General features: G+C 36.1%; 43 protein-coding genes, 1 other RNA gene and 1 pseudogene. 27 read left to right on the forward strand and 18 right to left on the reverse strand.

Going from position 1 to position 50,358, the window contains the following annotated elements:
• The 5 genes and pseudogenes from ACMZ42_RS22575 to ACMZ42_RS22595 all read left to right on the forward strand — a co-directional run.
• Positions 1-326, forward strand: a pseudogene (locus tag ACMZ42_RS22575) (alpha/beta hydrolase); the annotation flags it as partial.
• Positions 327-695: 369 nt separating this feature from the next.
• A complete protein-coding gene (locus ACMZ42_RS22580; protein ID WP_415732854.1) occupies positions 696-1,172 on the forward strand; it encodes an RNA polymerase sigma factor in 477 nt (158 codons plus the stop codon).
• 2 nt (positions 1,173-1,174) lie between these two features.
• Positions 1,175-1,864, forward strand: a complete 690-nt coding sequence (locus tag ACMZ42_RS22585; RefSeq protein ID WP_415732855.1) for a zf-HC2 domain-containing protein — start codon at positions 1,175-1,177, stop codon at positions 1,862-1,864.
• A 135-nt stretch (positions 1,865-1,999) separates the two neighbouring features.
• On the forward strand, positions 2,000-2,572 hold the full coding sequence (locus tag ACMZ42_RS22590; protein WP_415732856.1) for a hypothetical protein: 573 nt from the start codon (positions 2,000-2,002) through the stop codon (positions 2,570-2,572).
• 444 nt (positions 2,573-3,016) lie between these two features.
• Positions 3,017-4,195, forward strand: a complete 1,179-nt coding sequence (locus ACMZ42_RS22595) for a NupC/NupG family nucleoside CNT transporter (protein ID WP_370082861.1) — start codon at positions 3,017-3,019, stop codon at positions 4,193-4,195.
• A gap of 148 nt (positions 4,196-4,343) precedes the next feature.
• Here ACMZ42_RS22595 and ACMZ42_RS22600 read toward each other — a convergent pair whose 3' ends face one another.
• Together ACMZ42_RS22600 and ACMZ42_RS22605 are read right to left on the reverse strand one after the other, a co-directional pair.
• On the reverse strand, positions 4,344-4,586 hold the full coding sequence (locus ACMZ42_RS22600; RefSeq protein WP_402871168.1) for a DUF3923 family protein: 243 nt from the start codon (positions 4,584-4,586) through the stop codon (positions 4,344-4,346).
• 686 nt (positions 4,587-5,272) lie between these two features.
• A complete protein-coding gene (locus ACMZ42_RS22605) occupies positions 5,273-5,494 on the reverse strand; it encodes a TM2 domain-containing protein (protein ID WP_132363744.1) in 222 nt (73 codons plus the stop codon).
• A gap of 656 nt (positions 5,495-6,150) precedes the next feature.
• Here ACMZ42_RS22605 and ACMZ42_RS22610 point away from each other — a divergent pair.
• Genes ACMZ42_RS22610 through ACMZ42_RS22620 form a run of 3 tightly spaced genes read left to right on the forward strand, consistent with a single transcriptional unit; the run spans position 6,151 to position 7,891 of the window.
• Positions 6,151-6,612 carry a hypothetical protein gene (locus tag ACMZ42_RS22610; protein WP_415732857.1) on the forward strand — a complete coding sequence of 154 codons (462 nt, stop codon included), beginning with the start codon at positions 6,151-6,153 and terminating at the stop codon, positions 6,610-6,612.
• Positions 6,609-7,688 carry a serine/threonine-protein kinase gene (locus ACMZ42_RS22615; RefSeq protein WP_415732858.1) on the forward strand — a complete coding sequence of 360 codons (1,080 nt, stop codon included), beginning with the start codon at positions 6,609-6,611 and terminating at the stop codon, positions 7,686-7,688. The genes ACMZ42_RS22610 and ACMZ42_RS22615 overlap by 4 nt, the downstream gene beginning before the upstream one ends.
• An 11-nt stretch (positions 7,689-7,699) precedes the next feature.
• Positions 7,700-7,891: a hypothetical protein gene (locus ACMZ42_RS22620; RefSeq protein ID WP_415732859.1), complete on the forward strand. Its 192-nt coding sequence runs from the start codon at positions 7,700-7,702 to the stop codon at positions 7,889-7,891.
• Between the two features lie 223 nt (positions 7,892-8,114).
• Here the strand turns inward: ACMZ42_RS22620 and ssrS are convergent.
• Positions 8,115-8,307: non-coding RNA, 6S RNA (gene ssrS / locus ACMZ42_RS22625), on the reverse strand.
• A 440-nt stretch (positions 8,308-8,747) separates the two neighbouring features.
• Here ssrS and ACMZ42_RS22630 point away from each other — a divergent pair.
• On the forward strand, positions 8,748-9,086 hold the full coding sequence (locus tag ACMZ42_RS22630; RefSeq protein WP_415732860.1) for a zinc ribbon domain-containing protein YjdM: 339 nt from the start codon (positions 8,748-8,750) through the stop codon (positions 9,084-9,086).
• 145 nt (positions 9,087-9,231) lie between these two features.
• Here the strand turns inward: ACMZ42_RS22630 and ACMZ42_RS22635 are convergent, their stop codons facing one another.
• Both ACMZ42_RS22635 and ACMZ42_RS22640 read right to left on the reverse strand, forming a co-directional pair.
• Entirely contained in the window at positions 9,232-9,744 is a 513-nt protein-coding gene (locus ACMZ42_RS22635; protein WP_415732861.1) for a zf-HC2 domain-containing protein, read from the reverse strand.
• Positions 9,745-10,108: 364 nt separating this feature from the next.
• A complete protein-coding gene (locus tag ACMZ42_RS22640) occupies positions 10,109-10,747 on the reverse strand; it encodes a YfbR-like 5'-deoxynucleotidase (RefSeq protein ID WP_415732862.1) in 639 nt (212 codons plus the stop codon).
• Between the two features lie 170 nt (positions 10,748-10,917).
• Here ACMZ42_RS22640 and ACMZ42_RS22645 point away from each other — a divergent pair, with 170 nt between their 5' ends.
• Positions 10,918-11,358: a hypothetical protein gene (locus tag ACMZ42_RS22645; protein WP_415732863.1), complete on the forward strand. Its 441-nt coding sequence runs from the start codon at positions 10,918-10,920 to the stop codon at positions 11,356-11,358.
• A 55-nt stretch (positions 11,359-11,413) separates the two neighbouring features.
• Here ACMZ42_RS22645 and ACMZ42_RS22650 read toward each other — a convergent pair whose 3' ends face one another.
• The 5 genes from ACMZ42_RS22650 to ACMZ42_RS22670 all read right to left on the reverse strand — a co-directional run bounded on the left by ACMZ42_RS22650 (position 11,414) and on the right by ACMZ42_RS22670 (position 19,208).
• Positions 11,414-13,249, reverse strand: coding sequence for an FtsX-like permease family protein (locus tag ACMZ42_RS22650; RefSeq protein ID WP_415732864.1), 1,836 nt, complete (start codon positions 13,247-13,249; stop codon positions 11,414-11,416).
• Positions 13,239-14,000, reverse strand: coding sequence for an ABC transporter ATP-binding protein (locus ACMZ42_RS22655; RefSeq protein WP_415732865.1), 762 nt, complete (start codon positions 13,998-14,000; stop codon positions 13,239-13,241). Before ACMZ42_RS22655 ends, ACMZ42_RS22650 begins: the two co-directional genes overlap by 11 nt.
• A gap of 110 nt (positions 14,001-14,110) precedes the next feature.
• Positions 14,111-15,097: a sensor histidine kinase gene (locus tag ACMZ42_RS22660; protein WP_415732866.1), complete on the reverse strand. Its 987-nt coding sequence runs from the start codon at positions 15,095-15,097 to the stop codon at positions 14,111-14,113.
• Positions 15,094-15,783, reverse strand: coding sequence for a response regulator (locus ACMZ42_RS22665; RefSeq protein ID WP_415732867.1), 690 nt, complete (start codon positions 15,781-15,783; stop codon positions 15,094-15,096). The genes ACMZ42_RS22660 and ACMZ42_RS22665 overlap by 4 nt, the downstream gene beginning before the upstream one ends.
• A 395-nt stretch (positions 15,784-16,178) precedes the next feature.
• Positions 16,179-19,208, reverse strand: coding sequence for an ATP-binding protein (locus ACMZ42_RS22670; RefSeq protein WP_415732868.1), 3,030 nt, complete (start codon positions 19,206-19,208; stop codon positions 16,179-16,181).
• Between the two features lie 678 nt (positions 19,209-19,886).
• Here ACMZ42_RS22670 and ACMZ42_RS22675 point away from each other — a divergent pair.
• Positions 19,887-20,909: a GGDEF domain-containing protein gene (locus tag ACMZ42_RS22675; protein ID WP_415732869.1), complete on the forward strand. Its 1,023-nt coding sequence runs from the start codon at positions 19,887-19,889 to the stop codon at positions 20,907-20,909.
• A 225-nt stretch (positions 20,910-21,134) separates the two neighbouring features.
• On the opposite strand, the gene ACMZ42_RS22680 is transcribed toward ACMZ42_RS22675, so the two are convergent.
• Both ACMZ42_RS22680 and ACMZ42_RS22685 read right to left on the reverse strand, forming a co-directional pair.
• On the reverse strand, positions 21,135-22,256 hold the full coding sequence (locus ACMZ42_RS22680; protein WP_415732888.1) for a response regulator: 1,122 nt from the start codon (positions 22,254-22,256) through the stop codon (positions 21,135-21,137).
• A 126-nt stretch (positions 22,257-22,382) separates the two neighbouring features.
• Positions 22,383-22,565 (reverse strand): putative motility protein, encoded by a 183-nt coding sequence (locus ACMZ42_RS22685; protein WP_370082887.1) that lies wholly within the window; start codon positions 22,563-22,565, stop codon positions 22,383-22,385.
• 280 nt (positions 22,566-22,845) lie between these two features.
• Here ACMZ42_RS22685 and ACMZ42_RS22690 point away from each other — a divergent pair, with 280 nt between their 5' ends.
• The 11 genes from ACMZ42_RS22690 to nhaC all read left to right on the forward strand — a co-directional run bounded on the left by ACMZ42_RS22690 (position 22,846) and on the right by nhaC (position 38,801).
• Positions 22,846-23,625, forward strand: coding sequence for a 3D domain-containing protein (locus ACMZ42_RS22690; protein WP_415732870.1), 780 nt, complete (start codon positions 22,846-22,848; stop codon positions 23,623-23,625).
• A 187-nt stretch (positions 23,626-23,812) separates the two neighbouring features.
• Entirely contained in the window at positions 23,813-24,364 is a 552-nt protein-coding gene (locus ACMZ42_RS22695) for a superoxide dismutase family protein (RefSeq protein ID WP_370082891.1), read from the forward strand.
• Positions 24,365-25,052: 688 nt separating this feature from the next.
• Complete coding sequence (locus ACMZ42_RS22700) at positions 25,053-26,057, forward strand: TAXI family TRAP transporter solute-binding subunit (protein WP_415732871.1); 1,005 nt, start codon at positions 25,053-25,055, stop codon at positions 26,055-26,057.
• Positions 26,058-26,341: 284 nt separating this feature from the next.
• Positions 26,342-26,857 (forward strand): DUF1850 domain-containing protein, encoded by a 516-nt coding sequence (locus ACMZ42_RS22705; protein ID WP_415732872.1) that lies wholly within the window; start codon positions 26,342-26,344, stop codon positions 26,855-26,857.
• Entirely contained in the window at positions 26,854-28,893 is a 2,040-nt protein-coding gene (locus ACMZ42_RS22710) for a TRAP transporter permease (RefSeq protein WP_415732873.1), read from the forward strand. Before ACMZ42_RS22705 ends, ACMZ42_RS22710 begins: the two co-directional genes overlap by 4 nt.
• A gap of 344 nt (positions 28,894-29,237) precedes the next feature.
• Positions 29,238-30,392 (forward strand): leucine-rich repeat protein, encoded by a 1,155-nt coding sequence (locus ACMZ42_RS22715; protein WP_415732874.1) that lies wholly within the window; start codon positions 29,238-29,240, stop codon positions 30,390-30,392.
• Positions 30,393-30,395: 3 nt separating this feature from the next.
• Positions 30,396-31,985 carry an InlB B-repeat-containing protein gene (locus tag ACMZ42_RS22720; RefSeq protein WP_415732875.1) on the forward strand — a complete coding sequence of 530 codons (1,590 nt, stop codon included), beginning with the start codon at positions 30,396-30,398 and terminating at the stop codon, positions 31,983-31,985.
• A gap of 223 nt (positions 31,986-32,208) precedes the next feature.
• Entirely contained in the window at positions 32,209-35,082 is a 2,874-nt protein-coding gene (locus ACMZ42_RS22725; RefSeq protein WP_415732876.1) for an InlB B-repeat-containing protein, read from the forward strand.
• Between the two features lie 194 nt (positions 35,083-35,276).
• The gene (locus ACMZ42_RS22730) at positions 35,277-35,420 is read left to right on the forward strand and encodes a hypothetical protein (RefSeq protein ID WP_415732877.1); all 144 of its coding nucleotides are present in this window, start codon (positions 35,277-35,279) and stop codon (positions 35,418-35,420) included.
• Between the two features lie 544 nt (positions 35,421-35,964).
• The gene (locus ACMZ42_RS22735) at positions 35,965-37,080 is read left to right on the forward strand and encodes an amidohydrolase (RefSeq protein ID WP_415732878.1); all 1,116 of its coding nucleotides are present in this window, start codon (positions 35,965-35,967) and stop codon (positions 37,078-37,080) included.
• Positions 37,081-37,355: 275 nt separating this feature from the next.
• Entirely contained in the window at positions 37,356-38,801 is a 1,446-nt protein-coding gene (gene nhaC / locus ACMZ42_RS22740) for a Na+/H+ antiporter NhaC (RefSeq protein ID WP_402871040.1), read from the forward strand.
• 36 nt (positions 38,802-38,837) lie between these two features.
• Here the strand turns inward: nhaC and ACMZ42_RS22745 are convergent, their stop codons facing one another.
• Positions 38,838-40,079, reverse strand: a complete 1,242-nt coding sequence (locus tag ACMZ42_RS22745) for a hypothetical protein (protein ID WP_415732879.1) — start codon at positions 40,077-40,079, stop codon at positions 38,838-38,840.
• Positions 40,080-40,160: 81 nt separating this feature from the next.
• On the opposite strand from ACMZ42_RS22745, the gene ACMZ42_RS22750 reads away from it, so the two are divergent.
• Positions 40,161-41,273, forward strand: coding sequence for a mandelate racemase/muconate lactonizing enzyme family protein (locus tag ACMZ42_RS22750; protein ID WP_415732880.1), 1,113 nt, complete (start codon positions 40,161-40,163; stop codon positions 41,271-41,273).
• 12 nt (positions 41,274-41,285) lie between these two features.
• Positions 41,286-41,966: a GNAT family N-acetyltransferase gene (locus tag ACMZ42_RS22755; RefSeq protein WP_415732881.1), complete on the forward strand. Its 681-nt coding sequence runs from the start codon at positions 41,286-41,288 to the stop codon at positions 41,964-41,966.
• 65 nt (positions 41,967-42,031) lie between these two features.
• Here ACMZ42_RS22755 and ACMZ42_RS22760 read toward each other — a convergent pair whose 3' ends face one another.
• A complete protein-coding gene (locus ACMZ42_RS22760) occupies positions 42,032-42,739 on the reverse strand; it encodes a Fe-S oxidoreductase (RefSeq protein WP_415732882.1) in 708 nt (235 codons plus the stop codon).
• A gap of 119 nt (positions 42,740-42,858) precedes the next feature.
• Between ACMZ42_RS22760 and ACMZ42_RS22765 the strand changes: the two genes are divergently transcribed.
• A complete protein-coding gene (locus ACMZ42_RS22765) occupies positions 42,859-43,287 on the forward strand; it encodes a DUF4395 domain-containing protein (RefSeq protein WP_415732883.1) in 429 nt (142 codons plus the stop codon).
• A 679-nt stretch (positions 43,288-43,966) separates the two neighbouring features.
• Positions 43,967-44,461 carry a GNAT family N-acetyltransferase gene (locus ACMZ42_RS22770; RefSeq protein WP_415732884.1) on the forward strand — a complete coding sequence of 165 codons (495 nt, stop codon included), beginning with the start codon at positions 43,967-43,969 and terminating at the stop codon, positions 44,459-44,461.
• Between the two features lie 60 nt (positions 44,462-44,521).
• On the opposite strand, the gene ACMZ42_RS22775 is transcribed toward ACMZ42_RS22770, so the two are convergent.
• The 3 genes from ACMZ42_RS22775 to ACMZ42_RS22785 all read right to left on the reverse strand — a co-directional run bounded on the left by ACMZ42_RS22775 (position 44,522) and on the right by ACMZ42_RS22785 (position 47,575).
• Positions 44,522-45,487: a multidrug resistance efflux transporter family protein gene (locus ACMZ42_RS22775; RefSeq protein WP_415732885.1), complete on the reverse strand. Its 966-nt coding sequence runs from the start codon at positions 45,485-45,487 to the stop codon at positions 44,522-44,524.
• A gap of 90 nt (positions 45,488-45,577) precedes the next feature.
• Entirely contained in the window at positions 45,578-46,807 is a 1,230-nt protein-coding gene (gene pepT / locus ACMZ42_RS22780; protein ID WP_370082922.1) for a peptidase T, read from the reverse strand.
• 117 nt (positions 46,808-46,924) lie between these two features.
• The gene (locus tag ACMZ42_RS22785; protein WP_415732886.1) at positions 46,925-47,575 is read right to left on the reverse strand and encodes a lysoplasmalogenase; all 651 of its coding nucleotides are present in this window, start codon (positions 47,573-47,575) and stop codon (positions 46,925-46,927) included.
• A gap of 163 nt (positions 47,576-47,738) precedes the next feature.
• On the opposite strand from ACMZ42_RS22785, the gene ACMZ42_RS22790 reads away from it, so the two are divergent.
• Positions 47,739-49,418 carry a hypothetical protein gene (locus ACMZ42_RS22790; RefSeq protein WP_415732887.1) on the forward strand — a complete coding sequence of 560 codons (1,680 nt, stop codon included), beginning with the start codon at positions 47,739-47,741 and terminating at the stop codon, positions 49,416-49,418.
• A 47-nt stretch (positions 49,419-49,465) separates the two neighbouring features.
• On the opposite strand, the gene ACMZ42_RS22795 is transcribed toward ACMZ42_RS22790, so the two are convergent.
• Positions 49,466-49,891 (reverse strand): hypothetical protein, encoded by a 426-nt coding sequence (locus ACMZ42_RS22795; protein WP_370082928.1) that lies wholly within the window; start codon positions 49,889-49,891, stop codon positions 49,466-49,468.
• Positions 49,892-50,358 lie beyond the last annotated feature (467 nt).

Genomic DNA, 50,358 nt, shown 5'->3' on the forward strand with positions numbered 1-50,358 from the left:
ATACTATGTTATTCAGTCGTGAGTATAACTTATTAGATGTGATTCGTTACAACTATGGGCTATCCAATCCTCAAAAAACTCTACTTGAGGAATTAACGAAAAACCAAAACCAATTACCTACTAAAGTAAAAAAACTTGAATTACCATTCTATTTTGTTATGGGTAAATATGATTATAACACTTCTTCTAATGCAGCAAAAAAATACTTTGATATGATTGAAGCTGATAAAAAAGAATTTATTGCCTTTGAACAATCAGCTCATTATCCACAATTTGAAGAGAAGGAAAAATTTTATGAATGGATGTGCGATACGTTTGTGAAATAAAAATAAATAGAGTTTTTTTCTTACTTTGAAAGAGAGATTGTGAAGAATTGTACTTAAGCTAATGGGGGCTTTACTTAAAGATGGGATTCCACAGAGATCCCATCTTTTTCTTATTCAACTCCCATGAAAGAACGAAATAATCTTTCATTCTCTGTGGTGTATCGCTGGTTTTTGCCCTACATGGATGGCTAACGGGGCAGTTTAGTTCAATTAGACATTGGTTTAAATGGAGACCAAAAGAAAGAAGGTATTCTGTTTAATCAATAAATGTTATGACTTAAAGGCAGACCTATGCGTTTGCCAATTTTTTTTATCTTTTTGTAACGAAATATACATTACTTAGTCTTATTTAAGAAAGGAGGTAGAAATGTGACAGAGTTTGAAAGTATATACAATCAATATTTCCAAGATGTTTACTCATTTATATTATCGTTAAGTCGCAATGAAAAGATTGCTGAAGAAATCACGCAAGAAACATTTTTCAAGGCTTTAAAAAGCATTGATAAATTCAATGGTACTTGCAAAGTTAACGTATGGCTTTGTCAAATAGCAAAAAACACATACTTTACCTATCTCGACAAACAAAAACGGTACGACACAAAAGAGATACCAGAAATTAGCGAGAATAGTGTTGAAGAAGTTTTACTAAAAAAAGAAGAGATTTTCCGTTTACATAAGGTCTTGAATCGTATAGAAGAGCCCTATAAAGAAGTATTTAGACTAAGAGTATTTGGAGAACTCTCCTATAAACAAATAAGTGAGCTTTTTAAGAGGACTGAAAGTTGGGCAAGGGTCACATTTCATCGGGCAAAAGGTAAAATTCAAGAATTGCTAAAGGAGGAATAGAAATGAGTAAGTTATCGTGTGAAATAATTAGAGATATACTTCCGTTGTATTATGACAATGTATGTAGTGATGATAGTAAAAGTTTGGTGGAAGAACACCTTGATCATTGTCAAAGTTGCAAACTCGAATTAGACAGATTAAAAGTTGACTTTGAAATACCGAAAGAAGAAATTGAAACAATTAGAAATGATAGTAATGTTATAAAAAATATTTCTTCTTTATGGAAACGCTCAAAAATAAAATCCTTCGCTACAGGTGTTATCATCTCTTTGGTTTTGGTTTTACTTATCTCTTTCGGGTATAATCGTTTATTTCATTTGAACACAGTTAACGTTCCAACAAATGTGATGGAGATATCGCAAGTAAGTCAATTGTCGGACGGTAAAATTGTTTTTCACTTTGAAGTAACTGATGGTTATGCATTAAATGAAACAATACACGATATGGATAAAAATGGAAACTTTTATATAACTCCTGTACGACCAGTAATTAAGAAAAAAGCGCAACCACCATATGGGATGGCGAATGATTATTACTTTATAGATATTGAACAAGAAGAATTGCATCGTGATAGTGCGGAGATAAAGGCGATATATATCGGAACTCCAAAAGAAAATATTTTGGTATGGAAGGACGGGATGGATTTACCTAAAGCAAGTAAAGAAATAGAAAATATGTTTCACTTTGAATAAAGATATGACAGTCTTCTTCTTCAACTAACGGGGTGCTTAAGTTAAAGAAGATAGCCAAACGTGAAGCAACAATCTTTGAGAAAACAGCCTTAATTTTTTAATAATTAATTAAAAACTATTGGAGGCATTGATAAAATGAATTTTCCGGATTTTAAAAACTATCTTTTGACAATAAGCGAAATAATTTATTTTGATAGCAATGAGTATCTTCGCGAAAAAACTACTAATCCTTTTAGATTAAAAGAAATGATAGACATTGCTGAAAATTTACTAGCGAATATAATTAATGAAGATGAGAAATATTTTCTAAAGGGAACGCTGGGGAATTTATATAGAATTTACGGGGAACCACAAAAAGCTGTTAAAATTTTAACTGAATGCTTTAATTTTGCTAGCAATCAGAATAACAGCAATCGAGAAATCGTATCATTAATACGTCTTGGAGAGGCAATAAAATATAATGGTAATCCAATGAAAGCATTAGGGATCTTCAACGAAGTTTTGGATAAATGTAAGGCAAATAATAATTTGGCATATTTGGACTTTGCCATACAACATAAAGGCAAGTGTTTGTTAGAATTAGGGGAAATTGCTGAGGCGGAAAAATGCTTTAAGGAAGCATTAAAGTTAAGGGAACTTAAAGGTGATGTATCACTTATTGAATCGACCCAACAAGCATTAAATTTTATAAAGAAATTGAAATGCTAATGAATAATCATAAAAAATTTTCGTAGGTGATGGGTGGTTTAAAAGTCACTTAGGTTATTGATTATTGGTATTTTTATGTAAAATAATTCGACAGATTTAAAGACATGATTCTTATCAGTGCATTTAAATCAGTAAAATTTGAATAAAGAATACAAAAACTTGTAGCAAGCAGAGACCATCATATATGATGGTCTTTTTTTTATCAAACGATAATTTTGTAAGCGTATACACTTTTCGCATAGTTTTTTTCTCTTAACTATTGAATTGCTAGTGAAAACAATGTATAGTGAAGTGATTTGTCTGACGTCTGACTAACTACATATTTTCAGTTTTAAGATCTATAGCTGTTATTCAAGTTTCAATAATGGAACATAATGAGTGAAAGGATTTGTAGTTTCGGATATCGAACGCGCAAAAATTATCAATATATTTATGGAGGAACTCATGAGATACTTAATATCCTTTTGTGGATTGTTACTTGTTTTTGGTTTAGCTCTGTTAATGAGTAAAAACAAAAAAGAAATAAAATATAAAAACATAATTATTATGCTAATCATCCAATTTGTATTTGCAGCTATACTGCTAAATACAAAGGTTGGTTATGTTCTAATCAAAGGATTTACGAAAGTATTTGATCATTTATTGTCTTACGCAAGTACGGGCATAACTTTTGTTTTTGGTGGTTTAGCAAATGAAGGGGAGTATTCCTTCTTCCTAAATGTGTTATTACCTATTGTTTTTATATCTGTATTGATAGGGATCCTACAGCATTTTAAAATTCTTCCTCTCATCATGAAAGGGATAGGTTTACTTTTAAGTAAAGTAAGTGGTATGGGGAAATTGGAATCCTATAATGCTGTTGCTTCTGCAATGGTAGGCCAATCTGAAGTATTCATTACTGTTAAAAAACAATTAGATAAGATTAGTCCACAGCGAATGTATACATTATGCGCATCAGCAATGTCGACTGTTTCTATGTCAGTTGTTGGAGCATATATGACGATGATTGAACCAAAATATGTTGTAACGGCGATTGTCTTGAACTTGTTTGGCGGTTTTATTATTGTTTCAATCATTAATCCGTATACAGTAGAAGCAAGCGAAGATATTTTAAAGATAGATGAACAAAAGCAATCGTTCTTCCAAATGCTTGGAGAATATATCATGGATGGATTTAAAGTAGCCATCATTGTTGGCGCTATGCTGATCGGTTTCGTAGCATTAATGGATTTAATCAATTCACTATTTGATATGATTTTCGGTATATCCTTCCAAGATATTTTAGGTTATATCTTTGCACCAATTGCTTTCTTAATGGGGGTACCTTGGGCAGATGCTATAACTGCTGGTGGAATTATGGCAACAAAATTAGTAACGAATGAATTTGTTGCAATGATAAGCCTTGGAGAAGTAGCTAAGTCTATGAGTGCGCATACACTGGCTATTATTTCAGTCTTTCTTGTATCCTTTGCAAACTTTTCATCTATCGGTATTATTGCCGGAGCAGTAAAAGGTTTGAATGAAAAGCAAGGGAATGTAGTTGCTCGTTTTGGCTTAAAGTTGTTGTATGGAGCTACACTTGTTAGTATCTTAACGGCTACAATTGTTGGTTTGGTTATTTAATTTATAAAAAAGAAGCAGTTGACTGCACTCTATCTATTGGAGTGCAGTTTTTTTATGATTAAAATTCGTACACAGACACTTTTACATTAGTACATATAAAAAAGCCACTTTATTTAAGTGACTTAAAAAACGACAAAGACCACCTTGATTAAGATAGTTTTTTTGTTGAAGTATTGGTTGTACCTTTTCTAACAAAATGAATAAAGATGAGTAGCATTAGTTGAAATAGTACAACAAATAAAAATACAATACCCAAAATAATAAATGAGACCATTCTAACTTCAGGAGTTTGCACTACCCCTGCATAATCAACTTCTCTTACTCCAATAAATATGGCCCCAGCAGCAAAAATGAATAGCCATACAATGTTTAAAGCCCACCATATTTTCATACTCAAAAATAAACACCTTCCTCTATTCGTAATTGTATATGGTTCACCACCATAACTTAGGTTTGATCTCCTTTTGGGCGAGGTATCCAATGTGCCACTTTGGGGAAACAGGATGTTGGTCACGAAGGAGTCACCCAGTCGGAACGTAGATCAATGAGCATTCTAAAAGAAATATGCTCTTTCATAAATGTCAACCCGACTTCTGGTGATGAATCTTAATGCTTCGATTAATGTTTTTTAATTGTAACACTTTTCCTTTTTACTGGAAACAAACTTTAGGCGGTGCCACTTCTCAGCCTTAAGACTGATTAAATGAACAAAAAGTACACAACCAATATTTGTTATCTTTTTTAAACTTTTGGGAAGTAATAACGTAACATAGACATTAATGAAAACGTGGAAGACTTAGATGATACAGGAAGAAAGAAAAAAGGAGTTAATATAAGGGTAATAGTGGTTCACTGAACAAATTGAATTAAGGAAACGCTATTTAGAACTGGAGTTGCAAGGTGAAATAGGTACGTATGTGTAACGGTAGCGTACCCACAAGCTTCATTCAAAGCGAAGGCAAGCAGGGGACACAGGAAACACATAGGGCGCATATCAATCCTCCCTGACATAAACAACATTTCTCCATTCAAAAAAGCGCCAGTTAACCGTAGTTAACTAACGCCTTTTCATTATTGTTAAGAAGGTTTTATTTCTTTTCCTTCTTTATCTTTGAATTTGCCGACAATAATCATAATTAAATCGATCAATGCCCAGATACCTAGTCCGCCAAAAGTTATAATCATTAAAATACCAGTACCAATTTTACCTACGTAGAAGCGATGTATTCCTAGGCCACCTAAAAAGAAACATAGTAAAATCATTACTATATAGTTTTTTTCAGAAGTTTGTTGTTGCATTTTTATCAATCACCTTTCTTTTATGTAGTAATAATTAACTACATTTCCATTCAAAAGTCTATCATTCTTTTATGTTTTTCTCTACTTGAAATAAGTGCCAACCATAGTTAACCAATGTGTTATTCATTGCTGTTTATTTGGTAGATTTTATAACCTTTTTTATCGGTGAATTTGCCGATAAAAATCATAAAAAAATGATTTATACCCAGATACCCAAGCCTCTTAAAATTACAATCATTAATATAAAGAACGGAGAATTAAATAAAGGGTGGTTAAGCAATGGGTCCAAGTGCGTACGCTGAAAAGAAGATATTAAGAAAGAAATCCTTGAATTCTTTAGTAAAAACTATAATACAATAGATGTAAAATTTTCTAGTAGCCCTTCTCGGCCTTACTGTACTTTGCATGTGGAGCCTTTAGAGATTATAGCGAAGCATTTTAATTAAAAAACAAAATAATGTCACCGTAAAAAGTTATGGAATGAGTTAGAAGAACTAATTAAACGTTGAACGTATCCAGATATTGCGTGAGCGTTAACGGATTCTCTGAATAGATAAAATAATACTTGCAAGAAAGAGTGTTTATAAACAAAATTTGGTATTATTTTACCTCTTTTATGGTAATATGATGTTAATAAAATGTGTTAGGAGCTTTAGATGAATAACTATATTGGTATTAGGGTTACGCATAAGAAAATTTTTTACACAATTGCAATTGAAGGTAAATATTTTAACGATGTAATAATTGTTCCTCAAAAATTGGAGACACCAAGACAACTATCTTATATTCGTACTGTTTTACAATCAATAATTACCGAACAGGGAGTTACGGTAGCTGGATTAAGATTATGTGAGTCTATTGCTAGTGCGAAGACAGAACGAATTTATATAGAAGGGGTAATTCAGGAGTTTTTTGCAAATAGTTCAATTGAAAAATATTCTATTTTCCGTTTGCGAAACATGGCGAAGAGAAATGGTATATCTTTAGGTGAAATACAAGAGTATATCAAAGGGGAAAATCCTCCTGAAAACATAGAAGGTTGGGAAAAATTCAGTAAGGAACATAGAGAAAGCTTTCTTGTTGCTCAAGCATTGATGAAGGATGAGGGTATATTATGAAGGTGACATTGAATCGTAATGTAATAGAAGTTAATGTTAACGTAGAGGTAATTAAACAAATCGGTGCTGATGAGGGTTTAAACTCAGAGGTTTATTTAGTTCGAGACCGACAGCTCGAAGAATTTATGGTTTTAAAAAAGATATCTAAAGAATCTTTGATAGGACAAAGTATAAGTGATTTCTTTTTAGAAGCCCAAATGCTAAATGAATGTAATCATCCAAATGTTATGCCTATCCGTTATGCTGGGGAAACTAGTGAATATATAAGCATCACAATGCCGTTTTATTCGAAAGGCTCCTTAGCTAGTGTTACAGAAGGCAAACTTCTAAATGTGCAAAAAATAATAGAGTATTCATTGGATTTTTTGAATGGACTGCTCTTTATACATATAAAAGGATTGCTCCATTTAGATATTAAACCTACTAACATTATGTTAAATGATTCAGATCGTGGAGTTATTACAGATTTTGGTTTAGCTAAATATCTTGATGATAGTGGTTTTGCTGTTCAAAAACGTCAATATGTGAGGCATAGATCTCCTCAGACTTTCGAGACGATTGAACGAACTGTATTAGATGACATATACCAAGTAGGCTTAACTTTATATAGATTATGTAACGGTGATGACAATTTTCACAGTCAATATGAAAGTTTGGTTGAATCGGGTCAGAATCCCAAGGATTTTATCAGTAAAGCTCTTTTCCCAAATAGAACAGAATATTTACCGCACATACCAAAAAAACTAAGAAGCATTATTAATAAAACTTTAGAAGTAGATACTGCAAAAAGATATCAAAGTATGTTGGATTTAATTAATGATGTTTCGAAAATTGAAGATTTTATTATTTGGGATGTAGAGATTGAGGTAAACAAATATACTTGGTCTTATGTGAATGGTAAAATGAAATATGAAGTTACTTTGTTTATAGAAGAAGGCAGATGTCATAGTACAGGCTTTAAAATAAATCAAGAAACAGGAAACAAAACCAAGTTTAATAAATATAATAAAACATATACTAGCAAGACAGAAGCTTTTAAAGAGTTAACAAAATCACTGAGCAATATTGAAGCATAGGAGGGGTAATTATGAATTTCAAGGAATGCAAATCGTTATCTAGGAACTGGCAATCAAATCCATACCGAGAAAGTTCCTTGATTTCAAGATTGTCGCTTAAAGGGGCCGTTGATCTCAAAGAAAACTACTATGTAAAAAAAATTAATGATTCGTATGATGAAGTATTGCCTATAGATGAAGGAAAAAAATTCAGTGAGATTTAAATTCTAAGATCATTATACGCTTGAATCAACTTAAACGTTTGTAGACAAAGTCGTAATTGGATTTTGTCTTTTTTTCTTATGCAATGTGCAAGACCAATATACATCATATTTTAGAACGTGTTATTTTAAATTTTTGCACATGCTACCAAAATTGCATAAAAAAATCACCCTCCCATAATGGGGGGGTGATTCTCTCAAAAGCCTTGTGGCTGTATGATTAAATTAAAAAGCCGCGTATGCCGTAGTTATTATAGAAAGTTTTAAACCACCACTCCTCAAAGTGGGTGTTCGCAGAAGCTTTCCTGCTTATCCTCATGCACCTTAGTGTGAGGCCCGTCATTCCAACTCCAATAATAAAACTCCCTTTTACAGCTTAAAGGTTAAAACTTAATATTATACGAACAATGCAGCCTTTAAGGATATAATAAGGCATGTTAAACAAACTTGCAAGTAAGATGGTTTGTACAAAAAAGTCAATGGGCGAGTGTCCCAAATCATGAATATCCAGAATGAAATATCTCCAAAAGCATAAAACAGATTCAAATATTTTTCACAAATACGAACGAAAAATGCGAACATCCTTTACTTAATAGGGCGAAGTATGTAAAGATAAGAGAATATATAGGGTTTACCTTCATTCAGTAGAAGGCTACACATCTCAACAGGTGGTGAGATGAATGCAGTTTTGATTACCTTTCAGTGGGTATCCAAATCCCTACTGAATGAAGATAAAGCCTCCGGCGGATGTCATGGATTTTCAAAGGAATGAATTGTGCGGGCACAATTCAAAATCCAGACGCAATTACGCCAAGGCGAAATTGATCTAGGAGCAAAAAAGTAAAAGGAGGAAGCGGAAATGGCAGCTTATCCAAATTGTCCAAAATGTAATTCTGAATACACATATGAGGATGGAACAAACTTTGTATGTCCAGAATGTGCGCATGAGTGGAGCACTGATGTAACGGAGCAGGAGACAGATACGTTAATCGTAAAGGATGCTCATGGCAATCTACTTGCAGACGGTGATTCCGTTACAGTTATTAAGGATTTAAAGGTTAAGGGTAGTTCTTCAACGCTAAAAATTGGGACAAAGGTGAAAAGCATTCGTCTCGTTGAAGGCGATCACAATATTGATTGTAAAATCGATGGCTTTGGTGCAATGAAATTAAAGTCAGAGTTCGTTAAAAAAGCATAATTACTGAAAAAAAGAGTCGTGTAATGAGGCGTCCCAATCTCGGAAATGATGTTGGGTGGCTATTCAAAACTGACTCTTTTTTTATTTTTGGATAAAAGGAAGTTGCCTCAATATATTGAGGCAACTTCTTTCTGCTGGTGTAACATTATTTTGTAAACCTACGAAATAGAATAGCAAAGGCAGAACCGAATAGTGCAAAAATAGTATGTAAAATGGCTATGAAGCTAGCTCCAATCAACAGTGTCCCAATTTCTGTTAAGGAGTAGTGGGTGACGTAGAGAGAATTATTGATATTGTTAACAATAGCCCATACGAAAACAGGTATAAAGCTGATAGCAAAAACAATCCAAATATTTCTGTAAAAGAAATAAGTAAGACAGCCGAAAATCGCGTAAGATATAGCAAAGCTTGTTTGATTGCCAAGTAAGGAAGAGTTAATGGCAAACATAAAGGATAGTACGATAAAAACAAGGTGGAAAAACGTGATCGTTCTTTTCATTAATAAATGATAGCCCAGTGATTGCTTTGAAGTAGCGAGCTGCTGACAATGCTCACAAGTAGCTAAATGTTGTTCGACGAATTCGACAGTAGTTGCTTGGAGCGCTTGTTTTTTATACAAAGGCCATAAATCCTCTACAATTGAACATTCCTGTGACAAAAGCTTCCCTCCAATCGATCTCCTTCCATTATACGACTTTTTAACTTCTTTCAGCAGATGAATGCGGGTTTAAGTTAATTTTCAGCGGGTGTCCAAACATCTGTACCTGTCGCTACGCTTTCGGTACAAAAAGCATCCGCTGAAAGAAGTTAATGCCTCCGGCGGATGTCACGGAATCGAAAAGGAGTTCACATAGGATGTTAGCCTAAAATCATCGCATCCATGCGATAACGGCTAACTGACCTGCATCACGCAGGCCTAGGCACAAAGCCGATTCCAGACGCAATTATGCCAAGGCATAATTGATGAAAATAAAAAAAGCCTTCCGTGAGTTAATTCGTTCGGAAAACTTACATGCACCTTATTAATTTGATGTTAATACTTCATTGGTCAAAGCTTGAATATCAATATGTGTTTTTTCCTTCACAGCATCCTTCAGAATCTCAGTACGGAAATAGTGAACCGACGCTTCAAGAGGAATAGTTAAAATCTTGGAAAGGGCTGATTGATACATATGCACAAATTCTTTATCTGTGTTTCCACGTTTTAACTCAGCAAAGGCTTCGTAGAATTGGTCAAGCTTATCAGCAAACTCGAGTAGAAGACCTTCTATAGTTTTATCCTTACCTTCTTTCATGCGCTCAAAGAAGACAGCCTGAAACTCTTGTGGGATCTCATCAATAATAAATTTCTCCATCATTTTTTCTTCCACATGTGCAAGCATTTGTTTAAGCTCTGGGCTCGCGTGCTTTACTGGAGTTTTAATATCACCGATAAATACTTCAGCAAAGTCGTGGTTAATGGTTTTTTCATATAATGATTTCCAATTGATCGTAGCTCCGTTCATTTCTTCAAGTGTGGCAAAGAACATCGCATACTGCGATACCTTCCAAGAGTGAGCAGCCACATTGTGCTCTTCAAATTTGAAGCGTCCAGGGCAACGAATAATACGCTCTAGATCATTAAGACTTGTAAAAAAATGATGAATTCCTATAAAAATCACTCCTTTTTGGTCTATATGTGCATGTTACTATAATCCATACCCTCTTTGTGCAAATTTCAAACAACTTAACAATGATTCATTTTGCGTTTACAAAGGATTCACAATTGACGATAAAGCACGCTTATGTTGGTGCTATAATGAGGAAAATTGATTAAAAGGGAGTATGCACCGTGATTTCAATTTATACACTTCTTCTTTACATACATATTTTAAGTGCCATTCTTTCGATTGGGCCTTTGTTCGTTGTTTTAACAATTGTTAAGAAAATGCGTACAGCATCCCATATTGAAATGTCACCATATATTGAAGCTTTTAAAGGAGCAATTACGATCGTCAAGCATTCGGGGCATGTCCTTGTTGCATCCGGTATTTTATTAATGTGGCATGCGGGTTATCATTGGAGCACCTCGTGGATTGTTCTTACATTTCTTGTGATGTTAGCTTCCATTGTTTTTTTAGCAAGAGCGTTCAAACCGACTCTACAGACATTTAATACACCTGCCTATGACCAGCAAAAATTCGCTTCATTGTTACATCGCAAAGCATGGATGTACATTTTGTTATTGCTAATTATGTTATGGCTAATGGTAGCAAAGCCTGTGCTTTGGTAAGAAGTATTTGTCTTATGAAAAAAATCGCACTCCACAAAGGGTGCGATTTTTTTCATTATAGACTAAGCAAGCGTTTGAAATAGCTTTTGCGAATAAAAATATAACTAACGAAGAACAGGGCAAAGAAGCATAAAGAGCTCATCATAGAGACTTGTAAAAATGCTGCTGAAACCATTGTTCGCATGGCAAATAATGTAGCGAATAACATCGTAATGGCTATCGCGAATGGTACAAATATAAGGATTGCCAACTCTTTAGAAACAACAGTGAATAACTCTTTTTTAGATAGCCCGAGTTTTCTTATGCCTGCATACTTTTCTTTTTCCTGAAGAAGTGTCGTTTGTAAATAGAAGTAGAGGATACTCATAGCTGCACTTAAGAAAATCAAGCTCAACATAGAGCCGATAAAGAACATAACACTTTTTGTGAACATCTCTGCGTCATACAATTCGATTTTTGAAGTTACATAACGTTCCTCATATATATGTGGGAAATTCTTAATAATCTTTTTCGCCAACTCTGTATGTGCCGTCCAATTGTCTAGCTCAAATAAATAGGCTTTGTAGACAGGATATTTGATGCTGTTATAAACTTTATCAGGCACAATAAAATACGTTTTCTGGAAACCTGTTGTTAATAGATTTTTTTCATTTACAGATATAAGCTTAAAGTGCTGTAGATATGTGTCATCACTTACATTAGTAATTGGCAAAGTTTTACGATTACCAGCAACTGCTATAAATTCATTTGTACCTAAGCTTTCTTTTTCAGTGTGTAACAAATTATAATCAGAAACTGACATATAACCAATTCTACGTTCTTCATTCGATTTAAATTCAATAAAAAATTTATGTGAATCCACTGTGGATAATTGTTTTTCAATACTTTCGATATCAGCTTCTACCATACTTGGATCAGCCTTAGGCGTGGCAATATACTGAACACTGTATGGATAATTCTCTTCGCTATCTTTTTTAACATTGTAGTAAGAGCTAAATAAAATGCTTGTACTTAAAAACACACCGCTTAACAAGAGAGTGATTAAAAATAGTATATTTGCGTGTGATTTCATTTTTGCATTCAGATTGGAAGCCAGTAGCATATTCGTTTGTTTCATATAGGCTGACGATCTCTCAAAAGCCTTTAGGAGGAAGCGCATTCCTTGTGAGATGATTAAATAAATTGTACAAAGAACACTCACGAAAAAAGCTACATAGAAAAGACTACCGACAATGTCATGATCTCTTTTTAAAAAACAACCTAAACCAATGGAAATCATAATACTAATGAATAATAAAAGATAATGTGGTTTTATTGACTTTTCGATGACAACATCACTTTTTAATAGTTGAATGGAAGCTTCTTTATTAATAAATCTTGTCATTACTTTTGAAATAACAACGAATAATACAAGGAATAAAGCAATCGTTAGCATGATTGCCTTCATAGGGAAATACATACCGAAAGTTTCTGCGTTTAAAACAACTTTGGCGCCCATTAAGAAGAGTGGCGAAATGACAAGCCCAAGAATGATTGCTGTAATAATCGCCAATACACCGATAAGAATATTTTCACGAAAAACGAGCGTACGAATTTGTTTCATGGATGCACCAGTAATCATAAAAATACCTAGTGTTTTTGTTTTCTTCTTTAAAAAGGCCATGATGGAATAGGCGATATAAATAAATGAAAACAAATAGATGAGCAAACTCGCTAACATTAATGCAAGGCCAAGTGTTGAGTCTGGATCTAAACTTGTAAGACTTGGATGAAATACAATAACCGTAAACAGAAAGAAAATAATAATAGAAAACATACTGCTAAGGAAATACGAAACATAGGTCCATTTATCACGTAAAATATTTTGGATAACGATATGATTAAAGCTCATGTTGTCCACCACCTAAAAAAGCAAGTGTGTCCATGATTTCCTGGTAAAATTGTTTACGATTATGACCACGATGAATTTCGTTATATAATTTACCATCCTTAATGAATATAATACGATTTGCGAAGCTTGCTACATAAGGATCATGTGTCACCATTAAAATGGAAGTTTTCAGTTCTGTATGAATAGAACTAAATAAATTCATGACATCATTTACTGCTTTTGAATCGAGATTTCCTGTAGGTTCATCTGCCAACAGTAAACTCGGTTCATGAATAACCGCACGAGCAATAGCTACACGTTGTTTTTGCCCACCGGAAATTTCATAAATTCGTTTTGAAAGAAGCTCTTCAATTCCTAGAAATTGAGAGACATGTTTAAGTCGTTGCTGCATTTTATCGGCAGGTAAACTATCTAAGGTTAACGGTAATAAAATATTTTCTTTCACCGTTAATGTGTGTACAAGATTAAAATCTTGAAAAACAAAGCCTAATTCTGAGCGACGGAACTTTGCAAGCTCTTCATCATCTAATGAATATGGATTTCTGCCATTTATAAGAATTTCACCAACAGTAGGGCGATCGATAGTTGACACGCTATTTAAAAATGTAGTTTTCCCACTTCCAGAAGGCCCCATAACGGCTACGAATTCATTCTCACCAAGTTGAAAATCTATGCCATTCAATGCTTTATATGTGATTTTCCCGATATATTCTTTTTGCAGATTGGTCACTTGTAGGATTGAGTTTCCCATCTTTCAACAACTCCCTTACTTCGATTGAATAGCTTAAGTATAAAGAAGGAGTAGCATTTTACCTATTTGGTTAAATGACGTCAATATGACAAAGTTGTCATATTACGAGCTTACAATGATGATTTTTTCACGCTATTTGAAAAATCTATAGAAAAGGTAGTGACGCACTCATGGGACTGTAAAGTAAAAGGGTGCTCTAATTCAGTTAAAATCTTTTTCACTAAATACAAGCCTATACCTGTTGCCTCACCGCTCGTTCTACCTTTCATACCTGTATAAAACAAATCAAAGACACGTGAAATTTCATTCTCAGGAATCGTATCTCCGTAGTTTTGAATGCGTAAAGTAGCTTCGTCATAAATAATTTGAATAGAACTTTCGGACTCACCGTATTTAATGGCGTTATTGATGATTTGATACAGCACAATTTTTAACCATTTTCGATCTGAATAAATAATAGTATTTTCAACAAGCGTCACTTTTGGAAAAACTTCTTTGGCAATGAAATAATCCTTTAAATCGTTCACAACTTCCTTAATAAGATCTTTTAATGAGAGTGCTTCTATTTTTAAATCCGCCACAAGATTGGACGTACGTTCATAAGTTAGTAACTGATTAAGGGTAAACGTCAGCTTATCGCATTCTTGATTAATTATTTGCAAATGCTCGGATTGGCTATTTGCATTCGATTGGATCATCAGTTGAATAACCGACAATGGCGTTTTCATTTGATGGGCAAAATGTGAAAGTACAAGTTGCTTTTCTTTTCCTTGCTCCTCTAAATGTTGTTGCTGTGTTAAGTATAAATATTGCATTTGCCGTAGTTTTTGGCTATAGGCTTGCTCAATCATAGCCTGTGGTTCATACAGATGGAGGTCATCGTTTGTTAATGTGCTGTTCTGTAAATGAACATAGAGCTTTTTTCTGCGATAATAACGTCCGATCAACCAAATGGTAAATAGGAAGCTAACGAGAAAGATAAAATAAAGATAGTGTGAAGATAAATCATCTAATGAATGAATGATCCAAGGTAATAATAGAAAGCTTACACAATAAAGAATGATGACACTTACATGATCTCGAAAGAACAGCTTCATTCTTCTGCCTCCACTAATTGATAACCAAGTCCACGAATTGTTTTAATTTCTAGTCTAGATTGGATAGCCTCGAATTTTTTGCGTAATCGACCAATATTAACAGATAAAGTGTTTTCTTCAACGAAGGATTCATCATCCCAAATGGCACTTAACAATTTTTGACGAGGAACAACATTAGGATAAGCTTCAAATAGTAATTTGCTAAGCTGCATTTCTTTTAACGTTAAAAGGCTCTCGTGTTTCTCGGTGTAAAGGCGAACTGTATTGGAATTTAACGTTGTATTAGTAATTGATATTGAATTAGATTCGGAGGAAGCATATTCTCCGTATGTACGGCGAATAAGCCCATTCACTTTTGCCATAAATACATCTAGTGAGAAGGGCTTAGTGATAAAATCATCCGCACCATTTTCAATCCCATGCACTTGATCGATATCATTCACACGAGCAGATACAATGATAATCGGGCAGTTGGATAGCTGACGGATTTTGCGCGACCAAAAGTATCCATCATAGGTTGGTAGGTTAATGTCCATAATAACGAGATGAGGTTGAATAGCTTGAAATTCTTCTACTACATGATTAAATTGTTGAACGGTATAGCATTCAAATTGATATTTTGATAAATGCTCCACAATAATTTTTGAAATATTGATATCGTCCTCTATTATGTATATTTTGTACATAGTATCGACCTTTCTTTATAGACTATTACTAAAAAATGGGTATTTTGTTAAAATATACGAAGGTATATTGGTTGATTGGAGTGGAGACTGGGCGACTCCTTGGGGATTAGCGTCACAGATGAGACCCTGGAGCGAGCGCGGCGAGTGAAGCGGCTCATCGGACGCCCCCAGGAAGCTTTGCTCTGCGCGAAAGCGAAGCGGCAGCAACAAAGCGCTCAGTCGGAACGGAAATCAACCCTACGTTATGGTGAGCAGCCTTCTTTATTTATATATTTTTAATGTACCCTGATTTTTAGAAATCCATTAATATTATTCATTGAATACAATAATTGTAACTTGAAACTATAAAAAAGAGCCACCACAAACCCTATTGGGAAGGTGATGACCTCTTTCATTTATTTTTTAGGAATATGGAAGGTGACAGTTGTTCCTTCATTTAATGTGCTTTTAATTTGTAACCTCTGTCCGTAAATCCTTTTAAGACGTAAATCTGTATTACGTAGACCTACGCCAGTGTTTGGCGAATTACTACTGGATTGTAGTTCATCTAATATACTTGGATCAATCCCAACGCCATCATCTACAACACTTACTGCTACATGATCCTGAAAATCCTTTATACGGATACAAACCGTACCGCCTTCTTCCTGTTTCAATACTCCATGACAAATTGCATTTTCGATTAAAGTTTGTAAGGAGATAGGGGGAATTTCAATATTAATATTGTCATCTAAATCCCATTCAATGTTTAGTAAGTTCCCAAAACGCTGCTGATTAATATAGAGATATGAGCGTACTAGTTCTAACTCATCCTTAAGTGGCACTACCCGCTGTAAATTCCTCACATCAAAGCTTGCATGTAGATACTCACCAAAATGATGCATTAAGTCAACCATTCGATCTGTATCGATTGTACTTAGTGATGCAATTGAATTTAATGTATTAAATAAAAAATGAGGCTGTATTTGGGCCTGAAGCCAAGCTGTTTCCAAATGCAGTCGTTGATTGATACTATATTTTAAATCGATTAAGGCTCTGCTCCTTACCTTTAACTCTAATGAATTAATAGGCTTCGTAACATAGTCATTTGCACCATGGGCGAAACCAGTATAGACATCCTCGGAATAACTACGAGCTGTTAGTAATAAGACAGGCAATTCAAGTAATGAGTAGTGTTCTCGAATACTTTCAATTAACGCATAGCCAGATATATATGGTAGCATCGCATCGATAATGACTAAATCCCAATCGTCTTGCTGTAGCACTTCTAATGCCTTTTCACTGCAAGTAACTGTAGTAACAGCATATTCTGGTGTTGCAAATAAACTTCGCATAATTGTTAAGTTTACCGGATCATCGTCGACCATTAAAATTTTAAATTGCTTTTCCATTGTCGGCGGGGAAATATGTTCTTCAATAGGAATATGTATGTCTTCTTCCTCTATATAGGATTGCTCCTCATTAAAGTCTCCTTCTGCTAATGGCAAAGTGAAATAGACATCTGATCCTTTGTTAGGAATAGAATGTATTCGCAAAGTTCCACCATGTAATTCGATGAGCTTCTTTGAAATTAATAAACCGAGACCAATTCCATCATTGTTGTCATTGCCTTGTTCGTAAGGGGAAAATAGACGACTTTGGATATCATCATCCATTCCTAACCCGGTGTCACGAATGTGGATGACAGCCATATTATTTTCTATATGGGCACTGATTTTTATAGATCCTGCACTCGTATATTTAATGGCGTTGTGTAGGAGATTAAAAAGAATTTGAATCAATCGATTTTCATCAACCATTACATTAGGGAATGCCCTAGGAATCGTTGAATTCATTTGAATCTGTTTTCCGCCTATTACAAAGCGTAACATGTCAAAAACACCATAAACTATACTTTGGATGCTAACGTTCTTTTTATGGAGATGTAAATTACCTTCCTTTAAACGAGTAAAATCTAGTATGTCATTTAACGTAAAGGACATGCTTCTCCCGATATCAATTAAATGCTTCAGGTTGTGTTTATCATCAGTCATAAGCTTATTGTTTGGATTATCATAAATGGACTGTCCTAATGTAATCATTTTATTCGTGGGATCCCACAGCTTTTGTGAGCTACTGGATAAAAATTCATCCTTTAATGCATCATCCTTTTGTAATTTAGCAATCAATTGATTAATTTGCTCTTTATTTTCAAAAAAGCGTTTAAACCAATAACCCGAAAAACCGAGCATGACAAATAAATAATCGAACGGATACATGGGTATATCAAAAACATAGATGGATTTGATATACGCCCATATGATGCCATTCATTGCACCAAGGGCCGTCAATGCAATAAAAGCAGTGCTCTGTTTTTGATCTTCAAGATACTCTCTTAAAGCGAGTACTACTACAAATAAAAATGAAACGACATAAAGTATAAAGTAAAAAGGATTTATTGCGAATAACCAATCAATCGGTAAGACGACAGTGAAAAATGCTGAAAGGAAATAGAAAGCACAGAGCCACTGAAAGCATTTAGCATTATGATATGTGACTAGTAAAACACGCATAAATTGGATAAAGAAAAAAGAAGACCCGAGATAAATGATAGTAGATAGCTTAAATGACCATACATAATCGAGATGTAACCAAGTGATAATAGATTGGTCATATGAAATTAATTCATCTGCTAAAGGCAAAAGAAAACCTACTGTGAACAGTAAAACAATTGGCTTTGGATTAATAAAAAAGAACACAAGGGTGCTAAAAAGTGCGAACAATATGAGCGTTATCGAAATTGTTGCAAGAGATAGATCGTTAATCATTTGGTGATGTGCCATAGCAGAAGCAGAGCCAAATAAAACTCTTTTATCAATGTTGGAACTTACTGATGTATCAAAATTAGATACATGTAAAATTAAGTCAATTTCAGGTTGCTTATTTGTAAAGTAAAGAGTATAAGGAGCGGCTTGACCTTTATGACTATGTGAATCAGTAGCTACTTTCCCTGATTGTTCAACCAACTTCCCATTAATATATAATGCTGAAGCAGTCGACACTGCAGGAATCCGAACGGCATAACGATGATCTTCGGGAGCATCGTGATTGAGTAAGATTTTTAAACGGTATGTACCATATCGTTGTATCGTTGTCTTTGAATCTCGCATGGGAACCGTTCGGGTAGTTTGTTCAAATGATTGGGTATTGATGTTTAAGGGATCTATTAATGATCCGGGATAATAGAGCCATTCACCATCTAAGTTAAGAACTTCTTCGTCGGATAACTGCTGATCCCGTATATCAAATATACCTTCCTGGGCAATCGGTTGATTACTTGAAGGGAGAAAGTATGCTAGCCAAAGTAAACGAAGGGTAGTAAGCAATATGAAAATTAAAAAAATGAAAAGTGAATGTCGTATAGTCGCTTTTTTCAACAGTGACATAAGAACCTCCAAAATTTCTTCTTGTAATCAATTATGCCTCGGCATAATTGCGTCCGGAATCGGCTTTGTGCTTAGGCCTGCAGATGTTTTTTGTGCGAAAGCGTAGTGCTAACGTAGCGGCAGCAACGTGTCTTTGTCTGTGCGAAAGCGAAGCGACAGCAACACAGCACTGATGCAGGTCAGTTAGCCTTTATCGCATGGATGCGATGATTTTAGGCTAACATCCTTTATTAACTCATTTCCGATTCTGTGACATCCGCCGGAGGCTTTAATTTCTGTAGCTGACGCTGCGCTTTCGCTACAGAAAACATCTGTACCTGTCGCTGCGCTTTCGGTCAAAAGACATCTGCTGAAAGAAGTTAAAAGCACTATATTTACCATGCCATGAAATTTAGAAAATGGAAATAAGAAATTTTTAAAAGTGTTACTTTCAGACTAATCAGAAAGGATAGGGGAGCTGATTTTCGCTACAGGCTACAGGCTACTTGTTTCCCTGAGGGCGTAGCGTGAGATTTGATACCCCTTTTTACTGTGCAGTCAAGTACATATTTTGAGGGAGAGTCATTAGTTTAAGTTTTTTTTAAGAGGCGTGACGTATGATGAAGGAATAAATAATTTGTGAGTTAAAGCGTATTAAAATTTAACAAAAAATCATCTCAATGGGAGAAATGATCTATTGTGGGAAAATTCAAGTTAAAGTTATCGTTTGTTATTGTTAGTATGACGGTAATTGTTGTACTTGCGACTGCTAGTATTAGTATTTGGAGTAGCTATCGAAATTTTAACGACATTCTTATGCAAAATAAGATTGCCATGCAGGAAAATTATGTGAAGGAAGTTTCAGTAATCACGGAGAGATACGTACAAAAAAAACAGATGGAACCAAATCAAGATAAGTCGATTGAACCTTATATGGTGCAAGTGGTTGACAAGTTACTTGATGAAAGAGTTGTTTCATTTAGTGCGTTCATAAAAAGTATAATCGTTTCTTTACTATTATGGTTAGTTGCAGTACTTGTGGTAGCTGTATGGCTTGCTTTCAAAATTGCACGACCTTTAAAAAAGCTTTCTACTAGCGTGGAGAGAGAAGAAGTACAGAAGCTTGAAGAAATGGATGACTGGTATTACGAAGCACATTCATTAAAAAAAGTAGTACAAAACATGGTCATAAGTTCGGAAAGCGAAATATTTGATTTAACGAGTCAACTGAATTTAGACTCCTTAACGGGAATTCCTAACCGTAGAAGGATGGATCAAATTTTAAATGAGCTAATCGTCAATACAGTGCCACATACAGTAGTGTTAATAGATCTAGATGACTTTAAAAGTATAAATGATACATATGGACATACTGTAGGGGATGAAGTTTTAAAAGCTTTCGCAAATCATATGCAGAAGGCCATTGAGCAACAGGGTATGTGTTTTCGATATGGTGGGGAAGAGTTTATGGTTATATTACCATCCACGACAATAGATGTAGCATTAGAATTGGCGGAGAATGTACGCATTAAGCAGGCCTTGTTAGATACGGCATGTGGAAGGCCAGTGACAATGTCTGCCGGCATTACAGCATTTACAGCAAATATTAAGACTGCTAATCAGATCATTACAATGGCAGATAAGGCATTATATAAGGCGAAACAGTCAGGAAAGAATTGTATCTGTGTCGTCGAAGAATTATCTGGAGAATTAATCAAATGAATATCAGCCAAACTCAAATAATAAATTTTTTCTTTTACAATTAATATTAAATAAAGGTCTGTTGATTCGAATGAATACCGTAAATGATATTTGCAAAACGCATGTTAGTATATAAGTCGGAACGGAAATCAACCCCACGCTATGGTGGTAAGACAGTTGATTTTCATTACTGGTGAAATGAATACGAGATAAGAGACCATCGAGAGTTATCTTCTCGATGGTCTCTTAGTTTCCGACAGATATAGCGTTAAATAGCTCAGTCGTTTCTTGCTCTGGTAAAATACCGAGATCTGCTAACAAGGTACTTTTAAAGGTATTGTAAACCTTCACTGCACTTGCTCGATTATCCACTTCTATATAGTGCTTTATTAGCTGCTGTATGGTTTTATCGGAATATGGATTATGGTCTATTGTTAAAAGTAAAATTTGCTCTCGTTTCTTAACATCATGAATTTCTGTATAATGCTCTACTAAATCATGAAGTAAAAGAGTAAATTTGTTGTTCATAAAATTTGCTTTACTAGTAATCCAGGGATAATCTAAGGTGGCCATATACTCACCTTGGTAGCTTTGTATTAGTGCCTCAGCCCTCTCTACATCAATCTTTCCAGTCTCTGCTTTAGCATTTAAAATATGCTCTAAGTCATGGACATCACATTGAAAATCCTCTATTTGCAAAATATAACAGCCATTTGCATACTGTATGACTTCTAAATAGCCCAAAGTTGAAAGCGTAGTACGTAGATAGGAAACTGTTGTATGTAACTGTACCCTCGCTTTTTTTAATTCCGTATCTGCCCATAAAGCATCGATGATTGTATCACGAGGGACTTGGCTATTTAGGTTGGAAAAAAGAAAGGCAAATAATTCTTTTGTTTTAAGCGTTCTCCAATGGACGGCTTTGTTATTGTATAAAACAACGAATCCTCCAAAGCATTGTATTGCAAGAGCGGGTTTATTTCGTATTTGTATAGGAGTTGATTTATTTTCTAGGTGAAGGAGTTCTTGGATTCTGTTAATAGTTGTCTCTAGACGAGCTTTTGAAATAGGTTTTAGTAAATAGTCTATGGAGTGAATTTCAAATGCTTGAACAGCATAGTCCCGATACGCAGTGACAAATACAATAAAAATATTCTTGTTCCATTCTTTTAATAGCTGTGCAATCTCTAATCCGTTCATGCCGGGCATTTCAACATCTAAAAATGCTACTTGAAAATCCAAGCTCGGTCCCTCTGCCAGCAAATCTTTTACAGTTGTAAAAGATTTAATGACCTCTATTGAATTAAATTCTTTTAACTTCTTCTCCATATTTATAAGAGCTAATGGCTCATCATCCATTACTATCACTCGAATCAAAAAGGGCACCAACTTTCAAATATTAATTTTAACTTCTCTCAGCAAATGTTTTCTGTAGCGAGAGCAAAGCGACAGCTACAATTATGCCGAGGAATAATTGATATGTAGTGAAGTAGGTTAAATCGAAATATCAATAACTGACCCCTTATGTGGATGTATAGCCACTTGTTGCTGTGGCAGATCTTTTAATAAATTGATAGCAGCTGCAGTATTTAGATTGAGCGCATTTTGCATAACACTCATTTGTACAGTTTGTTGTAGCTCCATAATCTGAGAAGACATTATTGTATTAACTTCCACCCTACATTCCTCCTTTACCATATTATCGGATAAAAGCACTGATTTTCCAACATATAAAAATTGCAAATAGTTTTGCAGTAGTTTTACCTTAAAATTGTTCAATTTACCAAAAATATAATCGATATTGTATATTTTTCCTCCTTTATAGTAATAATTCGTAATATCAGGTCCGTTGTCCTGAGTTATTAATTGCATTCTCTAGTATTGCTTGCATAAAAGAACCTAACTCTAGTGTGCTAGCAGCAGATTGCAAAGTATTAAAATATGGAGGTTATAAAATATGAAAAAACAAGCTTTAGCTTTAGCTGGAACATTAATCTTGGGATTAGGTTTATTTGCTAGTCCATCATTTGCTAAGGACAAAATCTCTTTTTGGCCATTCGATACATTGTGGGGAGTCTCGAAAATTTACAATTTATCTTTAGGAGATTATGAGCCACTGAATGAGACAGACTCGACATGGTTTTATCCAGAGCAAGATTTAAATGTAGTCGAGCCGAAATTTGATAGTGATCAACATTTCGTTGAGGCCGGGGATACATTATTTACAATTGCGCGCGTAAATGGAGTGTCAGTGCAAGAATTAAAGGAATGGAATGACCTTCCATCCGATCTAATTTATGTAGGTGAATCATTAGCTATCAAAGCATCAGCGGCAAAACCTAAAACTGCCGAAAGCAAAACTACAAAAGTGGCAACGACATCAAGTAAAAAGAAAGTAACGACATCGAGCACAAAAACAAATACAGTGAGTGCTCCAACAAATACAGGCAAAACGTTAACTATGCGAGCAACTGCCTATACAGCGTATTGTGAAGGATGTTCGGGGATTACAGCTAATGGAACAGATATCAGATCGAATCCAAACTTAAAGGTAATTGCTGTAGATCCGCGTGTAATTCCTCTTGGTACAAGAGTTTGGGTTGAAGGTTACGGAGAAGCAATTGCAGCAGATACTGGCGGAGCGATAAAAGGTAATAAAATTGACGTATTTATTCCTACCGAGGGACAAGCTCGTCAGTGGGGCGTCAAAAGTGTAACTGTAAAAATTTTAAATTAATGTAAGTGGAAGGGTGTCTCCTTAGGTTGGAGATATCCTTTTATTTTGCATTGTTTTTAAGAATCAACATTGATTAAAAGCCAAGTGTACAAAGTTTACTCTGTAACCAACAATTCACAAAATTCTCAGTGGAATTGCATAAGTGGAAGGATTGTTGGCAACCATCTGAAATAGAGGAGGTATTTTCATGAAAAAAATGAGCTTAATAATTATTTCTTTATTAGTATTTGTCGGTGGTTGTAGTTTCTTTGAAAAGAAGGAGCAAAAAGTGGCAGTTAACGCAAGTTCAGGACCAACTGCAACTGCGAAAGTAATTGGTAAAAATAATGAAAGCTACGGCAATGCATATTTTGAGGAAGAGGATAATGGGGTTAAGGTGACACTCGCACTATCAGGATTGCCAGCCGGAAAACATGGCATTCATATTCACTCCGTTGGGAAGTGTGAACCACCAACATTTGAATCGGCAGGTCCTCATTTTAATCCAACGAGTAAAGAGCATGGGAAGGATAATCCTAAGGGATATCATTTAGGAGATCTTCCGAATTTAGAGGTTGGAGAAGATGGTAAAGTTGATCTGAATTTCTTAGCTGAAGGGTTAACTTTAGAAAAAGATGCTGCTAACTCATTGTTACGTGATGGAGGCACTACATTAATCATTCATGAATCTGAGGATGATTATAAAACAGATCCTTCTGGTAATTCTGGTGCTAGAATTGCTTGTGGCATTATTCAATAAGGAAATTGAATCGACTGTATCTGGAGTAAAACACTTTAGATACAGTATTTTTGTTTTGGGGGTAAAAATCGACAACAAATGATTAATTTCCTGAAATCAACCACTTTGGTCTATGGAAAAAATAACTCGTCATCATAACGTAGGGTTGATTTCCGTTCCGGCTGGGCGCTTTGTTGTTGCTGTCGCTTCGCTTTCGCACAGACAAAACAGTTGTTGCTGTCGCTTCGCTTTCGCACAGACAAAACAGTTGTTGCTGTCGCTTCGCTTTCGCACAAAAAACATCTGCTTCGCTGCGGGGTCTCGGGCCAACACGATGTTGGTCACGAAGGCGTTATCACAGGATGTGATGGTTTTAGCCTTCGTTCCTCTATTGCTAATCCCTAAGGAGTCGCCCAGCCTCCACTAAACTTATATACATAACATACATTTTTATAAAAGATAAAAATAAAATATGCATTTTTCATACATGTAGAAACTAAAAATGTTTTCTTGAAAAAAAGAATTTGATAGCTTAATGTAGATAAATTTAGTGTGAAGGAGATATTGATAAACGTTGGGAATAATGAGTATTTAAGAGAAATAGCATAATTATAAAAGACTGAATTTACAATAAATAGATTGACATTATTATACTATATTTGATAATTTTAAATAGATTCTTATTTTTAACCAAAGGGGGAAGGTTACTATGAAGAAAAAACAATTCAGGTTATTAATGCTATTAAGTGCCTTTACGCTATTGATTTTGGCTGCGTGTGGGTCTGATAGCGGAACAGGTTCAAAGGACTCGAATAAAGGAGATTCGGCGTCGTCTGAAAAGTCATCATCCGACATTAACTTTTTGAACTTATTAACAGGGGGAACGCAAGGTACTTACTATGCACTAGGTGGAACGTTTGCTGATTTTATTTCTAAAGAAACGGGCATTAAAACAACTGCTGAAGTATCTCAAGCATCTGCTGCCAACATGACGGCTTTGCAAGATGGTAAAGGTGAAATTGCATTTGTACAATCAGATATTGCTTATTACGCTACTGAAGGAAAATTTATGTTTGATGGCAAAAAAATCGATTCAATTGCTGCTTTAGGTGCACTTTATCCAGAAACAGTACAATTAGTAACGACTGAAGCATCAGGCATTAAATCATACGCTGATTTAAAAGGGAAAAAGGTTTCTGTAGGTGCGCCAGGTTCTGGAACTTACGCAAATGCTGAACAATTACTTGAAATTCATGGTCTAAAAATGGATGATATCAAAGCACAAAACCTTGACTTTGGTGAGTCTACTGACGGCCTTCAATCTGGCCAAATCGATGCAGCGTTTATCACTGCAGGTACACCAACTAGTGCAGTAGAGGCATTAAACGCGACAACTAAAGTGAATATTATCGGTATGGATGCTGGTAAAGCAGATGAGTTAATTGCTAAATATCCTTACTATGCAAAAGATACAGTAACAAAAGGTACGTATGGTATTGCAAATGATACTGAAACAGTTTCAGTACTGGCGATGCTAGCTGTTAAAAAAGATCTTCCAGAAGATGTTGTTTATTCGATGACGAAAGCTATTTATGATAACACAGGTAAAATTTCTCACGCTAAAGGGGCATTTATCAAAGCGAAGACAGGTTTAGACGGTATTAGTATTGATGTTCACCCAGGTGCTCAAAAATACTTTGATGAAAAGAAATAACGGAACATTCGGGTTTGGATTTTATCAAACTATAGCTTATAGCGAGTAAAAAGTTATTTTCTTAATACGAAGAGGCTCGGATTGCGTAAAGCTTCGAGTCTCTTTTCTTCCGTTAAGTCTACGTCGTTAGTAATAGCGAATAGCTTTAACTTCTTTCGGCGGGTAACACATGTACCTGTCGCTAAGCTTTCGGTACAAAAGACAATCGCTGAAAGAAGTTAAAGCCTCAGGCGGATGTCACTGAATTTATGCCGGGGCATAATTGATGTGGGGGAACAGATGCAGTGCGAAAGAGAACATTAATAATTGTTTTAGCTTTTTTATGTATTTGCTTTAGTATCGTCATTTTTCTTCCTCTTCAAAAGGTATTCGCATTTACGGAAACACGTATAAATGATCCGATAGTGCATTATATACCACTGACAACTGAGGATACATTTGAAATTAGATATACTCACTCTATCCATAAAACGGATGTACTCGAACATTATAAATACATAGATGGAACACGTATTCAAATGTTAGGGATGGAGTATGAAAGTTTAGCAATCGGCATGCCGAGCTATGCAGAAAAAAATCAAACATTAACAGAACGCGATGGTAAGTATTTTTTGCAGTTTGACAATGAAGTCATTGAAAATTTTACGATTTATATTGCCGATTTGGATTTAGACCTTGTATTAGATTACGAGAATTATGAATACGATTTAAAAAAAGACTTACAAAGGGGAAAATCCTATTTATTTGAGGTGAAGCGTTTATCACTTTATGAACAATGGAAAGGAGTAAGGATGAAATGACGACACAGCATAAATCAAACGACGAAGTAAAAAAAGAAGAATTCGAACAAATATCAGCTGAAGAGCAACAAGCGATACTTGAGAAATATGATATTGAATCCAATGTCCGAACGGTATCGGGCATTATGAAGCATGTCATTTTCTTTGGACTACTAGCGTTTTCATTGTTCCAGCTTTACACGGCAATTAAAGGCCAATTCCCAGCGCAAATTCAGCGTACGATACATTTAGGTTTTGGTTTGACCCTAATTTTCTTGCTATTCCCTGCTCGAAAAAAAGCAGCAAAGAATAAAATAGCGTGGTTCGACTATATTTTAGCGGTATTATCCATTGTAGTAGGTTCGTATTGGACAATGAATTATACAGAGCTTGTTAATAGTAACGGTACCATTACGCAAACAGATTTTATTGTAGGTCTCATAGCGGTCGTGTTGGTGCTTGAAGCAGCCCGTCGTGCAGTAGGTGTACCGATTACCATCATTGCTATATGTTTCTTAATATACGCCTATTTCGGACCGTATTTCCCAGATTTTATGGCGCACAGAGGGCAAGATATTGAGAGTATTGTTAATCTCATGTATTTTACGACAGATGGGATTTTTGGAACACCAATTAGTGTTTCAGCCACATTTATTTTTGTGTTTTTACTTTTTGGAGCATTCCTTGTCAAAACAGGTGTTGGCCAATACTTTAATGATTTAGCGGTATCTCTTGCGGGTAAATTAATTGGTGGTCCTGCAAAAGTGGCGGTTTTTTCTAGTGCACTTCAAGGTACGATTTCAGGAAGCTCTGTAGCGAATGTTGTAACATCTGGATCCTATACGATTCCAATGATGAAAAAGCTAGGGTACCGTAAAGAATTTGCGGGTGCAGTTGAGGCGGCGGCATCTACAGGTGGGCAGTTAATGCCTCCGATTATGGGTGCGGCAGCGTTTTTAATGGTTGAATTTATCGGTCGCGGAATTACGTATTGGGATATTGCGAAGGCGGCTGCGATACCTGCATTGCTTTATTTTACAGGTATTTGGATTATGACTCACTTCGAAGCGAAACGTGTAGGTTTAAAAGGCTTACGTGATGATCAGATGCCAAATCGTCGAGAGGTATTTAAGAAAATTTACCTTCTATTACCGATAATCTCTATCATCGTTTTAATGTTAACAGGTACACCAGTAATGCATGCAGCGCTTTACGGTATTCTTATTTCTATTGGCGTTGCTATGTTTAATAAGGAAACACGTTTAAAACCAATGGATATTATTGATGCATTAGTTGAAGGGGCTCGTACAGCACTTGGTGTTGTAGCGGCAACAGCTTGTGCGGGTATTATCGTAGGTGTTGTTGTGAAAACGGGTCTTGGCTTAAGTTTAGCTAATAGTTTAGTGGAATTAGCTGGTGGTAGTATTATTTTAACGCTGATTTTTGTGATGATTGCTTCCCTAATTCTTGGGATGGGGGCTCCGACAACAGCGAACTATGTAATTACATCAACAATTGCTGCTCCTGCGATCGTAGCATTATTATCACCGAATACACCACAGGAATTAGTACCAGTAGTTGTTTTATTATCGGCACACTTCTTTGTATTCTACTTTGGTATTATTGCCGATATAACCCCGCCTGTTGCACTTGCAGCTTTTGCGGCTTCGGGAATCTCTGGTGGAGATCCAATTAAAACAGGTGTAAACTCAGCGAAGCTTGCTATTGCAGCGTTTATTATTCCGTATATGATTGTATTTTCACCTGCATTGCTAATGATTGATACAACTATACCTGAAATTATATGGGTAGTAATTACGGCCATTACAGGAATGGTAGCCATAGGTGCGGGAGTAATCGGTTATTGGTATCGAAAAATGCTTTGGTTTGAACGCATTATTGCGATTGCAGCGGGTTTACTTCTGATCTATCCAGAAAAACTCTCGGATTGGGCTGGCTTAGCAATCTTTATTGTTATGTTTATTATTCAATATGTAACGCAGCATAAAGGTAACGATGATGACAATCGAAATAGTAAAACAAGTGTTACAGCTTAAGTAGAAGTAAAAGGGCTTAGGTCCGTAGTTATAAAATTAAGAATCTGCTCATTTTCTGAGTTAGTAAGTGCATGCCTTGTATGTTTAGAAGGAATTTGCTTAACTTACAAGCTACAGGAACGAGCAGATTCTTTTTTTGCAGCGAAAGTGGAATAAGAAGCACATACATAACTTAGCACAAAAATTCAAGAAAAATGATTATCAAAATATGTTCAAAAGTAAGCAAAAGTTGATTTGCATGTTTTTTTGATAATTGTTAGTTTTTGATAAACGAAATAAAGGTTTGCCATTTAAAGGTAATTATCCTTTGTTATATTTTCAATGCATTGAAAGGAGATTTCGAAATGAAAAAAGCAAGTTTACTTTTAATGATTATCCTTTTAATCTTTTCTCAATTGTCATTGGGTAATCTATCTGTTTATGCGACAAGCAACAATGAAACTGATATTGTACAATCGAGAAATTTAAAAGATGAAAATATTCTAAAGGATGATGAAAACAAATCACCACCAGAAGATGCTTTTATAATAAAGGATCTTGGCGATGGTGTTGCTATTACTAAGCATTATTTTGGTATATCAAAGGATTATATTAATATACCTGATGAAATCCGGGGCAAACCCGTTATAGAAATAGGGAATGGAGCATTTTCTGGTAAGAGTCTAGCGAGTGTAAAGATTCCGTCAAGTGTGAAAACGATTGGGGAACTTGCATTTTCTAGTAATAAATTAACGAATGTGGATATTCCGCCGAACGTTCGAACAATAGGGCAAAGTGCATTTTTTGACAATCAATTAACAAGTGTAAAAATTCCGGATGGCGTTAAGACAATAGAGGCAGCCGCGTTTTTAAATAATCGATTAACAAACGTAGAGATTCCATCTAGCGTAACAACGATAAAGGATTTTGCATTTACTAATAATAAGTTAACAAGTATAGAGATTCCATCAGGTGTTACATCAATAGGATTTTCAGCTTTCAATGGAAATTCGATAACAAGTGTAGAAATTCCAGAAAGTGTTACAGAGATTAAAAGTAATGCTTTTTATAATAACAGTCTTGATTTTGTAACGTTTACTGGTACACATAATTTCCAATGGTCTGAGAAAAATTCTCCATTCAATCCACAAAAAAAGGAAGGGAGAACGTTTTTGGGTTGGTTTGAAGATGAGGATTTTACAAAAGTTTGGAGTTACTCAGTAGTACAACCGATGACAATTTATGCAAAGTGGAGCCATTATGTTGTTACTTTTGATGCCAATGGGGGAAGTGAAGTTCCATCGATAATGGTAGCATATAACGAAATAATGGAAGCTCCATCGAATCCAGTGAAAGAAGGCTACGCATTTGAAGGTTGGTATAAGGATAAAGAACTGAAAGAATTATGGGATTTCGATCAAGATGTAGTGAAAAAAGATATCACGTTATATGCTAAATGGAAGAAAATAAGCTACACTGTCACTTTTGATGCCGATGGAGGAAGCGAAGTACCGTCCTAATCGGTGGTACCTGGTGAATTAGTGAAAGTCCCATCCAATCCGGTAAAAGAAGGGTACACATTTGCGGGTTGGTATAAAGATAAAGGGCTGACGGAAGCTTGGGATTTTGATCGAGATTTAGTAACGAAAGATATCACGCTATACGCCAAGTGGTCGAAAGTAAGCTATATCGTTACTTTTGATTCCGATGGAGGAAGCAAGGTACCATCCCAATCGGTGGAACCTGGTGAATTAGTGAAAGCCCCATCCAATCCGGTAAAAGAAGGGTACACATTTGCGGGTTGGTATAAAGATAAAGGGCTGACAGAAGCATGGGATTTCGATCAAGATGTAGTGGAAAAAGATATCACGCTATACGCTAAATGGTCTAAAGTAAGTTATGTTGTTACTTTTGATTCCAATGGAGGAAGCGAAGTTTCATCACAAACAGTAGGATATAACGAATTAGTGAAAGCGCCAGCTGCTCCAAAGAAGGAAGGCTATACATTCGACGGCTGGTATAAAGATAAAGAATTGACAGTGTTATGGGATTTTGCAAAAGAGGTAGTGACCCAAAATGTTACGTTGTATGCGAAATGGACAAAGGATAACACATCGGGTGGAGGATCTGGCTGGACGCATCTAAACACTGTCACTTTTGATTCCAATGATGGGAGTGAAGTACCGCCGCAAACAGTTGGATTTAACGACCTAGTGAAGGCCCCATCTACTCCAGTGAAGAATGGCTATCAATTTACTGGCTGGTATAAGGATGCAGAGCTTAAAAATGCATGGGATTTTACAAAAGATAAAGTAACGGCGGACATAACGTTGTATGCGAAATGGACAAAGGATAATATGTCAGAAGGTAGCTATATCGTTACTTTTGATTCAAACGGAGGCAGTAAAATCCCGTCACAAATAGTGGCGTATAAAGCTTTAATAAAAGCCCCTTCTACTCAAAAGAAGGAAGGCTACACATTTATCGGTTGGTATAAAAATAAAGAATTCATAAAGGCATGGAATTTTAAGAAAGATGTAGTCACAGAAGACTTAACATTATATGCTCGATGGATGAAGGAAAGTAAAGGTTGTGACATTGCTTTTAAGGATATTGATCATAACTGGGCAAAAGATATAATTAAAGAAATTGCTAATCGATGCATTATTAAAGGCTACCCAGATGGCACTTTCCGACCAAACGATCTGGCTCAACGTCAGCACGTGGTGCTTATGATTGACCGTGCGTTACGACCAGCACCAATTCGAGAGGCTGTATCATTTTCGGATGTACCTAAAAACCATATATATTATGAACAAATTACACGACTGCAACGAGCAGGTATCGTGGATGGTTCAAACGGAGCTTTCCGTCCAGATGCATATATAACACGTGCCCAAATGGCAAAAATAATGGTGCTTGCATTTGGCCTAACGCCTAAGGGCAAAAGTACGTTTAAAGATGTCGATCCATCACACTGGGCGAGTGGATATATTGCCACTCTAGCAGATCATAATATTGCACTAGGTGATGAAAACGGTAATTTTAGACCGAATGAAAACTTAACACGCGCACAATTTACAGCGTTTATGTATAGAGCGCTTGGTTTATAAGTCTTACTATGAAGGGGATGTATCGTAATTTGATACATCTCTTTTTCTATTCTGAATAAGCGAAACGATAATGTTTCTACACTTTTTTCATTTTGGTTAGTTTGAAAACTTCGATGTATTTAATTATCAAAAAAATATTTTAATAAAGTTTATAACTGCTTAATACGGGGTATCCATTTAATGGGTACCCATTTATTTCAAACTATTGAAAGGATACTACAAAATGAAAAAAACAAGTTTATTAGTAATGAGCATACTTTTGATATTCTCCCAATTAGCATTAAGTAATCAGCCTGTTTATGCAAATAGCGATAGTGAAGATGATTTTAAAACGACTAGCGTGGACGATGGTGTTGTTATTACAGGGTATAACGGTATATCGAAGGATATTGTTATTCCGAGTGAGATTAAAGAGAAACCAGTTGTAGCAATTGAACAATATGCGTTTTCAAATAAGAATCTAAAAAGTGTAAAGATACCATCAAGTGTTACAAAGATTGGCTATAAGGCGTTTTATAATAATCTATTAACAAATGTAAAAATTCCTATAGGTGTTGAAAATATTGGAGGTCATGCATTTAGCAACAATAGTTTAAAGAATGTAGAGATCTCATCAAGTGTTACAACGATCGGGGATTATGCATTTTATAATAATCTATTAGCAAACGTAAAGATTCCATCGAGCGTTACAACTATAGGTAAGGGCGCATTTTATAGTAATCGATTAACAAGTGTAGAGATCCCATCCAGCATTACAAAGATTGGAGAACAAGCGTTTCAGAATAATCAATTAACTAGTGTGGAAATCCCATTAGGTGTTCAAAATATTAAAGGTTCTGCATTTAGTTATAATCAATTAGCAAGCGTAGAGATCCCATCAAGCGTTACAACGATTGGACATTCGGCGTTTGCATATAACCAATTAACAAGTGTAGAAATTCCATCAAGTGTTGAGATGATTGAATACGGCGCATTTTCTAGAAATGAGTTAGATTATGTAATATTTCATGGGACACCTCAATTAAATTCTGACCCTAACGGAGGCCCATTCGATTTTCAAATCAGAGGAGCTAAATACTTTAATGGGTGGTTTGAAGATTCAGGTTGTACTATTAAGTGGACTAAATCTGTAGTGCAGCCAATGACAATTTATGCAAATTGGAACACATGTAAGGTGAAAGTAACTTTTGATTCAAATGGAGGAAGTGAAGTTCCGTTTAAAATAGTTACAGCTGGAGAATTGGTGGAAGAACCATCTGACCCAGTGAAGGAAGGGTATACGTTTGATGGCTGGTATAAGGATTCGGAGCTGACAACAGTTTGGGATCTTACAAAAGACATAGTCAAAGAAAATCTAACGTTATATGCAAAGTGGATGGAGGACGACACTTCGGAGCAAATCTATATCGTCAGTTTTGATTCAAATGGAGGAAGTGAAGTCGCATCAGAAGAAGTGAAAGAAGGAGAACTGGTAAAACCCCCAACTGTACCAACGAGGGAAGGGCATACGTTTGCTGGTTGGTATAAGAATTCGGAGCTGACAACAGCTTGGGATTTTGCAAAAGATAAAGTCGAGGAAAACCTAACATTATATGCAGAGTGGATAGAGGACGACATTGCAGAGCTGAGCTATATCGTCACTTTTGATTCAAACGGTGGAAGTGAAGTCATACCAGTAGAAGTGAAAGAAGGAGCACTTGTGAATACGCCAACTGCTCCAACGAAGGAAGGGTATACGTTTGCTGGTTGGTATAAGGATAATGAACTGTCAGAAGCATGGGATTTTGCTAAGGATATAGTCAAAGAAGAACTAACACTATATGCAAAGTGGAAAGAGGACGACACTTCGGAGCAGAGCTATATCGTCAGTTTTGATTCCAATGGAGGAAGTGAAGTCACATCAGAAGAAGTGAAAGAAGGAGAATTAGTAAAAACATCAACTGCCCCAACGAAGGAAGGATATACGTTTGCTGGTTGGTATAAGGATAGTGAACTGTCAGAAGCATGGGATTTTGGAAAAGATATAGTGACAAAAAACATCATGTTGTACGCGAAATGGACAAAGGACAATACTACTGAAGGTGGATCTAATGAAGCTATGCCAAGCTATAATGTCACTTTTAATTCAAACGGAGGAAGTGAGGTTCCATCTAAAGAGGTTTCAAAAGGTGAATTGCTACAAGTGCCGCCTACACCTGTGAAGGAAGACCAAATATTTGCCGGTTGGTATAAGGATGAAGAACTCACGAAAGCATGGGATTTCGAACATGATGTAGTAACAGCTAACGAAATATTATATGCTGAATGGACAAAGTATAATTCTTCTAACGGGGGATCTAGCCAAGGTTCGCCAAACTATAACGTCACTTTTAATACAAATGGCGGAAGTGAAGTACCGTCCCAAACTGTAGCCTATAAAGCATCGTTGCAAGCACCTTCTAACCCAATGAAGGAGGGTTATACTTTTGCTGGATGGTACAAGGATGAGGAGCTCACAAAAGCATGGGATTTTGCTAATGATGAAGTGATAGAGAATACAACATTATATGCAAAATGGACGAAGCTAGGCAGTGACTGTAATATTACTTTCAAAGACATTGATAATAACTGGGCAAAAGAGATGATTGAACAAATTGCCAATCGATGCATTATCAAAGGCTATCCAGATGGCACTTTCAGACCAAATGACATGATTCAACGTCAGCATGTCGTACTTATGATTGAACGTGCCTTACCTCTAACACCACTCCGGGAAGCTGTACCATTTTTGGATGTCCCACATAGCCATCCGTACTATCAGCAAATCACATTACTCCAACAAGCGGGCATTGTAGACGGTTCAAACGGAACTTTCCGTCCAGATGCTTATTTAACACGTGCCCAAATGGCAAAAATGATGGTGCTTGCCTTTGATTTAACTCCAAGCGGGAATAGCTCGTTTAAGGATGTCGATCCATCACACTGGGCGAGTGGATATATTGCTACACTAGCGGACCATAACATTGCACTAGGCGATGAAAACGGTAATTTTAGACCGGATGAAAACTTAACACGCACACAATTTACAGCGTTTATGCACCGAGCGCTTGGTTTATAAGTCTTACTATAAAGAGAGATGTATCGTAATTTGATACATCTCTTTCTCTGATTAACCTCAAAGTTCAATCTAAAAAGTAGATAGCTTTTATACTTTTTATGCATAATGAGCATCGTTTGTTGCTTTTTTTACAAAGATCATTGTATAATTCTTTTATCAGAAAATTCAATCAAATAAAAAGGAGAGATGATTAAATGAAAAAGTTGTTTAACTCAAAATTTGAAACATATCTAATGGATCAGGAACTGGAGCTTACTATGGAAGAGGAAAAAAATGAGGAGCAACTATCGATGGTGCATTATGAAGAATATCCAGAAGGTTTTTTTACAAGTTTATAATAAATATTTGAAGGACTGTGCTAAAGGTGAAATAACTTTTAACACAGTCCTTCGTTTTTTTTTTACATATATTAATCATTTTTGGATCATCATCATAGCGTGTGGTTGATTTCCGTTCCGACTGAACGCTTTGTTGTTGTTGCTGTCGCTACGCTTTCGCACAGAAAAAAACCAGTTGCTGTCGCTACGCTTTCGCACAGAAAACATCCGCTTCGCTGCGGGGTCTCGGGCCAACAGATGTCTTTTGCGCGAAAGCGTAGTGCTAACGAAGCGTCAGCAGCACCGAGGTTGGCCACGAAGGCGTTATCACAGGACGTGATGGTTTTAGCCTTCGTTCCTCTATTGCTGATCCCCAAGGAGTCGCCCAGTCTCCACTCCAATCAACTTATATATGGCATACGTTTTAATAAATGTCATCAACTTTTGGTGAGGAGCCTCTTGAAAATATCATTGTTTTTCATATATATAGGTCTAATTCCATATGTACTTTTAAGAAATAGTTTCATGTATAATGGGAAACAAAAATGCGTATAGAGGTGTAGTTATGTCAAATGCTGTAATCTTAGAAGAAACAATTTATCAATGGTTTGATCATTTTCATAAATACCCAGAGGTAAGTTGGAAGGAATTTGAAACTACTAAAAAGATTGCGTCGATTTTAGATGAGTTAAACGTATCCTATCATTTGTTAGGGGATGTTCCAGGGCTGATTGCGGAAATTGGCACAGGTGATGAAATTGTTGCTGTACGTGCAGATATAGATGCTTTATGGCAAGAAGTGGATGGGAAATGGCAAGCGAACCACTCGTGTGGGCATGATGCAAATATAACGATGGTGCTTGGTGCTTTATTACTGCTGAAAGATCGACCATTGCAACATCGTGTTCGTTTTATTTTCCAGCCTGCTGAAGAACTTGGGAATGGCGCTTGTGCAGCCTTTGAGCGAGGAGCTGTTGATGGTGTATCGCATTTATTTGGTGTTCATTTAAGACCAATTGAAGAGCTACCACTTGGCAAGGTATCGCCTGCTATCCATCACGGTGCAGCTTATTTTTTAGAAGGAACAATACGAGGCACTGATGCCCATGGTGCTAGACCTCATCAAGGGAAAAATGCAATCGATGTTATTATGGCCGTACAACAAATGCTCCATAGCATACATTTATCGCCTTTCGAGCCTCATTCGGCAAAGTTAACGAAAATTGTTGCAGATGGTGGTAGTACGAATATTATTCCAGGTACTGCGAGCTTCTCTATGGATATTCGCGCGCAACGTAATAACCAACTAGAATTGCTTCGTAGTCGTATTGAGTTTGGTTTAACATCAATCAAGCAGCAGTTTGAAATTGATATGGAGTGGGAATGGTTAGATTTCACACCTGGCGCTGAGGTTTCTTCAGTTGCTGCACGTATGGCTAAAGACGCAATTATTGAAACACTTGGAGAAACGCATCTATCTGAGGAAATAACAACACCTGGAAGTGATGATTTCCATTTTTACACAGTTAAAAAACCTGAATTAAAAGCAACGATGATTGGGATTGGGGCCAACTTAACTCCTGGATTACATCATCCAAAAATGACTTTTGAACGAAATGCATTAATTGATGCTGCAAAAGTACTTGCTTGTGTGTTAGAAAAAAAACCTGAATACGAATAACGATAGCGAGAGGGAGCTATATCAAAAGTGCAAAATTCTTTTGGTAAAGTTCCTTTTTCTTTTCTTTTTTTGTAGAAATGTATGAATATTTTGCATTGTCCTTAATAGCTATTTGAAAGCGTTTTTATGCGCAAAAACAGTCGAAATCGCTCGAGAGGCATAAAATTTTTGCGTTGACTTTTAATTTTTTGAATATTATGCTAAAAAACATAAAAAATTATTTGCATCTTTGCAAACCAAGATTAACAATTAGCGCAAAAAAAGGGGATGGATTCATGAAAAAAGAAATTAATGCAGGATGGGCACTTCTGACATTTGCAATAATGATTATAGCTATGCTAATTACAGTAGTTGTGTTAGAGCAAAGTCCTCACGTACCACTTATTGTTGGAACAACTGTAGCAGCTATTGTCGCTAAAATGCATGGATTTAAGTGGATAGAAATCGAGGAAATGATGTATAAGGGGATACGTCTAGCTTTACCAGCAATTGTTATTATTATTTTAGTAGGTTTGACAATCGGCGCATGGATTGGCGGCGGTGTCGTAGCGACAATGATTTATTTTGGTTTAAAATTAATTTCTCCAGCTTGGTTTTTAGTAACAATCATGCTGTTATGTTCAATTGTTTCCTTGGCAATTGGTAGCTCATGGTCGACGATGGCAACAATCGGTGTTGCCGGAATGGGGATTGGTTTAAGTATGGGAATTCCTGCAGCAATGATTGCTGGAGCAGTTATTTCGGGTTCATACTTTGGTGATAAGATGTCACCATTATCGGATACTACTAATCTCGCAGCAGGTTTAACAGGCACAGACTTATTTGATCATATTAAGCATATGCTTTATACGACAATTCCAGCTCTAGTCATTGCGATCGTTGTATTTGGAATTATGGGAAGAAGCTTCGCAGACATCTCAATGAAATCAGAAAGTATTTTAACAACATTAAAAGTAATGGAGGACAGTTTCGTTATTTCTCCTTGGTTATTGCTTGTGCCAGTTGGTGTAATTGTATTGGTAGCGAAAAAAGTACCTGCGATTCCAGCTTTAGTTGTCGGAATTATCTCAGGATTCTTACTACAAATCTTCGTACAAGGCGGTACACCTACAATGGCTGTACATGCTTTACAAGAAGGATTTGTGATTTCAACTGGCAATGACATGGTGGACAATCTATTTAACCGTGGTGGCTTAGATTCGATGATGAATACGGTTTCAATGACAATTGTGGCGATGACATTCGGTGGGGTGTTAGAATATTCCGGCATGTTAAAATCACTTATGAATGTTATTGTGAAGTTTGCTAAATCTACAGGAAGCCTAGTTGCTTCAACGATTGCTGCATGTATTACAACAAATGCTACATGTTCTGAGCAGTATATTTCAATTGTTGTTCCATCACGTATGTTTGCGAATGTCTATCGAGAGCGTGGTTTGCATTCGAAAAACTTATCTCGTGCGTTGGAGGATGGGGGAACACTAACTTCTGTATTCTTCCCATGGAATACTTGTGGAGTCTTTATCTTAGCAACATTAGGTGTAGGTGCAATGGAATATGCACCATATGCAATTATTAATTTCCTTGTACCTATTATTTCAATTTTTTATGCATATATCGGATTTGCGATTGTTAAGCTGACGCCGGAAGAAATGGAAGCAGCAGAGAAGCGCAAAAAAGAGGAAGAATTAAATGAAGCTAATATGGTCATGGCAGACTAAATCTAAAAGAGCAATTATGCCGAGGCATAATTGCTCTTAATAAGTTGCAAAGTTTAATTCGTATATTGTGCGTGGGCGACCTTGTTGGTGTGTCATTTCTTCACCAACAACTTTAGCATAACCGTTATCCACTAATTTTTTTATAATGCGCTCTGTTGTACGACGTGTAACCTGTAAGTATTCAGAAAGATTATGGGATGTAAATTGAGCTGATTGTCGCTCCCGGCTAAAATGAATGATCTTGGAAATATTTAATGGACTTAAGCTTGTTTGCTTTGCCATTTGTAAAACATAGGGATCATCTGTTTTTAAAGCTAGTTTTACTTCCGATTTTGGAAATGGACCTAGCAAATTTTTATGTTCATCTAGTATATAAATCTCACAAGGTTTAGCAAATGTTAAAGCATTTTTAGCATTTTGATTAGCCTCAAATATTGAATGGCCATAACCAAATGCTAGATTAAATGGCTTATCAGCTTGTTGTAATAAGTTCTGTAAATTCTCTTTTTCAAGTGCCTTTTGCAAATGCCCAGCTGTCGTATATAGCTCAAAAGAGTACGGTGAAATTTCTTTATAAGTTGAATGTGTAGCTGCTGTGATTTGCGTTAATATGTTAAAGTCTATAGGTTTATCTTCAGGAGCTTCTAATAGTCCAACAACAGCTTTGACAGATTCGGATTTTATAAGAAGTGATTGAGATTTCGTCTCCTCTAAGCATTGAACAATGGAGTTAGTTGCATCTAACATGCGCATTGCAGGTATTTGAAGAGCTTGTAATTCATCAAACACACTATGAATACTTGTTATGACAAAATCAATGCTATTAGCTTCCCATAAAGTTATATGATGCTGCAATATTGATTGGGTAGGTTTAGTGATAGAAATAGGCTGGATATATGGTTTTGGACCATAATACTCTATTTCTGTTAGAACATTTTCTACTATAGTAGGATTCATAACATCAATGGAAATTCTACTTAAAGGTACTGCATGATTAGCTATAAGCGATAATAAGGTTGTGGAAATTGCCGTCTCATCTTGTTTTATATAATTCCAAGGTATTGGTAGTTCTGACAGTGCAGATTGGGCATGTAAATAGGGTAGGGTTCCTCCGAATAAAAGTGCATCACATGGCTTCATTTCCTTTAACAAAACGGGTGATTCTGTAGGTTGCTTGTAAAGATAAAAATCTATTTGAATATTCTCTATGTTTTGTGCGATACTGTTTATACGCTTCATAAATGCTTTCGAGCAGATAACCGCTATTTTAGTAGACATAGGCAACGTTCCTTTGCTATTATTTTTTTGACAATTAGCGACGTATTAGCGACAACTACATTATACAGGAGACTGATAAAAATGAAAATCCAACAAGTAGAGATTTTTGCAATTCATTTACCACTTATTGATCCATTTATCATCAGTTATGCTACATATGATACAATGCCTTCTATTATTTTGAAGGTTACGACAGACACAGGTATTGTAGGCTACGGTGAAGCAGTACCAGATGAGCACGTAACAGGGGAGACGTGGGAGAGCACGTATGCTGTGTTAAAGAATCAGCTTGCTCCTGCAATCATTGGAGAAAATCCAATGGGCTTTGAAAAACTTCATGATAAATTGAACAAAGTTGTGAAGGATGTGCCAGCAGCGAAAGCAGCGATTGACATTGCTTGTTTCGATATTGCAGGTAAAGCGTTACAAGTTCCAGTGTACCAACTACTAGGTGGGCGTTATCATGAGAAATTCCCGATTACGCATGTACTGAGCATTGGAACACCTGAGGCGATGGCCGAAGAGGCGGCTAACCGTGTGGAGATGGGCTATCGATCATTTAAAATGAAGGTAGGGACAGAGGTAGCTCGTGATGTTGCTCGTATCAAAGCGGTACGTGAACGTGTTGGTGAAGACATCGCAATTCGAGTAGATGTAAACCAAGGATGGGGCAATGCGTCAACTACTTTACAAGGTTTACGTGCATTAAAAGATTTAAATATCGATTGGTTAGAGCAGCCAGTTGATAGTGAAGATATTGATGGAATGGTAGAAGTGAAGTCGAAAACAGATGTACCATTAATGATTGATGAAGGACTTCGCGGTGTACCTGAAATGCGTGAAATTATTGCAAAACGTGCTGCAGATAAAGTCAATATTAAATTAATGAAGTGCGGTGGAATTTATCCTGCTATGAAACTAGCAGTGATGGCTGAAATGGCAGGCATTGAATGTCAAATCGGTTCAATGGTAGAATCATCAGTTGGTTCAGCAGCTGGCTTCCATGTAGCATTCTCTAAAAAAATAATGACGAGTGTAGAATTAACAGGTCCATTAAAGTTCTCTAAGGATGTCGGAAACTTACACTATGATGTGCCATTTATTTGTTTAAATGAAAAACCAGGATTAGGTGTAGACGTAGATGAAGAAACCCTTAAAGAATTATGTAAGTTCTCAACAATTGTAACAGCCTAAGGAGGCGGCGAAATGGAAAAAATTTATGAAGGCATGCTTGGAGAAACGCCGTTTTTTGTTACAACATTAAATCTTCAGCATTTGCAAGAAATTGAAAAATTACAGCTTGAGGTTTATCAATCATTAGCAGATCAAAGTGTTTTACAGCCATTAAGCACTGAGGAATTTGACTATATTTTAAGCGGCAATGGCATGATGATAGGTGCTTACGTAGGGGATGAGTTAATTGCCTTTCGCGCACTATTGAACCCACCTGTTGATGACGAGCACCTTGGCTATGATTGTGGGATTGTCGAGGATGAATTTCATAAAGTTTTATATCAAGAAATATCGAATGTCTCACCAACATATCGTGGCTATGGATTACAAAAAACATTAGCCCAAATTGTCATGGGTCATATCGATTTAGAAAAATATGATTATGTATGCTCAACGGTAAAGCCATATAATATCCCCAGCTTGAAAGATAAATTTTCTCAAGGGTTAGTGGTAAAGGGATTAAAGATTAAGTATGTAGACAAGCTACGATATGTTTTCTATAAAGACTTGCGACAAGAGCTACCAACCTTTACAGAAAAGATGACGATTTCGATGGATGATACGGTTGGTCAGCAACAGCTTTTGAAACAGGGTTATATAGGTACTTCTATGTATGAGAATCAAGATGATTGGTTCGTCGTTTATGAAAAATAAATAATAGTAAAAAGCCTTACCTTCTACTTATTGTGAGAGGTAAGGCTTTTTTGTTTAGGAGATTTTTATTTCATCGGGCAAAAACCACAAGCCATTAAACCAGGTATGTCTTTTGAAAAACAGCATGATTTCCGTACGGGAACGTTCACTAAATTAGTGGGGCTTTGACCTCCTGTATATTGTGCCCACCAAGATTTATTGGAGAAACGAGCCCATGTTTTAGGGTCCTCTAAAGCTTCAATATCCTCCATTGCTTGATCGGCTAGTCCAGGATTAGAAAGCAATATGTGATAGTGCCAAAGTAAATATCCGAAGAAATTCTCCCAAATAGTAAGAGGGGAAATAGATGTTACTTTACGGAGCTGTTGAACGATTACATGCCCATCATATAGAATCTTCTCAATAACTGCTTGTCGCTCATCCTCCTCGACATAGCGCCAATCGTTGGGGTTAACAAACATTGCGACTGTAAAACTGTCGAATTCTTTTGCTGCATCAAAGCGAAGCTCGATTGGTTTACCGTCCCACACCTCGTCATAGGCGGCAAGCATGTAAAGTTGCATAGCGAAAAACATACCGTAGCGGCGTGAAAAATGAGAAATAGCGGCTGTTTCCGTTGCTGCATCTGTAATGCCCATCATAAGGTTTAAAAAGTCAGGATGGTAAAAGTCCTTATGTATATCAGCTAATGTAAATAGTGTCCGCTTTGGTTCTGTCGTATAAATGCTATAGGAATTCAATTGTCGAACTTGATCCATCGTTAATGCTGGCATCGTGATCACCTTTTCTTTCAGTCTTCTGCTACTTCAATTATAAATTAATCATTTTTGCTTCACAAATGGTATGCAATATAGTAAAATACATTAAACATATCTGAAAGGTAGGTTTTAAAATGTCACAGCCTCATTCAATTCCAAGGCCGCTCGTTCGACTCAATCAATGGACGATTCTTTTAAGTGTCATGCTAACGTGGGTAACGGGCGTTTTTTGGATTTTAGCAATTCCTTTAGTAGCAAATTTACTTGGCGTTTTATGCAATTACAATCCTATTATTCGAGTAGGGAAGCTGTTTCTAAAAAAGGCTCCATCTACTTATATACCAGAGGATGCACAACAACAAAAATTTAATTCTAATATTGCTAGCTTTTGTTTAGCAGGCGGAATTTTAGGTTACTTGCTTAAATGGCAAGTGGTTGGCTACCTCTTTACGGGAATGGTTGCAATAGCTTCATCGTTAGCAATTGCAGGCTTTTGTATAGGTTGTTTCCTACATTTTCAGCTAAAGCAATGGCAATATCGTCGCTCGCTGAAAAAGGCATAAAAAAACTTTAAAAAATTTTCAGATTAATGTTGACTTTATAATTGATAATGATTATCATTATCGTATAAAGATTATTCCTCCTCTACAATACAGTGTAGAGAGGATGAACTTTAGCTACTTTTCTCCAGAAGTTTGCTAGTTCATGAAGACGCTCCTAAAACCCCCCTCATTTTTTGGGAACGTAAAATCTCTAGACGACTCACTCCATTGTGATTGAGTCGTCTTTTTTTAATCGAAACTGCAATTGTTCCGATAAAACGAGATATTATTCCGATAAAAGCTAAAATTGTTCCGATAAAATGAGATTATGTTCCGATAAATCTTCAAAGTATCCCTATAAAAATGAAAGAAATCAGCTTTAGTGAATTCTGATTTTATTAATGAGTAAGTAAGGAATGACATTTGTTAAATCGTATGCCAGGCATATAAGTTGATTGGAGTGGAGGCTTGGTGACTCCTTGGGGATCAGCGTCACAGATGAGACCCTGGAGCGAGCAAAGCGAGTGAAGCGGCTCATCGGACGCCCCCAGGAAAGCGCCCAGCCGGAACGGAAATCAACTACACGTTATGTTATTGACCCTAAAAATTGTAATTTAATATATGATATCCCTAAATGCATATAGTAATTAGAGTGACAATTTGATTGTTTAACGATATTAGGGGCGGGAGTGATTATCTTATGTTTTATATTAGAAACTTCGAAGGTAATAAAAATGAGTTTGAATTCTTTCAAGAAATGTTATATGAGTCTGTAATTATTCCTGTCAATAAGCCATCAAAAGAGGTTTTGCTAAACTCGCCTGACATAAGAAAATATCATGAAGGTTGGGGGAGAAAGGGAGATACTGTTTTGATTGCCTTTGACGCAGAAAATCAAACTGTTGGTGCAGTCTGGTACAGATTGTTTGATGAAAATAATAAAAGCTATGGATATATTGATAGCAATACTCCTGAAATAGGAATTGCTGTTTCAAAAGACGTAAGAGGAAGAGGAAGAGGATTAGGGACTTTACTAATGCGTAAAATAATTCAACAAGCGCAGGATGAAGGATACAATACCATTTCACTTAGTGTAGACCTTGAAAATAGTGTGGCCATTAATATTTATAACAAACTAGGCTTTCAAGATTATGAAGTAGTAGGAACATCTAAAACAATGATTTACAAATTATAGTGCTCTCTAGAATAAAAAATGTACACTACTAAGTAAATTTAGTAATGTACACTTTTAATATTACTGAGTAGGGCTGCTGTTATGAACAGCGCTTTTTTTTCCTAGTATCATCGTATAGTAGCTATGAAGTAGCATGCCCACAATGATGACACCTAAGCCCGCGAGTGCAATTGGATTTGGGAATGCAATGCCGAGCAATAATACTTCACCGATAATGACAAAGAGTATTTCAGTCGATTGTGTTGCTTCAACTGCTGCAAGCTTGCCTTGATGATCGCGAACACGGTCAGTTGCAATGAAAAATAAAGTTGTGGCGATGACACCAGAGCTTATACCTACAAGCAACGATTGCATTACTTGGCTGCTAGAAGGAAGCCCGACCGTTGCTAATGCATAAATAGCTAGAATAATCCATGCAGGCATCGAGGCGATGGTCATACCAAGAACTCGTTGATATGTATCGATACGTCCACCGCAGATTTCCATCATTTTACGATTACCAAGAGGGTAGGCAAAAGCAGCGATGACAACAGGTAAAATGCCAAGCATTAAACTTTTAAATGGGACAGATTGTGCCTGTGGTATTTGGATAAGTAAAATGCCGGCTAAAATAACACATGAAATGAGTAATGAAATAAGCGGTATTTTTTGACGTACTGTTTTCCCAGCTACTATTGAAACAAATAGGGGTGCTAGTAATACGCCAGCGACAATTGTCAATTGCCATGTTCCAGAAACGAGCCACCCTGGACCGAATGCTGCTGCAAATGTCAGTGGGGCATAGAACAATACGAATCCAATAAAGCTCCAAAGTAGCCAAGCGACAGGCTGTGCCTTCATTTCACCTGATAGTTGGGTAAAACCTTTTCGATAGAAGACAATCACAAGTAAAAACGGAAGCATGAAGAAATAGCGCAAAGACGCACTCCAAAGCCAGCTACCACCTTGCATTTCCATTGCATGATTTAATATAAATGTAACAGCAAAAAAAAGTGAGGCTAAAATGCCTAATGCAATTTCTTTCATTAAATTCACCTCAAAATCCTTTATGTAATTTGAAAATTCAGTTATCGTTTTTTAAAAAATTACGAAGAAGGGGTAAACCCTTCTTCGTAATTACTTTCCTTGTTGTTCAAAGAGCTGTACGATTTCGATAATCACTTGTGTAGCTTTCTCCATCGTTTCTCCAGATACATATTCGAATTTACCGTGCATATTTTCGCCACCTGCAAAAATATTTGGTGTTGGTAAGCCCATGTAAGAAAGCTGTGAACCATCAGTACCGCCACGGATTGGTAATGTAATTGGAGTAATATCTAACTTTTCCATCGCTGTGCGTGCAATATCAACGATTTCTTTTACAGGCTCAATTTTTTCGCCCATATTATAGTATTGATCTTCCATAGTAATGCTTAAAGCATGCTCGCCATATTGGGCTTTAATTTTCGCCGCAGCATCAAGCATTAATTGTTTTTTCGCCTCGAACTTTTGACGGTCATGGTCACGGACGATATAAGAAAGCTCAGCATGCTCGATCGCTCCGTTAAAGCCCATTAAGTGAATAAAGCCCTCATAGCCTTCCGTTTTTTCTGGTACTTCAGCAGTAGGCATTTCATTTTGGAAAGCGATCGCCATTGTGATGGCATTGACCATTTTATTTTTTGCAGATCCAGGGTGTACACTAGTACCTTTTGTCACAACCTTTACGCCTGCAGCATTAAAGCTTTCGTATTGTAGCTCGCCAAGTGGTCCGCCATCCATCGTATAAGCATAGTCTGCTCCAAAGGCAGCCACATCAAATTTATGAGGACCGCGGCCAATTTCTTCGTCAGGTGTAAATGCTACACGTAATTTACCATGTTTAATAGAAGGATTATTTACTAGGTATTCCATAGCCGTCATAATTTCTGCGATACCAGCTTTATCGTCAGCACCTAATAACGTAGTGCCATCCGTTGTAATTAACGTTTGACCTATATAATTTTTAAGCTCCGGAAAATCTGTTGGCGACATCGCTAGATTTTCATTGAGCTGGATCGTTCCACCATCATAGTTGTCAATGCGCTGTGGATTAACGTTTGTGCCGGTAAAATCTGTTGTAGTGTCCACATGTGCTAAAAAGCCAATTGTAGGCACTTTTTTATCTGTATTTGCTTCGAGTGTCGCAAATAAATAACCATTTTCATCTAATGTAATGTCAGTTAAGCCTATTGCAGCAAGTTCATCTTTTAGTACATGCAATAAGTCAAATTGTTTTTGTGTTGAAGGAGTTGTTTCGCTTGTGAAATCAGATTGTGTATCAATTTTTGCATAACGAATTAAACGCTCGATTACTTGTTCTTTCATAAGTATGGCCTCCTAATGTGTATGTTTAACTACTTTCAGCCCCCGGCGGATGTCACGGAATTGGCTTTGTGCAAGGACAAAGCCGATTCCGTGACATCCGCCAAGTTATAATTGATATTATTGTAACACTTTACTTCGGATTTCGGAATATTGAGAAATACTTAAGGCAATTAGTATTTGGGCACTGTAATATGTCAACATAATAAACTCATGTGAAAATGGTAAAGGCATAACAAATTTATTAATAGCTAAATAGGAATCTGATGAAATAAAGAGCAGAGCGCCGATCGTTGCAAATGTAGAACCTGTTCGAATCGCAGTCCAACCCATCGTTAATATGACGGAAATATAAGCAATGACCGCGATACCAAGCACGACTTCTCCTGATGAAAATACAGTACCTGCAATCCACACAGCCATACTTGCACCGTAAACGAGTAAGACAATCTTCACCCAAGTCAGTACTTGTCGTTCATTAGTAGAAGAAAAGGCCAGGATATAAAAAATATGCCCGATTAAGAAGCTTGTTAGCCCAATTAGAAACCACTGTAGCGTATAATCGCCGACCATACAAAACACAAGTCCGATGACAATCAGTAGTTGATACTTTTTAATGCCTAAATTTTTTGATGTAGCGGCTAAAATAATGATTAAAAGCATTGGGATGACTTTAAAGATCAGTATCAAGCTTTCTGCAATATGAGACAGGAAAAAAACATAATAAAGACCAAACAAAATAATAAATGCTATTAAAACTTTTTTAGACAAATTTCTCAGCTCCTTTTCTTTGAAATTCTTTATCTATGTTAGAATTTCCTTTATTCTTTTGTGAAGGAAATTTACGGGAGGGTACTCATTCATCTTATGTATGAAACTTTTTTGGTATGTAGCCGTAAATAAGAGGACAGTAAGCTTAGAGAGGGTGAACAAAATGACTAAGCTATTAATAGCTTCGGCAGTCATTGGGCTAATCGCGAGTGTTTTATTAACACCGATTATAACGAAAAAACGAGAAGATGGCGGATCTAAAAAAGTAATTGGCTACTTCTTTATAGGTGTATTTGTACTAGGGTTTTTAGCTACTGGTATAACAGTATATGTGACAAACATGGATGTAAACTGGCTTGCTTTTTGGCCCGCTATTATTCTATTAACATTAGGTGGCGCGCTTCTTGCAGGTGGTATAGAAAGAAAAATAAAGGGTGTTTTATTTTTAGCTAGTTTAGGTGTTGCAGTGTATGTATTATCAGCTCCTTTATGGAATGCTAACGAAAAATTCAAATCAGCTGAAATGAAGGAAGAGGTTGAAATAAAACCATTCGATGAAACACAAACTCCAGCTAGTGTTCCTCCTAAATTTGCGCGAAATAAGATGAAAAAAGCGTTCGGACAAGTACCGAATACGAGTTATTATGAGCTAGGGCGCTTACAAATTCAAAAAGTGAATGGTGAGTATGTTTATATTGCACCAGTTGAGTTCTCGGGTTTCTTTAAATGGATGAACGGCGGGTCGACTCCTGGTTACTTTATAATGAGTGCAACGGATTCGGCAGATAACCCTAAATTTGTTAAGCAGGAAATGAAGTATGTTCCTTCTGCGTATTTAAATTCAAATTTAGAGCGTCATATACGTTTACAACATCCATTCCTTGTTTTTTGCGGAGATGTACAACTTGAAATAGATGATGATGGTAAACCATACTACATCCGTTCATATGGTGAGTTTATCTCAGCACGTAATGGCTTCGATGTAAAAGGGATCGTGCTTGTAGATGCGCTAACAGGAAAATCAGAAGTTATTAAGCTGGAGGATGTCCCAGAATTTATTGATGGAGCGGTTTCTCCAGAGACAGTAAGCTTACAAAATAGTTATTTCGGTAATTATGTACATGGATTTTGGAACAGTCAGTTTGGTAAGAAAGATGTAAAACTTCCTTCTGATGAGGGAACAGAGGCAAATGTTAGCCCAATTTTTGACGAGAAGGGCGATATGTATTATTTCACAGACTTTACGAGCCCTAAAGAGGGTGTCGATTCAATGCTTGGCTATTCCTTAACAAATGCACGAACAGGTCAAGCAACCTATTATACTGGAAATCAAGACGCTTCTTACATGGATTCACAAGGTAACTTGCAAATTATCGAGAAGAAATTTATAGAGAAAAAATGGTCTGGAGAAATGCCGGTGTTGTATAACTTTTACGGCGAAGCTAGCTGGCTAACAGCGGTACTTGATTCAAATGGTTTCTTACAAAATTATTTCATCGTATCTGCGGCAAATCCTGAAATTTCCGTATATGCGACAACTCCTAAAGAGGCATTAAAATTATATAAAACAGCCTTAAGTCGCGGTGGAACTACAGTCGAAGGAAGTTCACATGCGGAAGAGAAAAATGTAAGTGGAAAGGTGCTTCGCGTTTACAAGGAACGTCTCGGTGACTATACAGTTGTATCATTTTTACTAAATAACGGTGAAAACTATTTAGTAAGCTCAGAAACAGAACCGCTTGCAATTTATTTGCAAGAAGGTGATGAGGTCATTCTCACTTATGGTGATACGGGAGAGCAATTCTTACCAGTTCGATCAATGATTATTAAAGGATTACAATAAAAGAAAAAAGACGATCTTTGTAGCTTAGTACTACTTGATCGTCTTTTTTATGTTGGTTGAGATTCTATATAGTGAAGCATCTTTTCCTGATGATTAGTATAAAGTGCTTTTGCATGATCGTTTAACGCAAATATTTCATGAATGTACCCTTGAAGTAAATGTTGTTCATATTCAAAATCAGAATGGTCTTCGTTTTCTACTATATGCGCTAATAAAAGTGCATGTAACACAACGACCTCTAAATTTTGTGTATTTGTAATGAATTTTAAGTTGAGAATGGTAGTATGGGAAACGAATTGATTCACATAATCAATAGCATTCTTATAAACAGCTAAGTCGATCTGTGGTTCAAGTCGTTTACTTAATAGTGTACAATTATTATTTAAGTCTTGAATTTTTAAAAATAAACCTCTTATACTTCGCTTATGTTGCTGTTCTAAAGTACGAGCAAGATTTTTATCGACATAGGACATTTATACATAACTCCTTTCCACATAGTGGTCATCTATTAGTATTAATGGAATTATTTAAAAAGAAAAGAGTCTTTTTGTTTAATTTATACCTAGATTTAACTTCTCCCACAAAAAAGTCTCTTACTTTAAACGTGAAAAACAATGTACTTTTTCATTTAATCAGCTATTGAACAAAGTTTGATCAAAACGATAATTCAATTATTATATAGGAAGCTTTTCAACGAAATGAAAAAATATAAATATTTATTAGAAAAAGTATTGACCTTTTTAAAATACGGGTGTAATATTATACAAGTCGTTAAGACAGCTACTAAAAAACAACTAAATTAGTTGTTGACATAGAGTTTGCGACATGATATTATATAAAAGTTACTGTTGAAGAAATGGTAACGAAATGAACCTTGAAAACTGAACAAGCAAAACGTAATCAATAAAGTTTTTAGTAGCTAACCTTGAGTTGGTGAACG

It is taken from the genome of Lysinibacillus sp. NPDC056185 (assembly GCF_047737915.1).
Taxonomy (GTDB): Bacteria; Bacillota; Bacilli; order Bacillales_A; family Planococcaceae; genus Lysinibacillus.

Bases quoted from the DNA above. Each gene is read 5' to 3' on its own strand.
- ACMZ42_RS22585 (WP_415732855.1), top strand. From the start codon at position 1,175: ATGAGTAAGTTATCGTGTGAAATAATTAGAGATATACTTCCGTTGTAT.
- ACMZ42_RS22590 (WP_415732856.1), top strand. From the start codon at position 2,000: ATGAATTTTCCGGATTTTAAAAACTATCTTTTGACAATAAGCGAAATA.
- ACMZ42_RS22595 (WP_370082861.1), top strand. From the start codon at position 3,017: ATGAGATACTTAATATCCTTTTGTGGATTGTTACTTGTTTTTGGTTTA.
- ACMZ42_RS22600 (WP_402871168.1), bottom strand. From the start codon at position 4,586: ATGAAAATATGGTGGGCTTTAAACATTGTATGGCTATTCATTTTTGCT.
- ACMZ42_RS22605 (WP_132363744.1), bottom strand. From the start codon at position 5,494: ATGCAACAACAAACTTCTGAAAAAAACTATATAGTAATGATTTTACTA.
- ACMZ42_RS22610 (WP_415732857.1), top strand. From the start codon at position 6,151: ATGAATAACTATATTGGTATTAGGGTTACGCATAAGAAAATTTTTTAC.
- ACMZ42_RS22615 (WP_415732858.1), top strand. From the start codon at position 6,609: ATGAAGGTGACATTGAATCGTAATGTAATAGAAGTTAATGTTAACGTA.
- ACMZ42_RS22620 (WP_415732859.1), top strand. From the start codon at position 7,700: ATGAATTTCAAGGAATGCAAATCGTTATCTAGGAACTGGCAATCAAAT.
- ACMZ42_RS22630 (WP_415732860.1), top strand. From the start codon at position 8,748: ATGGCAGCTTATCCAAATTGTCCAAAATGTAATTCTGAATACACATAT.
- ACMZ42_RS22650 (WP_415732864.1), bottom strand. From the start codon at position 13,249: ATGAGCTTTAATCATATCGTTATCCAAAATATTTTACGTGATAAATGG.
- ACMZ42_RS22655 (WP_415732865.1), bottom strand. From the start codon at position 14,000: ATGGGAAACTCAATCCTACAAGTGACCAATCTGCAAAAAGAATATATC.
- ACMZ42_RS22660 (WP_415732866.1), bottom strand. From the start codon at position 15,097: ATGAAGCTGTTCTTTCGAGATCATGTAAGTGTCATCATTCTTTATTGT.
- ACMZ42_RS22665 (WP_415732867.1), bottom strand. From the start codon at position 15,783: ATGTACAAAATATACATAATAGAGGACGATATCAATATTTCAAAAATT.
- ACMZ42_RS22670 (WP_415732868.1), bottom strand. From the start codon at position 19,208: ATGTCACTGTTGAAAAAAGCGACTATACGACATTCACTTTTCATTTTT.
- ACMZ42_RS22690 (WP_415732870.1), top strand. From the start codon at position 22,846: ATGAAAAAACAAGCTTTAGCTTTAGCTGGAACATTAATCTTGGGATTA.
- ACMZ42_RS22695 (WP_370082891.1), top strand. From the start codon at position 23,813: ATGAAAAAAATGAGCTTAATAATTATTTCTTTATTAGTATTTGTCGGT.
- ACMZ42_RS22700 (WP_415732871.1), top strand. From the start codon at position 25,053: ATGAAGAAAAAACAATTCAGGTTATTAATGCTATTAAGTGCCTTTACG.
- ACMZ42_RS22710 (WP_415732873.1), top strand. From the start codon at position 26,854: ATGACGACACAGCATAAATCAAACGACGAAGTAAAAAAAGAAGAATTC.
- ACMZ42_RS22715 (WP_415732874.1), top strand. From the start codon at position 29,238: ATGAAAAAAGCAAGTTTACTTTTAATGATTATCCTTTTAATCTTTTCT.
- ACMZ42_RS22725 (WP_415732876.1), top strand. From the start codon at position 32,209: ATGAAAAAAACAAGTTTATTAGTAATGAGCATACTTTTGATATTCTCC.
- ACMZ42_RS22730 (WP_415732877.1), top strand. From the start codon at position 35,277: ATGAAAAAGTTGTTTAACTCAAAATTTGAAACATATCTAATGGATCAG.
- ACMZ42_RS22735 (WP_415732878.1), top strand. From the start codon at position 35,965: ATGTCAAATGCTGTAATCTTAGAAGAAACAATTTATCAATGGTTTGAT.
- nhaC (WP_402871040.1), top strand. From the start codon at position 37,356: ATGAAAAAAGAAATTAATGCAGGATGGGCACTTCTGACATTTGCAATA.
- ACMZ42_RS22745 (WP_415732879.1), bottom strand. From the start codon at position 40,079: ATGTCTACTAAAATAGCGGTTATCTGCTCGAAAGCATTTATGAAGCGT.
- ACMZ42_RS22750 (WP_415732880.1), top strand. From the start codon at position 40,161: ATGAAAATCCAACAAGTAGAGATTTTTGCAATTCATTTACCACTTATT.
- ACMZ42_RS22755 (WP_415732881.1), top strand. From the start codon at position 41,286: ATGGAAAAAATTTATGAAGGCATGCTTGGAGAAACGCCGTTTTTTGTT.
- ACMZ42_RS22760 (WP_415732882.1), bottom strand. From the start codon at position 42,739: ATGCCAGCATTAACGATGGATCAAGTTCGACAATTGAATTCCTATAGC.
- ACMZ42_RS22765 (WP_415732883.1), top strand. From the start codon at position 42,859: ATGTCACAGCCTCATTCAATTCCAAGGCCGCTCGTTCGACTCAATCAA.
- ACMZ42_RS22770 (WP_415732884.1), top strand. From the start codon at position 43,967: ATGTTTTATATTAGAAACTTCGAAGGTAATAAAAATGAGTTTGAATTC.
- ACMZ42_RS22775 (WP_415732885.1), bottom strand. From the start codon at position 45,487: ATGAAAGAAATTGCATTAGGCATTTTAGCCTCACTTTTTTTTGCTGTT.
- pepT (WP_370082922.1), bottom strand. From the start codon at position 46,807: ATGAAAGAACAAGTAATCGAGCGTTTAATTCGTTATGCAAAAATTGAT.
- ACMZ42_RS22790 (WP_415732887.1), top strand. From the start codon at position 47,739: ATGACTAAGCTATTAATAGCTTCGGCAGTCATTGGGCTAATCGCGAGT.
- ACMZ42_RS22795 (WP_370082928.1), bottom strand. From the start codon at position 49,891: ATGTCCTATGTCGATAAAAATCTTGCTCGTACTTTAGAACAGCAACAT.